General features: G+C 60.0%; 57 protein-coding genes (2 of these 57 running past the window's edge). 35 read left to right on the top strand and 22 right to left on the bottom strand.

All coding sequences use genetic code 11. The features are described 5' to 3' along the window. On the bottom strand, positions 1-244 hold the 5' portion of the coding sequence (locus tag J1G35_RS01090; protein WP_003171734.1) for a DUF1043 family protein. 194 nt of this gene lie to the left of the window's left edge; the window shows 244 of its 438 coding nt (coding positions 1-244); it begins with the start codon at positions 242-244; its stop codon lies beyond the left edge, outside the window. A 147-nt stretch (positions 245-391) separates the two neighbouring features. Here J1G35_RS01090 and J1G35_RS01085 point away from each other — a divergent pair, with 147 nt between their 5' ends. The 3 genes from J1G35_RS01085 to zapE all read left to right on the top strand — a co-directional run bounded on the left by J1G35_RS01085 (position 392) and on the right by zapE (position 3575). Then, the gene (locus J1G35_RS01085) at positions 392-1021 is read left to right on the top strand and encodes an alpha/beta fold hydrolase (RefSeq protein WP_053131633.1); all 630 of its coding nucleotides are present in this window, start codon (positions 392-394) and stop codon (positions 1019-1021) included. A 24-nt stretch (positions 1022-1045) separates the two neighbouring features. Beyond that, entirely contained in the window at positions 1046-2401 is a 1356-nt protein-coding gene (locus J1G35_RS01080; protein WP_223012972.1) for a tryptophan--tRNA ligase, read from the top strand. Between the two features lie 79 nt (positions 2402-2480). Further along, positions 2481-3575, top strand: coding sequence for a cell division protein ZapE (gene zapE / locus J1G35_RS01075; RefSeq protein ID WP_053131627.1), 1095 nt, complete (start codon positions 2481-2483; stop codon positions 3573-3575). A 111-nt stretch (positions 3576-3686) separates the two neighbouring features. Here the strand turns inward: zapE and J1G35_RS01070 are convergent, their stop codons facing one another. Beyond that, on the bottom strand, positions 3687-4607 hold the full coding sequence (locus J1G35_RS01070; protein WP_172681465.1) for a GlxA family transcriptional regulator: 921 nt from the start codon (positions 4605-4607) through the stop codon (positions 3687-3689). A gap of 220 nt (positions 4608-4827) precedes the next feature. On the opposite strand from J1G35_RS01070, the gene J1G35_RS01065 reads away from it, so the two are divergent. Beyond that, entirely contained in the window at positions 4828-5964 is a 1137-nt protein-coding gene (locus J1G35_RS01065; protein WP_223012970.1) for an acyl-CoA dehydrogenase family protein, read from the top strand. 63 nt (positions 5965-6027) lie between these two features. Here the strand turns inward: J1G35_RS01065 and J1G35_RS01060 are convergent, their stop codons facing one another. After that, positions 6028-7068, bottom strand: a complete 1041-nt coding sequence (locus J1G35_RS01060) for an NADP(H)-dependent aldo-keto reductase (protein ID WP_053131618.1) — start codon at positions 7066-7068, stop codon at positions 6028-6030. A 248-nt stretch (positions 7069-7316) separates the two neighbouring features. Between J1G35_RS01060 and rplM the strand changes: the two genes are divergently transcribed. The 7 genes from rplM to J1G35_RS01025 all read left to right on the top strand — a co-directional run bounded on the left by rplM (position 7317) and on the right by J1G35_RS01025 (position 12206). Further along, positions 7317-7745, top strand: a complete 429-nt coding sequence (gene rplM / locus J1G35_RS01055) for a 50S ribosomal protein L13 (RefSeq protein ID WP_003171742.1) — start codon at positions 7317-7319, stop codon at positions 7743-7745. 14 nt (positions 7746-7759) lie between these two features. Beyond that, positions 7760-8152 (top strand): 30S ribosomal protein S9, encoded by a 393-nt coding sequence (rpsI, locus tag J1G35_RS01050; protein WP_003171743.1) that lies wholly within the window; start codon positions 7760-7762, stop codon positions 8150-8152. Positions 8153-8418: 266 nt separating this feature from the next. Further along, positions 8419-9012 (top strand): ubiquinol-cytochrome c reductase iron-sulfur subunit, encoded by a 594-nt coding sequence (gene petA, locus J1G35_RS01045; RefSeq protein ID WP_034095877.1) that lies wholly within the window; start codon positions 8419-8421, stop codon positions 9010-9012. Next, on the top strand, positions 9012-10223 hold the full coding sequence (locus J1G35_RS01040; protein ID WP_003171746.1) for a cytochrome bc complex cytochrome b subunit: 1212 nt from the start codon (positions 9012-9014) through the stop codon (positions 10221-10223). The genes petA and J1G35_RS01040 overlap by 1 nt, the downstream gene beginning before the upstream one ends. Next, on the top strand, positions 10223-11002 hold the full coding sequence (locus J1G35_RS01035) for a cytochrome c1 (protein WP_053131614.1): 780 nt from the start codon (positions 10223-10225) through the stop codon (positions 11000-11002). The genes J1G35_RS01040 and J1G35_RS01035 overlap by 1 nt, the downstream gene beginning before the upstream one ends. Before the next feature lie 149 nt (positions 11003-11151). Beyond that, positions 11152-11769, top strand: a complete 618-nt coding sequence (locus J1G35_RS01030) for a glutathione S-transferase N-terminal domain-containing protein (protein ID WP_017530114.1) — start codon at positions 11152-11154, stop codon at positions 11767-11769. A gap of 17 nt (positions 11770-11786) precedes the next feature. Continuing rightward, complete coding sequence (locus J1G35_RS01025; RefSeq protein ID WP_223012968.1) at positions 11787-12206, top strand: ClpXP protease specificity-enhancing factor; 420 nt, start codon at positions 11787-11789, stop codon at positions 12204-12206. A gap of 62 nt (positions 12207-12268) precedes the next feature. Here the strand turns inward: J1G35_RS01025 and J1G35_RS01020 are convergent, their stop codons facing one another. After that, positions 12269-13858 (bottom strand): glucan 1,4-alpha-maltotetraohydrolase domain-containing protein, encoded by a 1590-nt coding sequence (locus J1G35_RS01020; RefSeq protein ID WP_223012966.1) that lies wholly within the window; start codon positions 13856-13858, stop codon positions 12269-12271. 277 nt (positions 13859-14135) lie between these two features. Between J1G35_RS01020 and J1G35_RS01015 the strand changes: the two genes are divergently transcribed. Beyond that, positions 14136-14885 (top strand): FadR/GntR family transcriptional regulator, encoded by a 750-nt coding sequence (locus J1G35_RS01015; protein WP_053131606.1) that lies wholly within the window; start codon positions 14136-14138, stop codon positions 14883-14885. Between the two features lie 116 nt (positions 14886-15001). On the opposite strand, the gene J1G35_RS01010 is transcribed toward J1G35_RS01015, so the two are convergent. After that, positions 15002-16159 carry a phospholipase gene (locus tag J1G35_RS01010; protein WP_223012965.1) on the bottom strand — a complete coding sequence of 386 codons (1158 nt, stop codon included), beginning with the start codon at positions 16157-16159 and terminating at the stop codon, positions 15002-15004. Positions 16160-16393: 234 nt separating this feature from the next. On the opposite strand from J1G35_RS01010, the gene kdgD reads away from it, so the two are divergent. The 5 genes from kdgD (at position 16394) to J1G35_RS00985 (ending at position 22887) form a co-directional block, all read left to right on the top strand. Further along, positions 16394-17305, top strand: a complete 912-nt coding sequence (gene kdgD / locus J1G35_RS01005) for a 5-dehydro-4-deoxyglucarate dehydratase (RefSeq protein ID WP_053131601.1) — start codon at positions 16394-16396, stop codon at positions 17303-17305. 54 nt (positions 17306-17359) lie between these two features. After that, positions 17360-18805 carry an aldehyde dehydrogenase family protein gene (locus J1G35_RS01000; protein ID WP_053131598.1) on the top strand — a complete coding sequence of 482 codons (1446 nt, stop codon included), beginning with the start codon at positions 17360-17362 and terminating at the stop codon, positions 18803-18805. Between the two features lie 98 nt (positions 18806-18903). After that, a complete protein-coding gene (locus tag J1G35_RS00995; RefSeq protein WP_027604835.1) occupies positions 18904-20268 on the top strand; it encodes an MFS transporter in 1365 nt (454 codons plus the stop codon). An 11-nt stretch (positions 20269-20279) separates the two neighbouring features. After that, positions 20280-21833 carry a galactarate dehydratase gene (garD, locus tag J1G35_RS00990; RefSeq protein WP_053131591.1) on the top strand — a complete coding sequence of 518 codons (1554 nt, stop codon included), beginning with the start codon at positions 20280-20282 and terminating at the stop codon, positions 21831-21833. Positions 21834-21945: 112 nt separating this feature from the next. Then, entirely contained in the window at positions 21946-22887 is a 942-nt protein-coding gene (locus J1G35_RS00985; RefSeq protein WP_027604833.1) for an AEC family transporter, read from the top strand. On the opposite strand, the gene J1G35_RS00980 is transcribed toward J1G35_RS00985, so the two are convergent. The 6 genes from J1G35_RS00980 to gatC form a co-directional block, all read right to left on the bottom strand. Then, positions 22884-23264: a carboxymuconolactone decarboxylase family protein gene (locus tag J1G35_RS00980; RefSeq protein WP_027604832.1), complete on the bottom strand. Its 381-nt coding sequence runs from the start codon at positions 23262-23264 to the stop codon at positions 22884-22886. The two genes, J1G35_RS00985 and J1G35_RS00980, sit on opposite strands and share 4 nt — an antisense overlap. Continuing rightward, positions 23261-24307, bottom strand: a complete 1047-nt coding sequence (locus J1G35_RS00975) for a calcium/sodium antiporter (RefSeq protein ID WP_223013122.1) — start codon at positions 24305-24307, stop codon at positions 23261-23263. Before J1G35_RS00975 ends, J1G35_RS00980 begins: the two co-directional genes overlap by 4 nt. A 58-nt stretch (positions 24308-24365) precedes the next feature. Next, the gene (locus J1G35_RS00970) at positions 24366-24737 is read right to left on the bottom strand and encodes a septal ring lytic transglycosylase RlpA family protein (protein ID WP_053131588.1); all 372 of its coding nucleotides are present in this window, start codon (positions 24735-24737) and stop codon (positions 24366-24368) included. 174 nt (positions 24738-24911) lie between these two features. After that, the gene (gene gatB / locus J1G35_RS00965; RefSeq protein ID WP_053131586.1) at positions 24912-26357 is read right to left on the bottom strand and encodes an Asp-tRNA(Asn)/Glu-tRNA(Gln) amidotransferase subunit GatB; all 1446 of its coding nucleotides are present in this window, start codon (positions 26355-26357) and stop codon (positions 24912-24914) included. Positions 26358-26367: 10 nt separating this feature from the next. Further along, a complete protein-coding gene (gatA, locus tag J1G35_RS00960) occupies positions 26368-27819 on the bottom strand; it encodes an Asp-tRNA(Asn)/Glu-tRNA(Gln) amidotransferase subunit GatA (protein ID WP_223012963.1) in 1452 nt (483 codons plus the stop codon). 16 nt (positions 27820-27835) lie between these two features. Further along, entirely contained in the window at positions 27836-28123 is a 288-nt protein-coding gene (gene gatC, locus J1G35_RS00955) for an Asp-tRNA(Asn)/Glu-tRNA(Gln) amidotransferase subunit GatC (protein WP_003171764.1), read from the bottom strand. 210 nt (positions 28124-28333) lie between these two features. Between gatC and mreB the strand changes: the two genes are divergently transcribed. From mreB to tldD, 8 genes are all read left to right on the top strand, one after another. Next, complete coding sequence (mreB, locus tag J1G35_RS00950) at positions 28334-29371, top strand: rod shape-determining protein MreB (RefSeq protein ID WP_002555108.1); 1038 nt, start codon at positions 28334-28336, stop codon at positions 29369-29371. Positions 29372-29509: 138 nt separating this feature from the next. Continuing rightward, positions 29510-30631, top strand: a complete 1122-nt coding sequence (mreC, locus tag J1G35_RS00945; protein ID WP_082340951.1) for a rod shape-determining protein MreC — start codon at positions 29510-29512, stop codon at positions 30629-30631. Further along, a complete protein-coding gene (gene mreD, locus J1G35_RS00940; RefSeq protein ID WP_027604826.1) occupies positions 30631-31119 on the top strand; it encodes a rod shape-determining protein MreD in 489 nt (162 codons plus the stop codon). Before mreC ends, mreD begins: the two co-directional genes overlap by 1 nt. Before the next feature lie 51 nt (positions 31120-31170). Further along, complete coding sequence (locus tag J1G35_RS00935) at positions 31171-31767, top strand: Maf family protein (RefSeq protein ID WP_053131577.1); 597 nt, start codon at positions 31171-31173, stop codon at positions 31765-31767. A 70-nt stretch (positions 31768-31837) separates the two neighbouring features. Further along, the gene (gene rng, locus J1G35_RS00930) at positions 31838-33295 is read left to right on the top strand and encodes a ribonuclease G (RefSeq protein WP_010213134.1); all 1458 of its coding nucleotides are present in this window, start codon (positions 31838-31840) and stop codon (positions 33293-33295) included. Positions 33296-33371: 76 nt separating this feature from the next. Beyond that, complete coding sequence (locus tag J1G35_RS00925) at positions 33372-37184, top strand: YhdP family protein (protein ID WP_223012960.1); 3813 nt, start codon at positions 33372-33374, stop codon at positions 37182-37184. A 48-nt stretch (positions 37185-37232) separates the two neighbouring features. After that, positions 37233-38081 carry a carbon-nitrogen hydrolase family protein gene (locus J1G35_RS00920; RefSeq protein ID WP_223012958.1) on the top strand — a complete coding sequence of 283 codons (849 nt, stop codon included), beginning with the start codon at positions 37233-37235 and terminating at the stop codon, positions 38079-38081. Positions 38082-38097: 16 nt separating this feature from the next. Beyond that, entirely contained in the window at positions 38098-39540 is a 1443-nt protein-coding gene (gene tldD, locus J1G35_RS00915) for a metalloprotease TldD (protein ID WP_053131569.1), read from the top strand. 45 nt (positions 39541-39585) lie between these two features. Here the strand turns inward: tldD and yjgA are convergent, their stop codons facing one another. Then, the gene (yjgA, locus tag J1G35_RS00910) at positions 39586-40107 is read right to left on the bottom strand and encodes a ribosome biogenesis factor YjgA (RefSeq protein ID WP_017138246.1); all 522 of its coding nucleotides are present in this window, start codon (positions 40105-40107) and stop codon (positions 39586-39588) included. Positions 40108-40215: 108 nt separating this feature from the next. On the opposite strand from yjgA, the gene pmbA reads away from it, so the two are divergent. The 6 genes from pmbA (at position 40216) to J1G35_RS00880 (ending at position 45471) form a co-directional block, all read left to right on the top strand. Continuing rightward, positions 40216-41562: a metalloprotease PmbA gene (gene pmbA, locus J1G35_RS00905; protein WP_053131566.1), complete on the top strand. Its 1347-nt coding sequence runs from the start codon at positions 40216-40218 to the stop codon at positions 41560-41562. Positions 41563-41710: 148 nt separating this feature from the next. Next, complete coding sequence (locus J1G35_RS00900) at positions 41711-42106, top strand: hypothetical protein (protein WP_053131564.1); 396 nt, start codon at positions 41711-41713, stop codon at positions 42104-42106. After that, entirely contained in the window at positions 42099-43475 is a 1377-nt protein-coding gene (locus J1G35_RS00895; RefSeq protein WP_053131562.1) for a class II fumarate hydratase, read from the top strand. The genes J1G35_RS00900 and J1G35_RS00895 overlap by 8 nt, the downstream gene beginning before the upstream one ends. Positions 43476-43502: 27 nt before the next feature. After that, a complete protein-coding gene (locus tag J1G35_RS00890; protein WP_053131559.1) occupies positions 43503-43931 on the top strand; it encodes a hypothetical protein in 429 nt (142 codons plus the stop codon). Position 43932: 1 nt separating this feature from the next. Then, positions 43933-44544 (top strand): superoxide dismutase, encoded by a 612-nt coding sequence (locus J1G35_RS00885; protein ID WP_027604817.1) that lies wholly within the window; start codon positions 43933-43935, stop codon positions 44542-44544. A gap of 33 nt (positions 44545-44577) precedes the next feature. Then, the gene (locus J1G35_RS00880; RefSeq protein WP_053131556.1) at positions 44578-45471 is read left to right on the top strand and encodes a ZIP family metal transporter; all 894 of its coding nucleotides are present in this window, start codon (positions 44578-44580) and stop codon (positions 45469-45471) included. A 121-nt stretch (positions 45472-45592) separates the two neighbouring features. On the opposite strand, the gene J1G35_RS00875 is transcribed toward J1G35_RS00880, so the two are convergent. The 10 genes from J1G35_RS00875 to J1G35_RS00830 all read right to left on the bottom strand — a co-directional run bounded on the left by J1G35_RS00875 (position 45593) and on the right by J1G35_RS00830 (position 52614). After that, the gene (locus J1G35_RS00875) at positions 45593-45865 is read right to left on the bottom strand and encodes an HPr family phosphocarrier protein (RefSeq protein ID WP_053131554.1); all 273 of its coding nucleotides are present in this window, start codon (positions 45863-45865) and stop codon (positions 45593-45595) included. A gap of 16 nt (positions 45866-45881) precedes the next feature. Next, the gene (rapZ, locus tag J1G35_RS00870; protein ID WP_053131551.1) at positions 45882-46739 is read right to left on the bottom strand and encodes an RNase adapter RapZ; all 858 of its coding nucleotides are present in this window, start codon (positions 46737-46739) and stop codon (positions 45882-45884) included. 2 nt (positions 46740-46741) lie between these two features. Then, positions 46742-47206, bottom strand: a complete 465-nt coding sequence (gene ptsN / locus J1G35_RS00865) for a PTS IIA-like nitrogen regulatory protein PtsN (protein WP_053131548.1) — start codon at positions 47204-47206, stop codon at positions 46742-46744. A gap of 10 nt (positions 47207-47216) precedes the next feature. After that, entirely contained in the window at positions 47217-47522 is a 306-nt protein-coding gene (gene raiA, locus J1G35_RS00860; RefSeq protein ID WP_053131546.1) for a ribosome-associated translation inhibitor RaiA, read from the bottom strand. Between the two features lie 75 nt (positions 47523-47597). After that, positions 47598-49091, bottom strand: coding sequence for an RNA polymerase factor sigma-54 (locus tag J1G35_RS00855; protein ID WP_053131542.1), 1494 nt, complete (start codon positions 49089-49091; stop codon positions 47598-47600). 197 nt (positions 49092-49288) lie between these two features. Further along, a complete protein-coding gene (lptB, locus tag J1G35_RS00850) occupies positions 49289-50014 on the bottom strand; it encodes an LPS export ABC transporter ATP-binding protein (protein ID WP_016974288.1) in 726 nt (241 codons plus the stop codon). Then, complete coding sequence (gene lptA, locus J1G35_RS00845) at positions 50014-50547, bottom strand: lipopolysaccharide transport periplasmic protein LptA (protein ID WP_027604809.1); 534 nt, start codon at positions 50545-50547, stop codon at positions 50014-50016. Before lptA ends, lptB begins: the two co-directional genes overlap by 1 nt. Next, entirely contained in the window at positions 50534-51106 is a 573-nt protein-coding gene (gene lptC / locus J1G35_RS00840; RefSeq protein WP_065938531.1) for an LPS export ABC transporter periplasmic protein LptC, read from the bottom strand. Before lptC ends, lptA begins: the two co-directional genes overlap by 14 nt. Before the next feature lie 8 nt (positions 51107-51114). Further along, positions 51115-51639 carry an HAD family hydrolase gene (locus J1G35_RS00835; RefSeq protein ID WP_053131537.1) on the bottom strand — a complete coding sequence of 175 codons (525 nt, stop codon included), beginning with the start codon at positions 51637-51639 and terminating at the stop codon, positions 51115-51117. Next, positions 51640-52614: a KpsF/GutQ family sugar-phosphate isomerase gene (locus J1G35_RS00830; protein ID WP_053131534.1), complete on the bottom strand. Its 975-nt coding sequence runs from the start codon at positions 52612-52614 to the stop codon at positions 51640-51642. Between the two features lie 311 nt (positions 52615-52925). Here J1G35_RS00830 and J1G35_RS00825 point away from each other — a divergent pair, with 311 nt between their 5' ends. The 4 genes in view from J1G35_RS00825 to J1G35_RS00810 are tightly spaced (at most 11 nt apart) and all read left to right on the top strand, a layout consistent with a single transcriptional unit that may run on beyond the window. After that, the gene (locus tag J1G35_RS00825; protein ID WP_003171811.1) at positions 52926-53735 is read left to right on the top strand and encodes an ATP-binding cassette domain-containing protein; all 810 of its coding nucleotides are present in this window, start codon (positions 52926-52928) and stop codon (positions 53733-53735) included. After that, the gene (mlaE, locus tag J1G35_RS00820) at positions 53735-54532 is read left to right on the top strand and encodes a lipid asymmetry maintenance ABC transporter permease subunit MlaE (RefSeq protein ID WP_010213107.1); all 798 of its coding nucleotides are present in this window, start codon (positions 53735-53737) and stop codon (positions 54530-54532) included. Before J1G35_RS00825 ends, mlaE begins: the two co-directional genes overlap by 1 nt. Continuing rightward, on the top strand, positions 54532-54999 hold the full coding sequence (gene mlaD, locus J1G35_RS00815) for an outer membrane lipid asymmetry maintenance protein MlaD (protein WP_003171814.1): 468 nt from the start codon (positions 54532-54534) through the stop codon (positions 54997-54999). The genes mlaE and mlaD overlap by 1 nt, the downstream gene beginning before the upstream one ends. A gap of 11 nt (positions 55000-55010) precedes the next feature. Further along, positions 55011-55116, top strand: the start of a protein-coding gene (locus J1G35_RS00810) for an ABC transporter substrate-binding protein (RefSeq protein ID WP_053131531.1). It continues 542 nt past the right edge of the window; 106 of the gene's 648 nt are visible here — the first part of the coding sequence; it begins with the start codon at positions 55011-55013; its stop codon lies beyond the right edge, outside the window.

The raw sequence follows: 55116 nt of genomic DNA, 5'->3' as shown, positions 1-55116 counted from the left end.
CGGCGAGGTGATCCTGTACTTCCTGGTAGCTCTGGGTGAGTTTCTTGACCAGGGTCGCGGTGCTGTTGAAGTGGGTAACAACCTCGTTCTGATAACTGTCAAAACGTTCCTGAATGTCATCCAACTGACGCTGCGTGCGGTTAGGCGCGGCATTCGGCAGCAGGCGGGCAACCAGGAATCCAATGGCGACACCGGCAACCAAGGCGAGAGTCGGCAACAACCAAACTAAGAGCGAGTGTTCCACGAGTCCTTCCTCTATAAACGGCTTTGCTTTACGTTAACGGCTCAAACCTGCGCTGTATACCGCGATTAAGCTCGCAATGATGCCATGCACAGACTTTTAGCTAGACGAGTCGACCCTTTGAGAGGTCACGGAGTTCATTCCTTGCTCATGCGTGAAACCCCCGTTTTGATCGATGGCCCGGTAGGTCAATTGGAGGCCCTGTACCTGGATCACCCCGAGCCACGTGGCCTGGCGCTGATCTGTCACCCTAACCCGGTGCAAGGTGGGACCATGCTCAATAAAGTTGTCTCGACCCTGCAACGCACCGCCCGCGATGCGGGTTTGATCACTTTGCGTTTCAACTACCGTGGCGTTGGCGCCAGCGCCGGTACGCACGATATGGCCACGGGTGAAGTGGATGATGCCGAAGCGGCTGTCACCTGGCTGCGGGAAAAACACCCTGGCCTGCCGATCACCTTGCTCGGTTTTTCCTTTGGCGGTTATGTGGCCGCCAGCCTCGGCGGTCGCCTTGAAGCCAAGGGTGAAAAACTGGCGCACCTGTTCATGGTTGCTGCGGCGGTGATGCGCCTGCGCGATAGTGATGTGTTGCCACAAGGCTGCCCGCTCACCCTGATCCAGCCGGAAACCGACGAAGTGGTCGATCCGCAATTGGTCTACGACTGGTCTGCCGCCTTGAAACGCCCCCATGAGCTGCTGAAAGTGGCAGAATGCGGGCACTTTTTTCATGGCAAGCTCACCGATCTCAAGGATCTGGTGCTGCCGCGCCTCTCGAATTGATAGCAGTCTGATAAGCGATTACCCATGACGACTCGTACCCGTATCCTCACCGGCATCACCACCACCGGCACGCCGCACCTGGGCAACTACGCCGGTGCGATACGCCCGGCGATCCTTGCCAGCCAGGACGCCAATGCCGACTCTTTCTACTTCCTGGCCGACTACCACGCCCTGATCAAATGCGATGACCCGCAGCGCATCCAGCGCTCGCGTATGGAAATCGCCGCGACCTGGCTGGCCGGTGGCCTGGATGTGAACCGGGTGACCTTTTATCGTCAGTCCGACATCCCGGAAATCCCCGAGCTGACCTGGCTGCTGACCTGCGTCGCCGCCAAGGGTCTGCTCAACCGCGCCCATGCCTACAAGGCCTCGGTGGACAAGAACGTGGAGACCGGCGAAGACCCGGATGCGGGCATCACCATGGGCCTGTACAGCTACCCGGTGCTGATGGCGGCGGACATCCTGATGTTCAACGCGCACAAAGTGCCGGTGGGCCGCGACCAGATCCAGCACGTGGAAATGGCCCGCGACATCGGCCAGCGCTTCAACCACCTGTTCGGCAACGGTAAAGAATTCTTCACCATGCCCGAGGCGTTGATCGAAGAAAGCGTTGCCACCTTGCCGGGCCTGGATGGCCGCAAGATGTCCAAGAGCTACGACAACACCATCCCGTTGTTCACCAGCGCCAAGGACATGAAGGACGCCATCTCGCGGATCGTCACCGACTCCCGCGCGCCCGGCGAAGCCAAGGACCCGGACAACTCGCACCTGTTCACCCTCTACCAGGCGTTTGCCAGCAAGGCCCAGGAAGAAGAGTTCCGTGGCGAGCTGCTGCAAGGCCTGGGCTGGGGCGAGGCGAAGAGCCGTCTGTTCCAGCTGCTGGACGGCCAATTGGGCGAAGCACGTGAGCGCTACCATCAGTTGATGTCGCGCCCGTCGGACATGGAAGACCTGTTGCTGGTCGGCGCCAAGAAAGCCCGTGCCGTCGCCGCGCCATTCCTGGCCGAGTTGCGTGAAGCGGTGGGCCTGCGTTCTTTCGTCAACCAGGCTGCGGCGCCGGTTGCGACCAAGAAGAAGGCCGCCAAAGCCGCACGTTTTGTGAGCTTTCGTGAAGACGATGGCAGCTTCCGCTTCCGCCTGTTGGCCGCCGATGGCGAACAACTGCTGCTGTCGCGCAACTTTGCCGATGGCAAGGCGGCCGGTGCGGCGACCAAGCAACTGCAAAACGGTGAAGCGCTGGATGTGCGCACCGAGGCCCTGAGCTTCAGCGTATGGCTGGACGGTGCCGCAGTCGCCGACAGCGCCGAGTTTGCCGATGGTGCATCGCGTGATGCCGCCATTGCAGCCCTGCGCATTGCGTTGACCCCAATCGAGGATTAACCCGACCAAGGGTTGATTGCCATTATCCAGGGCCGTCGTTACAGTGACGGCCCGTTTTTGTTGCCTTGCTAACGAAATTATGACGCCCCTAGAACGATATCAAGCTGATCTGAAACGCCCTGAATTCTTCCATGACGCGGCCCAGGAAACGGCGGTGCGTCATTTGCAGCGCCTGTACGACGACCTGGTCGCGGCCTCGCAAAGCAAGCCGGGGATGCTCAGCAAGCTGTTTGGCAAGAAAGACCACACGCCGGTCAAGGGCCTGTATTTCTGGGGCGGTGTAGGTCGGGGCAAGACCTATCTGGTCGATACGTTCTTTGAGGCGCTGCCGTTCAAGGAAAAGGTCCGCACCCACTTCCACCGCTTCATGAAGCGCGTGCACGAAGAAATGAAGACCCTGCCGGGTGAAAAAAACCCGCTGACCATCATCGCCAAGCGTTTCTCCGACGAGGCGCGGGTGATCTGCTTCGATGAATTCTTCGTTTCCGACATCACCGACGCCATGATCCTCGGCACCCTGATGGAAGAGCTGTTCAAGAACGGCGTGACCCTGGTCGCCACTTCGAACATCGTGCCCGACGGCCTCTACAAGGATGGCCTGCAACGTGCGCGCTTCCTGCCCGCCATTGCGCTGATCAAGCAGAACACCGAGATCGTCAACGTCGACAGTGGCGTCGACTACCGTTTGCGTCACCTCGAGCAGGCGGAGCTGTTCCACTTCCCGCTGAACGAAGCCGCGCACGAAAGCCTGCGCAAGAGCTTCCGCGCCCTCACGCCGGAATGCACCCAGGCGGTGGAAAACGACAAGCTGATGATCGAGAACCGCGAGATCATCGCCCTGCGTACCTGCGATGACGTGGCCTGGTTCGAATTCCGCCAACTGTGCGACGGCCCGCGTAGCCAGAACGACTACATCGAACTGGGCAAGATCTTCCACGCGGTGATCCTCAGCGGCGTGGAGCAGATGAGCGTCACCACCGACGACATCGCCCGACGGTTTATCAACATGGTCGACGAGTTCTACGACCGTAACGTCAAGTTGATCATCTCGGCCGAAGTCGAACTCAAGGATCTGTATACCGGCGGGCGCCTGAACTTCGAATTCCAGCGCACCCTGAGCCGCCTGCTCGAAATGCAGTCCCACGAGTTCCTGTCGCGCGGGCACAAACCCTAAGACCGATGTAGGTCAAGTGTGGGAGGGGGCTTGCCCCCGATAGCGGTCTATCAGTGCAAGATGTACTCACTGACACACCGCTATCGGGAGCAAGCCCCCTCCCACATTTGCTTACGCAGCCTGTTGGAACTGTTGGCGGTACTGGTTCGGCGATAACTCGGTGTGTTGGCGAAACAACCGCGCAAAGAAACTAGCATCGTCGTAACCCACCTCATAGCTGATGGTCTTGATGCTCTTGCGGCTGCCCGAGAGCAGGCCCTTGGCCGTCTCGATACGCAGCCGTTGCAGGTAGTGCAGCGGCTTGTCGCCGGTGGCGGTCTGGAAGCGGCGCATGAAGTTGCGGATGCTCATGCCGTGTTCCCGGGCGACGTCTTCGAAGCGGAATTTGTCGGCAAAGTGCTCTTCGAGCCAGTGCTGGATCTGCAGGATAATCACGTCCTGGTGCAGCTTCTGCCCCCCAAACCCGATACGTCCCGGCGAGTAGCTGCGCTGCACTTCGTAGAGGATGTCGCGCGCCACTGCCTGGGCGATGTTGGCGCCGCAGAAGCGTTCGATCAGGTAGATATACAGGTCGCACGCCGAGGTGGTGCCGCCGGCGCAATACAGGTTGTCGGCATCGGTGAGGTGCTTGTCCTGATTGAGCTGGACCTTGGGGAAGCGTTCGCTGAAGGCGTTGAAGAAGCGCCAGTAGGTGGTCGCCTCCTTGCCATCGAGCAGGCCGGCTTCGGCCAGCCAGAACACTCCTGTGGCTTCGCCGCAGAGTACCGCGCCGCGTGCATGTTGCGCGCGCAGCCATGGCAGCACTTGCGGGTAGCGCGCGCAGAGGGCGTCGAAGTCATCCCAGAAGGCCGGCAGTACGATGATGTCGGCGTCTTCCAGGCCGCCGTCCACCGGCATGATCACATCACTGAAGCTGCGCACCGATTTTCCGTCGGGGCTCACAAGGCGTGTTTCGAACGCAGGGGTCAGGCCCAGGCCTTGCTGTTTGCCATAACGCAGGCTGGCGAGGTGGAAGAAATCCTTGGCTTGCATCAGGGTTGAAGCGAATACCCGATCAATGGCCAAAATGCTGACGCGCCGCAACGGCGTGGAGATTTGGTTAGACATAATTTCATTTATTCTTATAGGGGAAAGTGGTCACCAGACGGCTGGATCGTCTTATTTTTTGTCGCATGTGTCCAGTGTCCTGTGACGCCATCGGGGCATAGGCTCTGTGGGCTCGTCCTTGTCCGACAATCCACGCAGGTGACCCATGATCCCCAGAACCTTGTTCAGCCCGGAGCACGAACTCTTTCGCCAGAGCGTGCGCACCTTTCTTGAAAAAGACGCTGCACCGTTCCATGGGCAATGGGAGAAGCAGGGCTATATCGATCGCAATCTGTGGAGCAAAGCGGGGGAGGCGGGGATGTTGTGTTCCCATCTGCCGGAGGAATACGGCGGGCTGGGCACGGACTTTCTCTACAGCGCGGTGGTGATCGAGGAGATCAGCCGGCTGGGGCTGACCGGCATCGGTTTCTCGCTGCATTCGGACATCGTTGCGCCCTACATCCTGCATTACGGCAGTGAGGCGCTGAAGCACAAGTACCTGCCCAAGTTGATCAGCGGCGAGATGGTCACGGCCATCGCCATGACCGAGCCGGGTGCCGGCTCTGACCTGCAAGGGGTCAAGACGACCGCCGTGCTGGACGGCGACGAGTACGTAATCAATGGCTCCAAGACCTTTATCACCAATGGGTATCTGGCTGAGCTGGTGATCGTGGTCGCCAAGACCGACCCCAAGGCCGGCGCCAAGGGCACCAGCCTGTTTTTGGTGGAGGCAGACACGCCGGGCTTCGCCAAGGGCAAGCGCCTGGAGAAGGTTGGCATGAAGGCGCAGGACACTTCGGAGTTGTTTTTCCAGGATGTCCGCGTGCCCAGGGAAAACCTGCTGGGCCAGGCCGGCATGGGGTTTGCCTACTTGATGCAGGAGCTACCCCAGGAGCGGCTGACGGTGGCCATTGGCGCGCTGTCGTCGGCCGAGGCGGCGCTGGAGTGGACTCTGGAATACACCCGTGAGCGCAAGGCATTCGGCAAGGCGATTGCCGACTTCCAGAACACCCGCTTCAAACTGGCGGAGATGGCCACGCAGATTCAGATCGGGCGCGTGTTCGTCGACAAATGCATGGCGCTGCACCTGGAAGGCAAGCTGGATGTGCCCACCGCCGCGATGGCCAAGTACTGGGCCACGGACCTGCAGTGCAAGGTGCTCGACGAGTGCGTGCAGTTGCACGGCGGCTACGGCTTCATGTGGGAATACCCGATTGCCCGGGCGTGGGCGGATGCTCGCGTGCAACGGATTTATGCGGGGACCAACGAGATCATGAAGGAGATTATTGCGCGGGCGCTTTGAGTGATGTGTTGTTTGTGTAGACCGCTATCGGGGGCTTGCCCTCGATAGCGGTCTACAGATCAATCAAGGCGCAGGATTCGGATGATCCTTCTGAATCGCCTCAATCCCTTCCAGTACTTCCTTCGACAGCTTCAGATCAGCACTGGCAATGTTGCTGTCCAGCTGTTCCAGGCTCGTCGCACCAATAATGTTGCTGGTCACGAACGGTTGCTGGGTCACGAACGCCAACGCCATCTGCGCCGGATCCAGGCCGTGCTCGCGGGCCAGTGCCACGTAGCGGCTGCACGCGGCCTCCGACTGCGGGTTGAAGTAGCGGCTGAAGCGGCTGTACTCGGTCAGGCGCGCTTTGGCCGGGCGTGCGCCACCTTCGTACTTGCCACTGAGCATGCCGAACGCCAGGGGCGAGTAAGCCAGCAGGCCGCATTGCTCGCGAATGGCGACTTCTGCCAGGCCCACTTCAAAGCTGCGGTTGAGCAGGTTGTAGGGATTCTGGATCGATACCGCACGGGTCCAGCCACGGGCTTCGGCCAGGGCCAGGAACTTCATGGTGCCCCATGGGGTTTCATTGGACAGGCCGATATGGCGGATCTTGCCGGCCTTCACCTGCTCATCCAGCGCTTCGAGGGTTTCCTCCAGTGGGGTGAGGTCGTCTTCGTCCTTGTGCTTGTAGCTCAGTTGGCCGAAGAAGTTGGTGCTGCGCTCCGGCCAGTGCAACTGGTAGAGGTCGATCCAGTCGGTTTGCAGGCGCTTGAGGCTGGCGTCCAGGGCTTCGACGATGTGCTTGCGGTTGTGGCGCAGGTGGCCGTCGCGGATGTAGTCGATGGTGTTGCCGGGGCCGGCGATCTTGCTGGCGAGGATCCAGTCGGCACGGTCGCCACGGCTTTTGAAGTAATTACCGATATAACGCTCGGTGGTGGCATAGGTGTCGGCCTTGGGCGGCACCGGGTACATTTCCGCGGTGTCGAGGAAGTTGATCCCCGCGGCCTTGGCCCGTTCAATCTGCGCGAAGGCCTCTGCCTCGCTGTTCTGCTCACCCCAGGTCATGGTGCCCAGGGCTATCGCGCTCACGTTCAGATCCGTACGGCCCAGCTGTCGATAATCCATCGGGTACTCCTTCAGGGAAAACAATCATAAAAGCAGGTTGAATTTTTTTTCGCAATCTGCATAATTGCCCACCTCTTTCTGCAGTGGAAGTGATGCGCCGCCTGCCGAAGAATCTTGCCGTTGAACGGACGCGCCGACCCGAGCCCCCGATAGCGTCTGTATCCGGCTGCCTTTGACTTGTCAAAGTACGCACTATTCAGTAAGATCCGCCGTCTAATTTACAGGGCGGCCCCTGAGGCTATTAAAGAATGACAACTTTTACTGCAAAACCGGAAACAGTTCAGCGCGACTGGTTTGTCGTCGACGCCGCTGGTCAGACCCTGGGTCGTCTGGCCACTGAAGTCGCCAGCCGTCTGCGTGGCAAGCACAAGCCTGAGTACACCCCTCACGTTGACACCGGTGACTACATCGTGATCATCAACGCTGAGCAGGTACGTGTTACCGGCAACAAAGCGCAAGACAAAATGTACTACCGTCACTCCGGTTTCCCAGGCGGTATCAAGTCTTCCAACTTTGAAGGCCTGATCTCCAAGAAGCCTGAAGCCCCGATCGAAATCGCGGTCAAAGGCATGCTGCCGAAGGGCCCACTGGGTCGCGATATGTTTCGCAAGCTGAAAGTCTATGCGGGCGCTGTACACCCTCATGCTGCTCAGCAGCCCCAAGAACTGAAGTTTTAACGGAATAGTTCATTATGTCGGCGACTCAAAATTACGGCACTGGCCGTCGCAAAACCGCAACCGCACGCGTTTTCCTGCGTCCGGGCACTGGTAACATCTCGATCAACAACCGCACCCTGGACAACTTCTTCGGTCGCGAAACTGCCCGCATGGTAGTTCGTCAGCCGCTGGAATTGACCGAGACTGTTGAAAAGTTCGACATCTACGTCACCGTTATCGGTGGCGGTGTAAGTGGTCAAGCTGGCGCAATCCGCCACGGTATCACTCGCGCTCTGATGCAGTACGACGAAACCCTGCGTGGCGCTCTGCGCAAAGCTGGCTTCGTTACTCGCGATGCTCGTGAAGTTGAACGTAAGAAAGTCGGTCTGCGTAAAGCGCGTAAGCGTCCGCAGTACTCGAAGCGTTAATTCGCTTTACGTTCCACAAAAACGCCCAGCCTCCTCACGGAGCTGGGCGTTTTTTATTGCCTGCGATTTATACACAATTTTTGGCGTGACAACTTGCCACATCCGTAGACCCCCTATACTACAAGGCCTGGAGGGGGAGGCCCGGGCAATTCCCTTGTCATACGTGGGGCTTTTCATTACCATTCGGCAAAATTTTTATAAGTTCAGATTTAATACTTAGTAGACGCCTGATTTAACAGGCCAAAAAGCTGATGGGAGAGGACTGAATGAGCAATGACGGCGTGAATGCAGGCCGGCGTCGCTTCTTAGTAGCAGCCACATCCGTGGTGGGTGCTGCAGGAGCGGTGGGGGCTGCGGTCCCGTTCGTGGGGTCATGGTTTCCCAGTGCCAAGGCGAAAGCCGCAGGTGCACCGGTGAAAGTGAATGTCAGCAAGATCGAGCCAGGCCAGCAGATGATTGCTGAGTGGCGCGGCCAGCCGGTGTTCATTGTTCGTCGTACTGAGGAAATCCTGGGAAATCTGAAAAAGATCGAAGGCCAGTTGTCTGACCCGAAATCTGAGAAATCCGACCAACCCGCCTACGCCAAAAACGAAGCACGCTCGATCAAGCCAGAGATTCTGCTGCTGGTCGGCCTCTGCACTCACCTGGGATGCTCACCTACCTTCCGCCCGGAAGTCGCTCCAGTCGATCTGGGTAAAGATTGGGTGGGTGGTTATTTCTGCCCCTGCCACGGCTCCCACTACGATCTGGCGGGCCGCGTCTACAAGTCCCAGCCTGCTCCTCTGAACCTGCCTGTACCTCCGCATACCTACGAAACTGACGACCTCATTGTCATTGGCCTCGATAAGGAGAACGCGTGATGAGCAAGTTCATGGATTGGGTCGATGCGCGCTTCCCCGCCACTAAAATGTGGGAAGACCATCTCAGCAAGTATTACGCGCCAAAAAACTTCAACTTCTTCTACTTCTTCGGTTCCCTGGCGCTGCTGGTGCTGGTTAACCAGATCGTCACCGGTGTCTGGCTGACGATGAGCTACACCCCGTCGGCGGAAGAGGCGTTTGCGTCTGTCGAATACATCATGCGTGACGTCGAGTACGGCTCGATCCTGCGCCTGCTGCACTCCACCGGTGCTTCGGCGTTCTTTATCGTGGTCTACCTGCACATGTTCCGTGGCCTGCTCTACGGCTCGTACCAGAAGCCCCGCGAACTGGTGTGGGTGTTCGGCATGCTGATCTACCTGGCGCTGATGGCCGAAGCCTTCATGGGCTACCTGCTGCCATGGGGCCAGATGTCGTACTGGGGTGCCCAGGTGATCATCTCGCTGTTCGGTGCGATCCCGGTCATCGGCAACGACCTGACCCAGTGGATCCGTGGTGACTACCTCATCTCCGGCATCACCCTGAACCGCTTCTTCGCCCTGCACGTCGTGGCGCTGCCCATCGTGATCCTGGGCCTGGTGGTGCTGCATATCCTGGCACTGCACGAAGTGGGCTCCAATAACCCGGATGGCGTGGACATCAAGAAGCACAAGGACGAGAACGGCATTCCGCTGGACGGCATCCCGTTTCACCCGTACTACACCGTGAAAGACATTGTCGGCGTGGTCGTGTTCCTCTTCGTGTTCTGCTCGATCGTGTTCTTTTTCCCGGAGATGGGCGGTTATTTCCTCGAGAAGCCTAACTTCGAACAGGCGAACGCCTTCAAGACCCCTGAGCACATTGCCCCGGTCTGGTACTTCACGCCGTTCTACGCGATCTTGCGGGCGATTCCCGACAAGCTCATGGGCGTAATTGCCATGGGCGCGGCCATTGCTGTGCTGTTCGTGCTGCCGTGGCTCGACCGGAGCCCGGTCAAGTCCATGCGCTACAAAGGCTGGCTGAGCAAAATCTGGCTGTGGGTGTTCTGCATTGCATTCGTGATCCTGGGCGTGTTGGGCGTATTGGCGCCGACCCCTGAGCGTACGCTGCTGTCGCAGGTCTGCACCTTCCTGTACTTCGCCTACTTCATTCTGATGCCGTTCTACACCCGGCTCGAGAAGACCAAACCGGTTCCGGAAAGGGTGACTGGCTGATGAAAAAATTATTTGTTGCATTGATGCTTGCGGCCCTGCCGCTACTGTCCTTCGCTGCCGAGCACGGTGGTCCGGAGCTGGGAAAAGTCGATATCGACGTGTCGGACAAGGCCGCCCTGCAAGACGGCGCGCGGACGTTCGCCAACTACTGCATGGGCTGCCACAGTGCCAAGTTCCAGCGTTATGAGCGGGTTGCCGATGACCTGGGCATCCCCCATGAGCTGATGCTGGAGAAGCTGGTGTTCACCGGCGCCAAGATTGGCGACCACATGAACATCGGCATGAAACCGGCGGACGCCAAGCTATGGTTCGGCGCCGCACCGCCCGACCTGACCCTGGTGGCGCGCGTGCGTGGTACCGATTGGCTGTACAACTACCTCAAGACTTTCTACGAAGACCCTACGCGTCCTTATCAAGTGAACAACAAGCAGTTCCCGAACGTCGGCATGCCTAACGTTCTGGTCGGGCTGCAAGGCAAACAAGTGATAGGATGCAAGCAGATCCAGGTCGTCGAAGACGGCAAGAAGCAATACGATCCATTGACCGGCACGCCCCTGACCCATGAAGCCTGCGATCAACTGAAGATCGAAACTCCAGGTTCGCAGACAGAAGAGCAGTTCGACGAGACGGTCAAGAATCTCGTGACCTTCCTGGCTTACTCAGCCAACCCGGTAAAACTGCAGCACCAGCGCATCGGTACTTACGTCTTGCTGTACCTGGCTTTCTTCTTCGTATTCGCCTATCTGCTCAAACGTGAATACTGGAAGGATGTGCATTGATCCAACCGTAAGCAATTGCTGTTAATCTTGCGCGCCCAGCGGCATCTCTGAATACGTAGCGCCCTGGTTGTACCAGGCGTTACAGGGATGCTCTCTGGGCGCGCTCGTTTTTGAGCTTTCGATAATTTCAACAAGCGAGGAGGACCGCCATGGGCGTGACCAATCGGTTGGCCTGTTACTCCGACCCCGCCGACCACTATTCCCACCGAGTACGCATCGTACTCGCAGAGAAGGGTGTCAGCGCCGAGATCATCAGTGTGGAGGCAGGTCGTCATCCGCCGAAACTGATCGAAGTGAACCCTTACGGCAGCTTGCCCACCCTGGTCGATCGTGACCTGGCGTTGTGGGAGTCAACCGTGGTGATGGAATACCTGGATGAGCGTTACCCCCATCCGCCGTTGCTGCCGGTGTATCCGGTGGCGCGTGCCAACAGCCGCCTGCTGATCCATCGGATCCAGCGTGACTGGTGCGGACTGGTGGATGTGATTCTGGATTCGCGCAGCAAAGAGGCCGCTCGTGTCGTGGCGCGCAAGGAATTGCGCGAGAGCCTGACCGGCGTTTCGCCGCTGTTCGCCGACAAGCCTTTTTTCCTCAGTGAGGAACAAAGCTTGGTGGATTGCTGCCTATTACCCATACTCTGGCGCTTGCCGATTATGGGCATTGAACTGCCGCGGCCAGCCAAGCCGCTGCTTGATTACATGGAGCGCCAGTTTGCGCGTGAGGCTTTCCAGGCGAGTCTGTCTGGTGTCGAACGCGATATGCGCTAAGGCTTAAGGAGCCGTTGATGAACTCCAGTCGACCTTATCTGGTCCGCGCGCTCTATGAGTGGATTGTGGATAACGATTGCACCCCGCACATGCTGGTCAATTCCGAGTTTCCAGCGGTTCAGGTACCGCAGGGTTTTGCCAGTGACGGGCAAATCGTCCTGAACGTTTCACCCACTGCGGTGCGCCACCTGCACATGGACAACGAAGCTGTCAGTTTCGAAGGCCATTTCGGCGGTGTGCCGCACACGCTGTACGTGCCGATTGGCGCTATCCTCGGCATCTATGCCCGGGAGAATGGCCAAGGCATGGTGTTCGATCTGGAGTCGCCTTTCGAGGACGACGAAGTGATTGAAGAGGAAGACGGCGATGATGTGCCGCCACCGGATAGCGAGCCACCGCGTCCAAGCGGTCGGCCAAGTCTGAAAGTGGTGAAGTAAAGCGCGTAAGTCTTCGGGCCTACGTTAAAAAAATGCCTCGGCTTTGCCGGGGCTTTTTTTGCTCAAAAACTCCCCACTGTTTCGCTGGCGGCCCCCGTGGTGAGCAGATTGTTGGGGCCGTCTTGCCAGTAGACCTCGTTGACATTGCTCAGGCTGCGGATCAGGCATTTCCATTCGATGTGTTGCTGTGCTGGCCACACGACAGTGCCGCTCCAGCGGTTGGCCGCGCTGGGTTGCAGTGCGATGGCGTGGGCGGGGTCCCATACGCCTAGTTCGATGGGCGATCCCACAGCGTAGACCGCCTGGCCGGGCCCTGGCCTGACGTTGTCGCAATGCAAGGTGGTCGTGGTGTCGGAAGGTGTCGGGGCAGCCTGCCACGAGCGGATGCGCTGCCCGTCCGCAAACAGCGCTGGGCTGAAGCCGTCAGGCACTTTGGAGAGATCGGAGTCCAGGGCGATCAGCAGGCGCTTGCGGCTGCCTTGGATGGCGGCCACCAATCCGGAATAGTGGGGCTGGAAACTGATGGGGGAGTCGGCCCTGATACCGGCGTCCTTGCGCAGGCTGATCAGCTTGCGGATCAGATCGCCCCGGCCCCAGTCGTACATGTCCGGCCAATACACGGTGGGCGTACCGGGGCTCAGGAGAATGTAGGCATAGGCGATATTGCGTGTCGGGTCGGCAAGGGCCCAGTGGTGCTGCCCGCCGTATTGCCCAGGCGAATAACCGGTGTCGTGGTTGTCGACGAAAGTCACCGCGACCTGCCGCCATGCCGGGTCGGGGTTGCCATTCAAGCCATGGCGCCACTCGGCCACGCTGCCATTTTGCATGCGCTCCTTGAGGGCGAAATCGAACACGCTGCAGTGGGAACGATCCGACCAGTCCTTCAACGCATCCTGCCAACTGGCCTTGCTGCGCCAATCGTTCGCCGGATACTCGCTGGGGCCTTTCCACAACTCGCCGACGCAGAACGCTTGGTCACCGAAGTTTTTCATCCACACATCGACCCGCTCCGGCGCGTAGCCGCGTGCAAAATCGAAGCGCAAGCCTTTGGCGCTGTAGTTGTCCCGCAGGTTCCTGAATTCCTGCATGAAGCGCTGCGAGACTTCCGAGTTGCTTGTGTTGAGGTCGGCCGAGCCGCTCATGAACGCGTCGCCTTCATCACAGACGACGGGGGTTGTGCAGTCATCGCGCCACAGCTTGAGGCCCCTGGGAAAGCGCATCTGTTTACCCGGCAGCTTGTCGTTCATATGGTTGGGCACTACGTCGTAGATCGCTTGCACGCCGGCACCCGCCAAGGCGGTGACCGCCTGTTTGAGCTGGCTGTCACTGCCGTATTGGCTGTTCTTGTCGAAGTCGTTCCAGAAGTAACCTTCACCGCCGCCGGACGTTCCCGACGCCGTGTCACTCCAACTGGATTGATCGGTCCAGGCGGGCGGCAGCCAGATTTTGGTAAAGCCGTCCTGGCCGATAGTGGGCGCCATTTGTGCCAGCACCTCATACCATTTTTGCGGGGTATTGCGGCTGGAGTTCCAGTGGAAGCCCTGAAGCAGGATGTCTTCGCCGCCGCCATTGCGCACATTCGGCGGCGCAGCGTAAACGGAGCATGCCAGCAGCCACACAATCGTTGCGTAATACCTGCCCGTGCGTTTCATCACCCGCCACCTGTTTGCTGGAACAGGCTTTACTCTGCTACGGGGAGGGAACGCCGTCTGCTGTCATAATTGCCAGGTGCGCGAGAACATTTGGCACTAATACCCAGGCTTGAAGTAACCGTGCGTTATGTTCGAATTTGAGCCCGTTTGTGCGGGTGCCGTTGGTGGCCGGGGCTGAAAGCTGACGGCGTGTATATGAAAGTGCGGTACAAACGGTGATCGTACAACCGCCATGGGCTATGATGCTGCTTTAGTCCACCGAGATAGATGATTCCACATGGAAAACGCCAGCACCGCCCCTCGTCTTCCCCGCAAGCGCCGCAGCCTTGCCCAGGAATTGGTCACGGTGCTGTCAGAGCAGATCCGCGACGGCCAACTCAAGCGTGGCGACAAGCTGCCCACCGAGTCGGCGATCATGGACGCCCATGGGGTCAGCCGCACCGTGGTCCGCGAGGCCATCTCCCGCTTGCAGGCGGCAGGGCAGGTGGAAACCCGCCACGGTATCGGCACCTTTGTGTTGGATACGCCTAGCCCAAGCGGCTTTCGCATCGACCCGGCCACCGTGGTGACCCTGCGTGATGTGCTGGCGATTCTCGAACTGCGGATCAGCCTGGAAGTGGAGTCCGCTGGGCTCGCCGCACTGCGCCGTAGCGATGAACAACTGGCCGCCATGCGCGCGGCGCTGGACGCCCTGAATGAAAGCGCGGCCCACGCCGGTGATGCGGTGGCCTCGGACTTCGCATTTCACTTGGAAATTGCACTGTCCACCGGTAACCGCTACTTCACCGACATCATGACCCACCTGGGCACCAGCATCATTCCGCGTACCCGCCTGAACTCAGCACGCCTGGCCCATGATGACCACCAGCACTATATGGGCCGCCTGAGTCGCGAACACGAAGAGATTTATGAGGCGATTGCCCGCCAGGATTCGGATGCGGCGCGGGCGGCGATGCGCTTGCACCTGACCAATAGCCGCGAGCGACTGCGCCATGCCCATGAAGAGGCGGAGGCGCAGCGCGGTTAGACATGATTCCTTGCAGGCGCGCGCTTGCTCGCGAAAGACGTCAGCGATGACGCGGGTATCCTGAATACTCGCGCCGCCCTGAGGTTCTCCACCTGCAAGCGGGCGCTTGCGGCGAGTCAGATGTCAGGCGTATTGGGCTTGTAGTCCTTAAGCAACAAATACGTACTCCACCCCCACCAGTCATTGGTCCAGTGCTTGTCGTTCAGGTCATTCACGTCCTTGCGGCGCAGCACCTTGTCTCCCTCCATCTTGAACAGCGGCGAGAAGTTGTTCGCCGGGTTCTGCGCGGCATTCAGGTCCGGGACATACAGGGGCGCTTTGAAATTGGCCGGCGAGGGCGCCACGCCGCTGATAAAGGTTTCGAAGATTTCGTCTGCCGAAGCCTGCACTGCACGTTTGACCAGCAGCCGATTGTCCGCGTCGATGGCATCGAAGTAGCGCTTATCTCCATAGGCATGCCACTGATCACCCATGGCATTGCGCACCTTGAGGCCGAACTTGCTGTCTTCATCGTGCATGAAACGGCTGATCAGAGAGCCCAATTCGCCGGGTGTCACCACCGCTGCCAGCTGTTTGCGCGGCACTCGCAGGTGCCCGGCAGAAAACAGATCGGTCAAGAAGTGATCAGCAAAGCTGTTCATGGCATAGGCCATTTCCAATGCCTGGTCGGTGCCGGTTTGATGGGCCACCACGGCCTGTTGCAACGCTGCCGTATGCCCTGCGAGGTACGCCGCCAGCGCCCATTCACCAAAGTGATCGGCGTTGTCCGCCGCCAGTTTCAGGTAGCGCCCCAGTGGGATCAGTGCCGAAACGGCGCTGCCACCACCGGTGATACGGTTCCATTCCTCGGACAACGTATCACCCAGGGCGTCATAGGCTTCATGGGGTTGTTTGCCGTCTTTGATCGCCTGATTGACCGCGTTGATCTCCTTCTGCATCACCGCAAGGATCTTGCCCGCTTCTTCCCGCGAGGCAGGCAGCACAGCCAGTGTATTGAACGCGGCGATGAAGCGTTGCACGCGCTCGGCAGGGGAGGTGCCGTCGCTGATGGGGTGGCCGGGAATGCCATAAAAGTCACCGCCCAGGGCGATCACTTGGCCGTAGGTCAGTGCCAGTCCGTTAGGCAGATGCAGTTCGACTTGTCGCGCGGGAATTGCCGGGGCGTCCTTGCTGAAGCGTAACAATGTGTCGTCGCCGATGGCGGTGTGTTCGCCGCCTTCGAAACGTAGGACTGGCGGTTTTTTTTCGGGTGCTGCGAGTTCAAGACCTGACATGTTAGCTCCTTGCTATGTCGTAAGAATATTCCTTGATAGCTGTATGTATATACAGCTATCTGGAGCATAGAGAATAAAATTCCTACGTCAAGGATCCTTGTTTCTACAGCGTCTGAGATGAAGGGCGATGAATTACAGTTGACGAATCTTTTTATGGTTGTACGATGACGTACGACATCACCAAAACCAACAACAATCTTTCGACAGAAAGTCTTTACCCAGGGTGTTCGAATAATGAATCCACAAGAGCTGAAGTCCATCCTCTCCCACGGTCTGCTGTCTTTCCCGGTGACCGATTTCAACGCCCAGGGTGACTTCCACCAGGCGGGCTACATCAAGCGTCTGGAATGGCTGGCCCCTTACGGCGCCACCGCCTTGTTCGCAGCGGGCGGCACCGGTGAGTTTTTCTCCCTCGCCGCCAGCGAATATTCCCAAGTGGTAAAGACCGCCGTTGATACCTGCGCCACCAGCGTGCCGATTCTCGCCGGTGTCGGTGGTTCCACCCGCCAGGCCATCGAATACGCACAGGAAGCCGAGCGCCTCGGCGCCAAAGGCCTGCTGCTGCTGCCGCACTACCTCACCGAAGCCAGCCAGGACGGCGTTGCCGCCCACGTTGAAGCCGTGTGCAAATCGGTCAAAATCGGCGTGGTGGTCTACAACCGCAACGTGTGCCGCCTGACCGCTCCGCTGCTGGAACGCCTGGCCGAGCGCTGCCCTAACCTGATCGGCTACAAGGATGGCCTCGGTGACATCGAGTTGATGGTGTCGATCCGCCGCCGTCTGGGCGATCGTTTCAGCTACCTCGGCGGCCTGCCGACCGCAGAGGTTTACGCCGCTGCCTACAAGGCCCTGGGCGTGCCGGTGTACTCCTCGGCGGTGTTCAACTTCATCCCGAAAACCGCGATGGACTTCTACCACGCCATTGCCAAGGATGATCACGCCACCGTCGCCAAGATCATCGACGACTTCTTCCTGCCATACCTGGACATCCGTAACCGCAAGGCCGGTTATGCCGTGAGCATCGTCAAGGCGGGTGCAAAAATTGTTGGCTATGACGCAGGCCCTGTGCGCACGCCGCTGACCGATCTGCTGCCGGAAGAATACGAAGCCCTGGCCGCGCTGATCGACAAGCAAGGTCCGCAATAAATTATCCACAAGGCCGCTGAGCAATCAGCGGCCTTTTGCGTCAGGAGAAGATTCGTGTCCCAAGTAAAGCGTTTTGAGAACTACATCAACGGTGAATGGGTTGCCGGCGCCGACTATTGCGTCAACCTCAACCCGTCGGAGTTGTCCGATGTCATTGGCGAATATGCCAAGGCCGACGTCTCCCAAGTCAACGCCGCCATTGACGCCGCCCGTGCCGCGTTTCCGGCCTGGTCCACTTCCGGGATCCAGGCTCGCCACGATGCCCTGGATAAAGTCGGCAGCGAAATCCTCGCCCGTCGCGAAGAACTCGGCACCCTGTTGGCCCGTGAAGAAGGCAAGACCTTGCCTGAAGCCATCGGCGAAGTGACCCGCGCCGGTAACATCTTCAAGTTCTTCGCCGGTGAATGCCTGCGGTTGTCCGGTGACTACGTGCCGTCGGTACGCCCGGGTGTCAACGTTGAAGTCACCCGCGAAGCCCTGGGTGTGGTCGGCCTGATCACCCCGTGGAACTTCCCGATCGCCATTCCAGCCTGGAAAATCGCCCCGGCCCTGGCCTACGGCAACTGCGTGGTGATCAAACCGGCTGAACTGGTACCGGGCTGCGCCTGGGCCCTGGCGGAGATCATCTCCCGCGCCGGTTTCCCTGCCGGTGTGTTCAACCTGGTGATGGGCAGCGGTCGTGTGGTGGGCGACGTGCTGGTCAACAGCCCGAAAGTCGACGGCATCAGCTTCACCGGTTCCGTTGGTGTGGGCCGGCAGATCGCTGTCAGCTGTGTGTCTCGCCAAGCCAAAGTGCAGTTGGAAATGGGCGGCAAGAACCCGCAGATCATTCTTGACGACGCCGACCTCAAGCAGGCCGTCGAGCTGTCGGTACAGAGCGCGTTCTACTCCACCGGCCAGCGTTGCACGGCGTCCAGCCGCCTGATCGTCACCGCCGGCATTCACGACCAGTTCGTCGCGGCCATGGCCGAGCGCATGAAGTCGATCAAGGTCGGCCACGCGCTGAAAAGCGGCACCGACATCGGCCCGGTGGTTTCCCAGGCCCAGCTGGACCAGGACATGAAGTACATCGACATCGGCCAAAGCGAAGGCGCGCGGCTGGTGAGTGGTGGTGGCCTGGTGACCTGCGACACCGAAGGCTACTACCTGGCGCCAACGCTGTTTGCCGACAGCGAAGCCGCTATGCGTATCAGCCGTGAAGAGATCTTCGGCCCAGTCGCCAACGTCGTGCGCGTGGCGGACTACGAGGCGGCGCTGGCCATGGCCAACGACACCGAGTTCGGTTTGTCGGCGGGCATTGCCACCACCTCGTTGAAGTACGCCAACCACTTCAAGCGTCATTCCCAGGCGGGGATGGTGATGGTCAACCTGCCGACGGCAGGTGTGGATTACCACGTTCCATTCGGTGGCCGTAAAGGCTCGTCCTATGGCTCGCGGGAGCAAGGTCGCTATGCGCAAGAGTTCTACACCGTGGTGAAAACCAGCTACATCGGTTCGTAATACGCAACACCCCGTGGGGGCCGGATGCCTGCCGGTCCCCACGACAAAAACAGAAAACCATTACCCGCAAAAAAAATAATTAGTGGGAGTACTTCTACATGCAAGCGACCAAGCCGACCCACGTCCGCTATTTGATCCTGCTCATGCTGTTCCTGGTGACCACGATCAACTACGCCGACCGGGCCACCATCGCAATCGCGGGCTCCAGCCTGCAAAAAGACCTCGGCATCGACGCGGTCACCCTCGGTTATATCTTCTCCGCATTCGGTTGGGCCTACGTGGCCGGGCAAATCCCCGGTGGCTGGCTGCTGGACCGATTCGGCTCGAAAAAAGTCTACGCCCTGAGCATCTTCACCTGGTCGCTGTTCACCGTGCTGCAAGGCTACGTCGGTGAGTTCGGTGTCTCCACCGCAGTGGTTGCGCTGTTCATGCTGCGCTTCATGGTGGGCCTGGCTGAGGCGCCGTCCTTTCCCGGTAACGCGCGCATTGTTGCCGCCTGGTTCCCGACCGCCGAACGCGGTACGGCCTCGGCGATCTTCAACTCGGCGCAGTACTTCGCGACCGTGTTGTTCGCGCCGCTGATGGGCTGGATCGTCTACCGCTTTGGCTGGCAGCACGTGTTTATCGTGATGGGCGTGATCGGCATCGTGTTCTCGCTGATCTGGCTGAAAGTTATCCACAGTCCGCGCCAGCACCCGATGATCAACGAAGCCGAGCTCAATCACATCGCCGCCAATGGCGCGATGGTTGATATGGATCAGGACAAGGGCAAGGGTAAGAAAACCGACGGTCCGAAGTGGGATTACATCCGTCAGTTGCTGACCAACCGCATGATGCTTGGCGTGTACCTGGGCCAGTACTGCATCAACGGGATCACTTACTTCTTCCTGACCTGGTTCCCGGTTTACCTGGTGCAGGACCGCGGCATGACCATCCTCAAGGCCGGTTTCATCGCCTCGTTGCCGGCGATCTGCGGGTTTATCGGTGGCGTGCTGGGCGGGGTGATTTCCGACTACCTGCTGCGCAAAGGCCATTCGCTGACGTTCGCCCGCAAGGCGCCGATCATTGCAGGCCTGCTGGTTTCCAGCAGCATCATTGCGTGTAACTACGTCGACGTTGAATGGATGGTGGTGGGCTTCATGGCCTTGGCCTTCTTCGGCAAAGGCGTTGGCGCACTGGGCTGGGCGGTGGTGTCCGACACCTCGCCGAAACAAATCGCCGGTCTCAGTGGCGGCTTGTTCAACACCTTCGGTAACCTCGCGTCGATCACCACGCCGATTGTCATCGGCTACATCATCAGCACCACCGGCTCGTTCAAGTGGGCCCTGGTGTTCGTCGGCGCCAACGCGCTGGTGGCAGTGTTCAGCTATCTGGTCATCGTCGGCCCGATCAAGCGTGTAGTACTCAAAGAGCCGCCAAGCAAGGGGCCTGAGTTGACCAACCTAACCGAAGCGCATTCCTGAGGGGCCCCGTGATGCAGTTGATTGAACATGCCGACTCGCCGCGCTCCATTCGCCTGCACGAGCGCGACAACGTAGTGATCGTGGTCAACGACCAGGGCGTACCGGCCGGGACCGAGTTCCCGGACGGCCTGGTGACCGTGGATTTCATCCCCCAGAGCCACAAAGTGACCCTGGAAGACATCCCCGAAGGCGGTCAGATTATTCGCTACGGCCAGACCATCGGTTACGCCCTGGCGCCGATTCCGCGCGGCAGTTGGGTCCAGGAAGATCAACTGCGCATGCCCACCGCGCCACCGCTGGACAGCTTGCCGCTGTCCACCGAGGTGCCTGAAACCCAGGCACCGCTGGAGGGGTTTACCTTCGAGGGCTATCGCAACGCCGACGGCACCGTGGGCACGCGCAATATCCTCGGCATCACCACCACGGTGCAGTGCGTGACGGGCGTGTTGGACCATGCGGTCAAGCGCATCAAGGACGAATTACTGCCCAAGTACCCCCACGTCGATGACGTGGTGGCGCTGACCCACAGCTACGGCTGTGGAGTGGCGATCACCGCGACGGATGCCTACATCCCGATCCGAACCGTACGCAACCTGGCGCGCAACCCGAACCTGGGCGGCGAAGCCCTGGTGATCAGCCTGGGCTGCGAGAAATTGCAGGCCGGGCAGGTGATGCACGACAACGACAGCTCCGTCGACCTCAGCGAGCCGTGGCTGTATCGGTTGCAGGATTCCAGCCATGGCTTTACCGAGATGATCGAGCAGATCATGGACTTGGCCGAAGTGCGCCTGAAGAAACTCGACCAGCGCCGCCGGGAAACCGTGCCGGCATCCGAACTGATCCTGGGCATGCAATGCGGCGGCAGTGATGCGTTTTCCGGTATCACCGCCAACCCTGCGCTGGGCTATGCCTCGGATTTGTTGCTGCGGGCGGGAGCGACGGTGATGTTTTCCGAAGTCACCGAAGTACGTGATGCCATCTACCTGCTGACTTCTCGCGCACAGACCAAGGAAATTGCCCAGGAACTGGTGCGGGAAATGGACTGGTACGACCGTTACCTGGCCAAGGGCGAGGCGGATCGCAGTGCCAATACCACGCCAGGCAACAAGAAGGGCGGGTTGTCGAACATTGTCGAGAAGTCCCTGGGCTCCATCGTCAAGTCCGGCAGCAGCGCGATCAACGGTGTGCTGGGTCCTGGCGAGCGCTTCAAAAGCAAGGGACTGATTTTTTGCGCGACACCGGCCAGTGACTTTGTCTGCGGCACGCTGCAACTGGCGGCGGGGATGAACCTGCATGTATTCACCACCGGGCGTGGCACGCCTTATGGGCTGGCGATGGCGCCGGTGGTGAAGGTCTCGACGCGTACGGAGTTGGCGCAGCGTTGGCCGGACCTCATCGATATCGACGCTGGGCGCATTGCCACCGGGCGCGCGACCATCGAGGAGTTGGGCTGGGAGTTGTTCCACTTCTATCTGGACGTGGCCAGCGGTAAGAAGCAGACCTGGGCGGAGCATCACAAGCTGCATAACGACATTACGTTGTTCAACCCGGCGCCGATTACCTGAGACCGAGTCGCCTGCATCGGGGGCAAGCCCCCGATAGCGGTCGATCAGGCGCCGTTGGGCTGTATGGCTTATCATTAGCCACCTAACGACGCTCACCAAGGTTCTTCCCGGCATGCTGGCTATCTTCCTCACCACCCTCACCATCACCGCGCCGGTGTTTGCCATGCTGTTCCTGGGGGTGCTGCTCAAGCGCATCAACTGGATCAACGACAACTTTATCCACACGGCTTCGTCCCTGGTGTTCAACGTCACCATGCCGGCGTTGCTGTTTCTCGGCATCCTGCACGCCGACCTGCACTCGGCGCTCAAGCCGGGTTTGCTGATCTATTTTGCCGTCGCCACCTTGCTGAGCTTCGCCCTGGCCTGGGGCTGGGCGATTTTTCGCTGCAAGCGTGAAGACCGCGGCATCTACACCCAGGGCGCGTTTCGCGGCAATAACGGGGTGATCGGCCTGGCCCTGGCCGCCAGCATGTACGGCGACTACGGTATCTCCCTCGGCGCGATCCTCGCGGCACTGGTGATCCTGTTCTACAACACGCTGTCGACCATTGTGCTGGCGGTGTACAGCCCGGTGATCAAGTCCGACCCGTGGAGTATCTGCAAAAGTGTGGTGGCCAACCCACTGATCATCAGCGTCATCGTGGCGGCGCCGTTCGCGTATTTTCAGATTGGCCTGCCGGGCTGGCTGGAAAAATCCATGCAGTACCTGGCGGACACCACCTTGCCGTTGGCATTGATCTGCATTGGCGGCACCTTGTCCCTGGCGGCGTTGCGCAAGAGCGGCAATATGGCGCTGAGCGCGAGCTTGATGAAGATGGTCTGGCTGCCGGTGGTCGCGACCTTAGGCGCGTGGCTGCTGGGCTTTCGCGGGCCGGAGTTGGGGATTCTGTTCCTGTACTTCGGCGCACCGACCGCCGCGGCGAGCTTCGTGATGGCCAGGGCGGCGGAGGGCAATCATGAACTGGCGGCGGCGATTATCGTGATCACCACGCTGATGGCGGCAGTGACCACGAATATCGGGATTTTCGTGTTGCAGGCGGGTGGCTGGATCTAGCCTTCTTTCTGATAGGTGTCGATGACTTCCTGCGCAGCGCGGAACGCATCAATCGCCGCCGGTACGCCGGCATACACTGCGCAATGCAGCAGCGCTTCGCGAATCTCCTCCACAGTACAGCCATTGTTCAACGCGCCACGCACGTGGCCCTTGAGCTCCTGCGGGCACTTGAGCGCGGTGAGGGCGGCCAGGGTGATCAGGCTGCGCGTCTTCAGCGGCAAGCCTTCGCGGCTCCACACGCTGCCCCAGGCATGTTCGTTGACGAAGTCCTGCAGCGGCTGGGTGAACTCGGTGGCGTTGCCCAGGGCGCGGTCGACGAATACATCGCCCATCACCTGGCGACGCATTTCAACCCCGGGCTTTTTCTGATCGGTCATTGCGATTCCCTCTTGTGTTGGCGGCGCCAGGCTCGCAGCGTGCTGAACAACAGGAAAGCCACCAGCACTGGCAGGACGTAATACAGCATCAGTTGTTCAAGCTTGTTGGCCAGGGGCATGCCGGTGGTGAACGACATCACGTGCAGCCCATACGCCAGGTACAGGCCCAGCAACACCAAGCCTTCGGCGCGGGTGACGCGGTAGCCGGTATAAAACACCGGCAGGCACAGCACCACCACGCCGAGCATCACCGGCAGGTCGAAGTCCAGGGCGTTGGGCGACACCGACAGCGGCGACGGCGCGAGCAGCGCGGTCAGCCCCAGTACGCCCAGCAGGTTGAACAGGTTGCTGCCGATCACGTTGCCCACGGCAATTTCCCGCTGACCGCGCAGGGCGGCAATCAGCGAGGTGGCCAGGCACGGCAAGGACGTGCCGACGCCGATCAGTGTGAGGCCGATGATGCGTTCCGACAGGCCCAGGTCCGCTGCCACCTCCACCGCCGCGCCGAGCAGCAAGTGCCCGGCCAGCACCAGGATCAACAACCCTGCGAGCATCAGCAGCACGCTGCTCAGCCAGGGCGCCCGGGCGACGGTATCCAGGGTGCGTGGACGGCGGGAGTGACGCGTCTGGTAGTGCAGCACACCGAGGTAGGCGACCAAGGCCACCAGCAACAGCAGGCCGTCGACCGGTGTGAGTTCTTCATTGGCCGCCAGAGTAAACACCAGCAGCCCGGCGAGGATCATCACCGGGATATCCACGCGCACCAGCTGCGGCGAGACGCGCAGGGGCACGATCAGCGCCGACAGGCCCAGAGTCACGAGGATATTGAAGATACTGCTGCCGATCACACTGCCCACGGCAATGTCGGTGTTGCCGGCCAAGGTGGCCTGCAGGCTGACGGTCATCTGCGGTGCGCTGCTGCCGAACGCGACGATGCTCAGGCCGATGATCAGCGGTCGCACCTTGAGGCTGGCGGCCAGGCGCACGGCGGCGCGCACGAGGATTTCGGCGCCGAGGATCAGCAGCACCAGGCCGCTGACCAGTTCGAGCAGGCTCCAGGGCGAGAGGGCAGTTAATCCGAAAATGGCCAAGGCTCCGTCTTCAGTTGCTCAGGGCTTGCACACGCACGCGGGCGGTGCCGCTGCCCAGCATACCCAGTTGCTCGGCAGCCTTGCGTGATAGATCGATCAGGCGCCCACGGGTATGCGGGCCGCGATCGTTGATGCGGACCACGACGGATTTGTCGTTGGCGAGATTGGTGACCTTGACCTGGGTGCCGAAGGGCAGTTGCCGGTGGGCGGCGGTCAGGGCGTTCTGGTTGAAAGGTTCACCGCTGGCGGTTTTGTTGCCATGGTGCTTGGCGCCGTAAAAAGAGGCGGTGCCGGTTTCGTCGTAGCCGTTGGGGTTGATGAGGCCGCTGGCGCAGCCGGCCAGTAGAGAGAACAGGGCTAAAAGGCCAAGTAAACGCTTCATTTCCAAGGTTACCCCTGTATCGAATATGGGCGCGGGCTTATGTGGGAGGGGGCTTGTCCCCGATAGCGTTCTGTCAGACACAGATGTGCAAGCTGATAGACCGCTATCGGGGGCAAGCCCCCTCCCACAGGGTCCGAGGCAATCATGAAATCTGCCTCGGGCTATTCATCGCAATCAGCCTTCGAGCTTGCTTTTCAGCAGTTCGTTCACCTGTTGCGGGTTGGCCTTGCCTTTGGACGCTTTCATCGCCTGGCCGACAAAGAAGCCGAACATCTTGCCGCGCTTGGCTTCGTCTGCCGCACGGTACTGTTCGACCTGCTCGGCGTTGGCCGCCAGCATTTCATCCAGCACGGCGGAGATGGCGCCGCTGTCGGTGACTTGCTTGAGGCCGCGCTTCTCGATGATCTCGTCGGCGCTGCCTTCACCGCTGGCCATGGCTTCGAACACGGTCTTGGCGATTTTGCCGGAGATGGTGTTGTCCTTGATGCGCAGCAGCATGCCGCCCAGTTGCTCGGCGCTCACCGGCGCTTCGTCGATCTCCAGGCCCTGTTTGTTCAATAGGCTGCCCAGCTCGACCATCACCCAGTTGGCCGCCAGCTTGGCGTCACCGGCAATGCTCACGACTTTTTCGAAGTAGTCGGCTTGCTCACGGCTCGAAGCCAGTACGCTGGCATCGTAGACCGACAGGCCGAACTGCGCCTGGAAGCGCTCGCGTTTTTGCGGCGGCAATTCCGGCAGGGTGGCGCGGATGTCATTGAGGAACGAATCCTCAAGCACCACCGGCAACAGGTCCGGATCGGGGAAGTAACGGTAGTCGTTGGCTTCCTCTTTGCTGCGCATGGCGCGGGTTTCGTCTTTGTTCGGGTCGTACAGGCGCGTTTGCTGGATCACCTTGCCACCGTCCTCGATCAATTCGATCTGGCGACGCACTTCGGTGTTGATCGCCTTCTCGATAAAGCGGAACGAGTTGACGTTCTTGATCTCGCAGCGAGTGCCGTACTCGGCCTGGCCTTTTGGCCGCACCGAGACGTTGCAGTCGCAACGCAGCGAGCCCTCGGCCATGTTGCCGTCACAGATGCCCAGATAACGCACCAGTGCGTGGATCGTCTTGACGTAGGCCACGGCTTCCTTGGCGCTGCGCATGTCCGGCTCGGACACGATCTCCAGCAGCGGCGTGCCGGCACGGTTCAGGTCGATACCAGTGGCACCGTTGAACTCTTCGTGCAGGCTCTTGCCGGCGTCTTCTTCCAGGTGCGCACGGGTGACGCCGACACGCTTGATGGTGCCGTCTTCCAGCGGGATGTCCAGGTAGCCCTTGCCGACGATCGGCAATTCCATCTGGCTGATCTGGTAGCCCTTGGGCAGGTCCGGGTAGAAGTAGTTCTTACGCGCAAACACGTTGTGCTGGCCGATCTCGGCGTCAATCGCCAGGCCGAACATCACCGCCATGCGCACGGCTTCCTGGTTCAGCACCGGCAGTACGCCGGGCATGCCAAGGTCTACCAGGCTGGCCTGGGTGTTGGGCTCGGAGCCGAACGTGGTGGCGCTACCGGAGAAAATCTTCGATTGGGTGGCGAGCTGGGTATGAATCTCCAGCCCGATCACAACTTCCCATTGCATAGTGTTCTCCTCAGAAGCCGGTAGGGGTGCGAGTGTGCCAGTCGGTGTTCAACTGGTACTGGTGCGCCACATTGAGCAGGCGGCCTTCCTGGAAATACGGGGCGAGCAATTGCACGCCCACCGGCAGGCCATCGACGAAGCCGGCAGGCATGGACAAGCCCGGCAGGCCCGCGAGGTTGGCGGTGATGGTGTAGAGGTCTTCCAGGTACTCGGCAATCGGGTCGCCGGTCTTGGCGCCGATCTTCCAGGCCGGGTTCGGCGTGGTTGGGCCGAGGATTACGTCGACTTCTTCAAAGGCAGCCATGAAGTCGTTCTTGATCAGGCGACGGATTTTTTGCGCCTTGAGGTAGTACGCGTCGTAATAGCCGGCGGACAGCGCGTAGGCACCGACCATGATCCGGCGTTGAACTTCGGCACCGAAGCCTTCGCCACGGGAGCGTTTGTACAGGTCGGTCAGGTCCTTCGGGTTCTCGCAGCGGTAGCCGAAGCGCACGCCGTCGAAACGCGACAGGTTGGAAGAGGCTTCCGCCGGCGCGATCACGTAGTAGGCAGGAATCGCATGCTGGTTGTTCGGCAGGCTGATTTCCTTGATCACCGCGCCGAGCTTTTCCAGCTCCTTGACGCTGTTGTGCACCAATTCGGCAATCCGCGGGTCGAGACCGGCGCTGAAGTATTCCTTCGGCACGCCGATGCGCAGGCCCTTGAGCGAAGTATTGAGGCTGGCGCTGTAGTCCGGCACCGGCTCATCAATGCTGGTGGAGTCCTGCGTGTCGAAGCCTGCCATGCCTTGTAACAAAATCGCGCAGTCTTCGGCCGTGCGGGCTAGGGTCCCGCCCTGATCGAGGCTGGAGGCGTAGGCGATCATCCCCCAGCGGGAAACGCGACCGTAGGTCGGTTTCAGGCCGGTGAGGTTGGTGAAGGCCGCAGGTTGGCGGATCGAGCCGCCGGTGTCGGTGGCCGTGGCGGCTGGCAGGAAGCGCGCGGCAACGGCCGCAGCCGAGCCACCGGACGAACCGCCAGGCACGTGTTCCAGGTTCCACGGGTTTTTCACCGCGCCGTAGTAGCTCGACTCGTTGGCCGACCCCATGGCGAATTCGTCCATGTTGGTCTTGCCCAGGGTCACGGCCCCGGCAGCGGCCAGCTTGGCGACCACGGTGGCGTCGTAGGGCGCCTTGAAGTTGTCGAGCATCTTCGAGCCGCAGCTGGTGCGAATGCCCTGGGTGCAGAACAGGTCCTTGTGGGCGATAGGTGCGCCCAGCAGGGCGCCATTCTCACCGTTGGCGCGACGTACGTCGGCGGCCTTGGCCTGGCTCAGGGCCAGTTCTTCGGTGAGGCTGATGAAGCTGTTGACCTTGGGATCCAGCTCGGCGATGCGCGCAAGCAGGGTCTTGGTCAGCTCTTCGGAAGAAAACTTTTTGTCGGCGAGACCGCGGGCGATCTCGGCCAGAGTCATGTGATGCATTGCAGGCTCTTTCCCTTTAGTCGATGACTTTCGGAACCAGGTACAGGCCGTTTTCGACCGCTGGCGCGATGGACTGGTAGGCCTCGCGATTATTGCGCTCGGTCACGACGTCTGCGCGCAGGCGCTGGCTGGCTTCCAGCGGGTGAGCCAGGGGCTCGATACCGTCGGTATTCACGGCCTGCATTTGGTCAACCAGCCCGAGAATGCTGTTCAGGGCTGCGGTGGTCTGTGGAAGATCGGCTTCATTCAGGCCAAGCGAGGCCAGATGAGCGATTTTTTCCACGTCGGAGCGTTCAAGCGCCATGGGAATCTCCAGTGGAAAACAGAACGGAGGCTGTCCGTGTGTTAGATTGTCGGAACACTACCGCATTTCTACGGTCTTACGGCCGCGATTGTGGGGGTTGGTGCACAGAAAGTCGGCCAATTTAGCACATTGGCGCCTTGCCCAAAATCCCTGTCGTTGTTAGAGTTTGCCGCACTTTTTTACCCACGCGTTGCCTAGGGTCCTTTCCCCATGTTCAAGAAACTGCGTGGCATGTTTTCCAGCGATCTTTCCATTGACCTGGGCACTGCCAACACCCTTATTTACGTGCGCGAGCGCGGTATCGTTCTGAATGAGCCATCGGTTGTGGCCATTCGGACCCATGGTAATCAGAAAAGTGTCGTTGCCGTCGGCACCGAGGCCAAGCGCATGCTCGGCCGAACACCTGGCAATATTGCTGCCATTCGTCCGATGAAAGACGGCGTGATTGCCGACTTCAGTGTCTGCGAGAAGATGCTGCAGTACTTCATCAACAAGGTTCACGAAAACAGTTTCCTGCAGCCCAGCCCTCGTGTGCTGATCTGCGTTCCGTGCAAGTCCACCCAGGTGGAGCGTCGCGCCATCCGTGAATCGGCCCTTGGCGCCGGTGCCCGTGAAGTGTTCCTGATCGAAGAGCCGATGGCTGCCGCGATCGGTGCCGGCCTGCCGGTTGAAGAAGCCCGCGGTTCGATGGTGGTGGATATCGGTGGTGGTACCACTGAAATCGCCCTGATTTCCCTGAACGGTGTGGTGTACGCCGAATCCGTACGCGTAGGCGGCGACCGTTTCGACGAAGCGATCATCACGTATGTACGTCGCAACTACGGCAGCCTGATCGGCGAATCCACCGCCGAGCGCATCAAGCAGGAAATCGGTACCGCTTACCCGGGCGGCGAAGTTCGCGAAGTCGATGTTCGCGGTCGCAACCTGGCCGAAGGCGTTCCACGTGCCTTCACCCTGAACTCCAATGAAGTGCTGGAGGCTCTGCAAGAGTCCCTGGCCACCATCGTTCAGGCTGTGAAGAGCGCCCTGGAGCAATCGCCGCCGGAACTGGCTTCCGACATCGCCGAGCGTGGCCTGGTGCTGACCGGTGGTGGCGCCCTGTTGCGCGACCTCGACAAGCTGCTGGCCCAGGAAACCGGCCTGCCGGTGATCGTCGCCGAGGACCCGCTGACCTGCGTCGCCCGTGGCGGTGGTCGTGCACTGGAAATGATGGATAAACACACCATGGACCTGCTCTCCAGCGAATAAGATCGTTGGTTGCACCATGTTTCGCCCGCAGGCAGCACTTTGCAGTGCTGCCTGTTGGCGTTTATCTTCTTCAATCTGCATCCAGGCCGGTTAGATGCCGTATGAATAAAGAGAACATTTGCCTGGGAGGAGCGGCCTATTAAACCGCTTTTCGCCAAAGGCCCCTCATTGGGCGTGCGCTTATTGGTGCTGGTCGTGCTTTCGGTCGCATTGATGGTGGTCGATGCCCGCTTTGCACTGCTCAAGCCGGTGCGTAGCCAAATGTCGCTGGTGTTGATGCAGACCTACTGGATCACCGACCTGCCGCAACGTCTCTACCAGGGCGTGGCCAGCCAATTTGGCAGCCGCACCGAGCTGGTTGCCGAGAACGAAAAACTCAAGACCGAAAACCTGCTGTTGCAGGGGCGCATGCAAAAGCTGGCGGCCCTCACGGAGCAGAACGTTCGGCTGCGCGAGTTGCTCAATTCTTCTGCACTGGTCAACGAGAAGGTCGAAGTAGCCGAGTTGATCGGCATGGACCCCAACCCATTTACCCATCGCATCATCATCAACAAGGGTGAGCGCGACGGCGTGGTGCTTGGTCAGCCGGTACTCGATGCCCGTGGCCTGATGGGCCAGGTGGTCGAGCTGATGCCCTACACCTCGCGCGTACTGCTGCTGACGGACACTACCCACAGCATTCCGGTGCAGGTCAACCGTAACGGCTTGCGCGCGATTGCCAGCGGTACCGGCAACCCTGAGCGCCTGGAATTGCGTCACGTCGCGGACACGGCCGACATCAAGGAAGGCGATCTGCTGGTCAGCTCCGGCCTGGGCCAGCGGTTCCCGGCAGGCTATCCGGTGGCAACGGTCAAGGAAGTGATCCACGATTCCGGCCAGCCCTTCGCCATTGTGCGTGCCGTGCCCACTGCCGCCCTGAACCGCAGCCGTTACCTGTTGCTGGTGTTCAGCGACAATCGCACTCCGGAAGAGCGTGCCAACGACGCCGCCCAGGCCCAGGAAGCGGAAGACAAGAAGAACGGCACTGCGCCGATCATTCCTGCGACCGTACCCAAGCCTCAGTCGACTACCCCCGTTGTACCGGCGGCAACGCCGGCAGCTACCGCGCCCGTGGCCACACCGGTCAAGCCAGCGGCCCATAGCGCGCAACCGGTGAAGCCGACGGCAGCGAAACCACCGGCCACCACACCTGCTACCACGACGCCTGCAGCGAAGCCTCCAGCCGCAGCCCCGGCAACCACACGGCAGAGGGAGGAATAATGGCCGGTACTCATTCGAGCAATGGCTGGATCGTCTGGCTGACATTCGCCATCGGCTTGCTGCTCAGCGTTTCGCCACTGCCGCAGTTCATGGAGATTCTGCGTCCGCTGTGGCTGGCATTGCTGCTGGCATTCTGGTCGCTGAACCTGCCGCATAAAGTGGGTATGGTCACGGCCATGTTCCTGGGCTTGGCGGAAGATGTGCTGTATGGCACCTTGCTGGGCCAGAACGCGTTGATCCTGACCCTGATCACTTTCCTGGTGCTGTCGTTGCAGCAGCGCCTGCGCATGTTCCCGATGTGGCAGCAATGCCTGGTGATCCTGGTGATCTTTGGTCTGGCGCAGTTGGTACAGCTGTGGCTCAGTGCCTTGACCGGTAACCGCCAGCCAACCCTGGCGCTGGTGTTGCCGGCCCTGGTCAGTGCGCTGCTGTGGCCGTGGATCAGTTTCGGCCTTCGCGGGTTACGTCGTCGCTATAAAATCAATTGAATGGATTGCGAGGCTCTGCCTGGTTATCGAACCCCACAGGGAGAGTCTGCAATGAATTCGCTATATCTGGCCTCGGGCTCCCCGAGGCGGCGTGAACTGCTGACCCAGATCGGTGTGCCGTTCACTGTGGTCAGCGCCGCTATCGATGAAACGCCCCTTACCAATGAATCGGCTGTTGCCTATGTTGAGCGTCTTGCGCGCGGCAAGGCGGCGGCGGGATTTGCTGCGCTTGGGCAAAACCCAGGTGCTTGCGTGCTGGGCGCCGATACAGCGGTGGTTGTGGACGGCCAGATCCTTGGCAAGCCTGTGGACCAGGCCGATGCCCTGGCGATGTTGATGGCCTTGGCGGGGCGTGAGCATGAAGTGCTCACCGCCATCGCGCTCACCGATGGACAGCGCTGCGAAACTCGATGTGTAAGCAGTCGTGTACTTTTTCGTGGGATTTCTGTCGAGGAAGCGACAACCTACTGGCACAGCGGCGAACCCCTGGACAAGGCGGGCGGCTATGCTATTCAAGGGCTTGGGTCGGTGTTCGTGGCCGGGCTCAATGGCAGCTATTCCGCCGTGGTAGGCCTGCCGGTGTGTGAAACCGCGCAACTGCTCGCCCAATTCGGCATACCCTGTTGGCAAAACCTTACCGCGCGCTGAACGCGTTACTCCAGCGCCCAGCCTTAAGCGACCGGTCACTATTGTGAAAACGCCTGAACGAGACCCAGCCATGAGTGAAGAGATTCTGATCAATATCACGCCGATGGAATCGCGCGTGGCGGTGGTAGAGAACGGTGTTCTGCAAGAAGTGCATGTCGAGCGCACCCAGAAACGCGGGATTGTCGGCAATATCTACAAGGGCAAGGTGGTGCGGGTGTTGCCGGGGATGCAAGCGGCATTCGTCGATATCGGCCTGGACCGCGCTGCGTTCATCCACGCCTCGGAGATTTCCCTGCGCGAAGGGCCGGCGGTGGAAAGCATCAGTGCCTTGGTGCATGAGGGGCAGAGCCTGGTGGTGCAAGTCACCAAGGACCCCATCGGCTCCAAAGGCGCGCGGCTGACGACCCAGCTGTCGATTCCTTCGCGCTACCTGGTTTACATGCCGCGCACCGCCCATGTCGGCATTTCCCTGAAAATTGAAGACGAAGCCGAGCGCGAGCGCCTGAAAAAGGTGGTCAGCGACTGCGTGGCCGCCGAAGGCATCAAGGAAGCGGGTGGCTTTATCCTGCGCACCGCCGCCGAGGGCGCCGGTGCCGACGAAATCCTCATGGACATTCGCTACCTGCGGCGTCTGTGGGACCAGATCGGCGCGCAGATCAAGACCATCGGCGCGCCAAGTGTCATCTACGAAGACCTGGGCCTGGCCCTGCGTACCTTGCGCGACCTGGTCAGCCCCAAGATCGAGAAAATTCGCATCGACTCGCGGGAAACCTTCCAGCGCACCACGCAATTTGTTGCCGAGCTGATGCCGGAAATTGCCGACCGCCTGGAACACTATCCTGGCGAGCGGCCGATCTTCGACCTGTATGGCGTCGAGGACGAAATCCAGAAGGCCCTGGAGCGCAAGGTGCCGCTCAAGTCCGGCGGCTATCTGGTGGTGGACCCGGCGGAAGCCATGACCACCATCGACGTCAACACCGGTGCGTTCGTTGGCCATCGCAACCTTGAAGAAACCATCTTCAAGACCAATCTCGAAGCGGCCACGGCGATTGCCCGCCAACTGCGCCTGCGTAACCTGGGCGGAATCATCATCATCGACTTCATCGACATGGAAGATGAAGAGCACCAGCGCCAGGTGCTGCGCACTCTCGAAAAGCAGCTGGAGCGCGATCACGCCAAGACCAACATCATCGGCATCACCGAGCTGGGCCTGGTGCAGATGACCCGCAAGCGCACCCGCGAAAGCCTGGAGCAGGTGCTCTGCGAGCCCTGCAGCAGTTGCCAGGGCCGCGGTAAGTTGAAGACCCCGGAAACGGTTTGCTACGAGATTTTCCGGGAAATCCTGCGAGAGGCGCGGGCCTACCAGGCCGAAGGTTATAGAGTGCTTGCCAACCAGAAAGTGGTCGACCGTCTGCTGGATGAAGAGTCCGGTAACGTGGCTGAACTGGAGGGCTTTATCGGGCGTACGATTCGCTTCCAGGTCGAAACCATGTATTCCCAGGAACAATATGACGTGGTGCTGCTCTGATCCCCATTCGCTTTCTTTTTACGAGGCTCGCAGACCTTGATCTGCAGTCCGACTACTGCCTTGAGGGTCGCCTGACATGGAGCGTCTGATACGCTTTTTTGCCGTTTTGACCCGTTGGGGCCTGGGCCTGTGCGCTTTGCTGCTGGTGTTGGCGGCGGTGTATGTGAGCCTGGGTCGCGAGTTGACCCCGCTGGTGGCCGAATACCGCGCGGAAATCGAGGCCAAGGCCCAGGCTGCGGTGGACATGCCTGTGCACATCGGCAACCTTGAAGGGCGCTGGAGCGGCTTTGCGCCCGTGTTGCTGGCCCATGACGTGATGGTCGGCGAGGGCAGCAGTGCCTTGCGCCTGGACCAGGTCGAAGTGGTGCCGGATATCTGGGCCAGCCTGATGGCGCGCGAAGTGCGTATTGCGCACCTGCAAGTCAGTGGCCTGCAACTGAGCGCCAAGGAAGACAAGGACGGCCATTGGGCGCTGCAAGGCTTGCCGATGCAGGACGACCAGCCGCTGGACCCGGAGCAATTGCTCCAGCGCATGCAGATGGTCAAGCGCCTGTCGCTGCTCGATAGCCAGGTCACCTTGCAACCGTTCGACCAGGCGCCTCTGACCTTGACGTATGTGGGCTTGAGCCTGCATACCGGCATCACCCGTCAACGTCTGGACGCACGCCTGACCCTGCCCGACGGCCAGCCTCTGGCGCTGAGCCTGCGCAGCCGCATTCGTGCCAGCCAATGGAAAGACGCTGACGTCCAGGCCTACCTGAGCCTGCCGCAGAGCGACTGGGCCAAGTGGATTCCGGCCAGGCTGACCCAGCAGTGGAAACTCACACAGTTCAAGGCCGGCGGTGAATTCTGGCTGAATTGGGGTAAAGGCACTGTGCAAAGTGCGGTGGTGCGCCTCAACTCGCCGCAAGTGAAGGGCAGCTACGCCGAGCGCAAGCCGGTGCATATCGAAAACCTTGCACTCACGGCCTATCTGCAACGCGGTGATACCGGCTTGAAGGTGTTGTTCGATTCCTTGGCGATGAACCTGGGCGAGACCCGATGGGAGTCGCGCCTGCAACTGCAGCAGACCCTGGCGACCGACAAGGACCAGGAAGCTTGGAAACTGCAGGCTGACCGCCTCGACCTGACCCCCATCACACCGTTGCTCAACGCCCTCGCGCCGCTGCCGGAAGGTGTCGCCAAGACCGTCGAGCATCTGAAGGCCACCGGCCTGCTGCGCAATGTTCTGGTGGATTTCCGTCCACAGGATACGACCGATCAAAAAGTCAGTTTTGCCGCCAACCTGGAGCGCGTCGGGTTTGACGCCTACTTCGGCGCACCGGCCGCGCGCAACGTTTCCGGGAGCATCAGCGGCGACCTGGGCCATGGCGAGTTGCGCATGGACAGCAAGGATTTTTCCCTGCACCTCGATCCGATCTTCGCCAAGCCCTGGCAGTACCTCCAGGCCAATGCACGCCTGACGTGGAAGCTGGATAAAGAAGGCTTCACCCTGATCGCCCCCTATATCAAGGTGCTGGGGGAAGAAGGCAAGATCTCCGCCGATTTCCTGATTCGCCTGCATTTCGACCACAGCCAGGAAGACTATATGGACCTGCGGGTCGGTATGGTCGATGGCGATGGACGCTTTACCCCTAAATACCTGCCAGCCGTGCTGAGCCCCGAGCTGGATGAATGGCTGCGCACGGCGATTCTCAAGGGCGCGGTGGATCAGGGGTTCTTCCAGTACCAGGGGTCGCTGAACCACGATGCATTGCCGGCTTCGCGCAATATCAGCCTGTTCTTCAAGGTGCATGACGCTGAATTGGCGTTCCAGCCGGGCTGGCCCCATGTGGCCAAGGTCAATGGCGAGGTGTTTGTCGAAGAGACTGGCGTTCGTATCGTGGCCAGCAAGGGGCAGTTGCTCGACACCAAGGTCAAGGACATCTACGTCAATATTCCCCATGCACCGTCCGGCAAGGAAAGCCATCTGCTGCTTACCGGTGGTTTTGCCGGTGGTCTGGGGGATGGGCTGAAGATCCTCCAAGAAGCGCCGATTGGCACAGCATCCACCTTTGCCGGCTGGAAAGGCGAAGGAGACCTGCAGGGCAAGCTGGATCTGGACATCCCGCTGGCCAAGGGCATCGAGCCCAGGATCGTGGTGGATTTCCAGACGGACAAGGCGCGCCTGCAACTGGCGGAACCGCCTCTGGACCTGACGCAGCTCAAGGGCAGCTTCCGCTTCGACAGCGCCAAGGGCCTGAGTGGCGAGAAGATTACCGCCCAGGCATTTGACCGGCCGATCACTGCGCAGATCTTTGCCGATGGCAAGCCGGGCAGTATCAGCACCCGTGTCTCCGCCAGGGGGCAGGTGACGGTCAAGCGTCTGACGGATTGGTTGAACGTCAGTCAGCCGTTGCCGGTGTCCGGTGATATTCCCTACCAGTTGCAGCTCAATCTGGACGGTGCCGACAGCCAACTGATGGTCAGCTCCAACCTCAAAGGCGTTGCGGTGGATTTGCCTGCGCCGTTCGGCATGCCGGCCAGCCAGGGGCGTGACAGCGTATTCCGCATGACTTTGCAGGGTGCTGAGCGTCGCTACTGGTTTGGTTACGGTGAGCTGGCCAACTTCACCTTTGCCGCGCCGCCGGACAAACTCAATGACGGCCGTGGCGAGTTGTTCCTCGGCGACGGTGATGCCGTGCTGCCAGCAGGCAAGGGCTTGCGCATTCGTGGCGTGCTCTCGGAACTGGATATCGATCCCTGGAAAAAACTGGTCAACCAGTATGCTGGCAATGACCCCGGTGGCAGTGCGAAGCAACTGCTGAGCGGTGCCGAATTCAAGATTGGCAAGCTCACCGGCCTGGGTACCCAGTTCGATCAGGTCAACCTGCAGTTGGACCGAAAGCCTGCCGCCTGGGGGTTGCAGTTCGACAGCCAGCAGGCCAAGGGTGCGGTGAACCTGCCGGATGCCAGGGGCGCGCCGATTGCGATCAACCTGCAATACGTAAAGCTGCCGGCGGTGGACCCGACGGTGCAGGCTGATGAAAACGCTCCGGACCCGTTGGCCAGCATCGATCCCAAGGATATTCCGGCACTGGATATTGCCATTGATCAACTGTTTCAGGGGCCGGACCTGGTGGGCGCCTGGTCGCTCAAGATCCGACCCACTGCCAAAGGCCTGGCCTTCAACAATCTGGACCTGGGCCTCAAGGGCATGCAACTCAAGGGGGCCGGCGGATGGGAGGGCGCTCCGGGGAGCAGCAGTTGGTACAAGGGCCGCCTGGACGGCAAGAACATCGCCGACGTACTCAAAGGCTGGGGCTATGCGCCGACTGTCACTAGCGAGGACTTCCATCTGGATGTGGATGGGCGTTGGCCGGGTTCGCCAGCATGGGTTGGGCCAAAGCGTTTTTCCGGCAGTCTGGATGCGTCCTTCCGCAAAGGTCAGTTTGTTGAAGTAGAGGGTGGCGCCCAGGCGCTGCGGGTGTTCGGCCTGCTCAACTTCAACTCTATCGGGCGCCGCTTGCGCCTGGACTTCTCCGACCTGCTGGGCAAAGGCTTGAGCTATGACCGGGTCAAAGGCCTGCTGGCGGCCAGTAATGGTGTGTTCGTCACCCGCGAGCCTATCACCCTGACTGGGCCGTCGAGCAATCTGGAATTGAACGGCACCCTGGACCTGGTGGCTGACCGTGTCGATGCCAAGCTGTTGGTGACATTGCCGGTGACCAACAACCTGCCGATCGCCGCGCTGATCGTCGGGGCGCCGGCGATTGGTGGCGCACTGTTCCTGATCGACAAGCTGATCGGTGATCGTGTTTCGCGGTTCGCCAGCGTGCAGTACAAAGTGGAAGGCCCATGGAAGGATCCAAAAATCACCTTCGACAAGCCATTTGAAAAACCAAACTGAGAGCCTGTGGAGTAGCATGGCCGCATGCCTTTTTCGGAGTATCGGCCCATGTCCTTTGCGGTAATTCAAATGGTCAGTCAGAGCGATGTGCTGGCTAATCTGGCCCAGGCCCGGCGCTTGTTGGAACAAGCGGCGGCTGGCGGTGCGAAGCTGGCGGTGCTGCCGGAAAACTTTGCCGCCATGGGCCGCCGCGACGTAGCGGATATTGGCCGCGCCGAAGCGCTGGGCGAAGGTCCGATCCTGCCGTGGTTGAAACAGACCGCCCGCGACCTCACCTTATGGATAGTGGCCGGCACACTGCCGTTGCCGCCCAAGGATCAACCGCACGCTAAATCCAACGCCTGCTCGCTGCTGATCGATGATCGCGGCGAAGTCGTCGCTCGTTACGACAAGCTGCATCTGTTTGATGTGGATGTGGCGGACGCCCGGGGTCGCTATCGAGAGTCCGATGACTATGCTTTCGGGAGTAACGTGGTGGTGGCGGATACGCCGGTCGGCCGTTTGGGTCTGACGGTATGTTACGACCTGCGCTTCCCTGAGCTGTACAGCGAGTTGCGCGCAGCGGGGGCTGAATTGATCACCGCGCCCTCAGCGTTTACCGCAGTGACCGGTGCTGCCCACTGGGATGTGCTGATTCGGGCGCGGGCCATCGAAACCCAGTGTTACTTGCTGGCAGCCGCCCAGGGCGGTGTGCATCCGGGGCCACGGGAAACCTATGGCCATGCAGCGATTGTCGATCCGTGGGGGCGTGTGCTGACACAACAGGATCAAGGCGAAGCGGTGTTGCTGGCCGAGCGCGATAGCAGTGAACAGGCGTCGATACGGGCGCGCATGCCGGTGGTGAACCATCGGCGTTTTTTCTCGCAGGGCGCGCAGCGGTCTGCTTCAGAACGATGAATTTAAGGCCAAACCTATGAGCGAGTTGTTGTCCTCAGTCAGTGAACACCTCCTGGCACCCGGTGGCGTGACCATCGAAAGTTTGCAAACCGTGCTCGGCGATCTGGCCGGGCCAGGCATCGATGCAGCCGACCTGTATTTCCAGGGGCAGATATCCGAGTCCTGGGCCCTGGAAGATGGCATCGTCAAGGAAGGCAGTTTCAATCTTGACCAAGGTGTAGGCGTACGCGCGCAATCCGGTGAAAAGACCGGTTTTGCCTACAGTAACGCGATCACCCTGGAGGCGTTGGGCCTGGCCGCGCGTGCCGCGCGTTCGATCTCCCGTGCGGGCCAAAATGGCACCGTGCAGGCGTTCAGTACCCAGGATGTGGCGCAGTTGTATGCGCCGGACAACCCTCTGGAAGTGATCAGCCGTGCGGAAAAGGTCGAGCTGCTCAAGCGTGTCGATGCGGCCACCCGCGCCCTGGACCCACGTATCCAGCAGGTCACCGTGAGCATGGCCGGCGTGTGGGAACGTATCCTGGTGGCGTCCACTGACGGTGGCCTGGCGGCGGATGTGCGGCCGTTGGTGCGTTTCAACGTCAGTGTGATCGTCGAGCAAAACGGACGTCGTGAACGCGGCGGCCATGGCGGTGGCGGGCGTACCGACTACCGTTACTTCCTCACCGACGACCGTGCGATGGGCTATGCCCGTGAGGCTTTGCGCCAGGCATTGGTGAACCTGGAAGCCATTCCCGCGCCGGCGGGTACCCTGCCAGTAGTGCTGGGCTCGGGCTGGTCCGGCGTATTGCTGCACGAAGCGGTGGGGCATGGCCTGGAAGGCGACTTCAACCGCAAGGGCAGTTCCGCCTACAGCGGGCGCATGGGCGAGATGGTTGCGTCCAAGCTCTGCACCATTGTCGATGACGGCACCCTGGCCGGTCGCCGTGGCTCGCTGAGTGTCGATGACGAAGGCACGCCGACCGAATGCACCACCTTGATTGAAAACGGTGTGCTCAAGGGGTACATGCAAGACAAGCTCAATGCCCGTCTGATGGGCGTGGCGCGCACCGGTAATGGCCGTCGCGAATCTTATGCGCACCTGCCGATGCCACGCATGACCAACACCTACATGCTCGGTGGCGAAAGCGACCCGGCGGAGATCATCGCTTCGGTCAAGCGCGGCATCTACTGCGCCAACCTTGGCGGTGGCCAGGTGGATATCACCAGCGGCAAATTCGTGTTCTCCACCAGCGAGGCGTACCTGATCGAAGACGGCAAGATTACCGCGCCGGTCAAGGGTGCCACGTTGATTGGTAATGGGCCGGAGGCGATGAGCAAGGTGTCGATGGTCGGGAATGACCTGTCGCTGGACAGTGGCGTGGGCACGTGCGGGAAAGATGGGCAGTCGGTGCCGGTGGGTGTCGGCCAGCCAACGCTGAAGATTGATGCGATCACCGTGGGTGGCACGGGGTCGTAAGGGGTGGAGCTTCGGGTGGCGAAGATCGCCACCCGGGGAAGGGCATCAACGCAGGCCGCGTTGAGTCTCGTCCAGCTCACGGATGTACTTGAAGATTTTACGGCTGGTGGCCGGCGCCTTGTTATGCGCCTGCTCGTGCTGGGCCTGACGGATCAGGGAGCGCAGTTGCTGGCGATCCGCGTCCGGGTAGTCCAACACGAATTTCTCCAGCACCGCGTCATCGCCCGAGATCAGGCGGTCACGCCAACGTTCCAGGTTATGGAAGCGTTCGTTGTACTGGCGAGTGGAGGCATCGGTTTGATCAAGCAAAGCGAGAATGGCGTCAGTGTCCTGATCGCGCATCAGCTTGCCGATAAACATGATGTGCCGTTTACGCGCGATATTCGCGGTGTGCTTGGGTGCGTCCGCAAGAGCCCGGCGCATTTCGTCGGTCAGTGGCAGTTTTGCAATCAAGTCTTTCTTGAGCGTTGTAAGGCGCTCGCCAAGGTCAACCAGAGCATGCAGCTCACGTTTGACCTGGGTTTTGCTTTTCTCCCCATCGAGGGAGTCGTCGTAAGAATCAACCATGGTGGCAGTCCGCAAAGAAACGCCGCCATGATAACCAGTCGGGGGCCGCTTGTCCGGCCCGGTCGCTCGATGGCCTTAACCGAAAGCAGAATTTGAGTGGAGAAAACCATGAGTGCAGCCCAAAGCGTCGGTCCGCAAGCGTTACCGGCCCTGCAGGAACAAGTCGAGCAGATCCTTGCCGAGGCCAAGCGCCAGGGGGCCAGTGCCTGTGAAGTGGCGGTGTCGCTGGAGCAGGGGCTGTCGACGTCGGTGCGTCAGCGGGAAGTGGAAACGGTCGAGTTCAACCGCGACCAGGGCTTTGGTATCACCTTATACGTGGGGCAGCGCAAAGGTTCGGCCAGCACGTCGGCCAGCGGCCCGGAAGCGATCCGCGAAACGGTGGCCGCCGCGTTGGCGATTGCGCAACACACCTCCGAGGACGAAAGCTCGGGCTTGGCCGATAAGGCGCTGATGGCCAAGGACTTGAAGGATTTCGATCTGTTCCATGCCTGGGATATCACGCCCGAGCAGGCCATTGAGCTGGCGCTGACCTGTGAAGCTGCAGCGTTCGATGCCGATGCCCGCATCAAGAACGCCGATGGCACCACGTTGAGCACTCACCAGGGCTGTCGCGTATACGGCAACAGCCACGGGTTTATCGGGGGGTATGCGTCCACCCGGCACAGTTTGAGCTGCGTGATGATCGCTGAGGCCAATGGCCAGATGCAGCGTGATTACTGGTATGACGTAAGCCGCCAGGGTGAATTGCTGGCTGATCCGGTCAGCATTGGTCAACGTGCTGCACAACGTGCCGCGAGCCGCCTGGGCGCGCGCCCGGTGCCTACCTGTGAAGTGCCGGTGCTGTTTTCGGCAGAGCTGGCTGGCGGTTTGTTCGGCAGTTTCCTGGGGGCCATTTCTGGCGGCAATCTGTATCGCAAGTCTTCGTTCCTTGAAGGCGCGATTGGCCAGAAGTTGTTTCCCGAGTGGTTGACCATTGATGAGCGTCCGCACTTGATGCGTGCCATGGGCAGTTCGGCGTTCGATGGCGACGGTCTGGCCACGTATGCCAAGCCGTTCGTCGAGAACGGAGAACTGGTGTCCTACGTGCTGGGCACCTACTCAGGCCGCAAACTCGGTCTGCCAAGCACCGCCAACTCCGGTGGGGTGCATAACCTGTTCGTGACCCATGGCGATGAAGACCAGGCGGCGTTGTTGCGTCGCATGGGGCGTGGCCTGTTGGTGACCGAATTGATGGGCCATGGCCTGAATATGGTCACCGGGGATTACTCCCGTGGTGCGGCGGGTTTCTGGGTGGAAAACGGTGAGATTCAGTTCGCCGTCCAGGAAGTGACCATTGCCGGCAATATGCGCGATATGTTCAAGCAGATCGTTGCTGTGGGAAATGACCTGGAGCTGCGCAGTAATATTCGTACAGGCTCGGTGCTGATTGAGAGGATGACCGTCGCGGGCAGCTAATCCCGCTACAGCTTCACACAAAAGGCGCGCCATCTTATGGATGGCGCGCCTTTTTTGTGGGCGTGTTTCAGGGGGATTACTGTGCCACTCTTGTTTTGATTCTCAATATCATTTAATAATAAATATCATTACCGAGCGAGTGTGGATCATGAGTTCTGTCCTGCATGAGGATCCCTACCTGGAAAGCTGGCGTTGGATGAGTCGTCAGATTCGCTGCGGCCTGGATCCCAATGAGCCTCGCCTGATCGAACATTACCTTAATGAGGGGCGATACCTGGCGTGCTGCACCGCGACCCATCCATGGACCATCGCAGAAACCTCATTCCGCCTGCTGATCGACACCGCCAGTGATATCGCCCTGCCGTGGCATTGGCGCTCGATTTGCCTTGACCAGGCCTGGCGCCCATTACGCGACCTGGAAAAACTCTCCCACTGTGCCTGCCGCCTCAAGCGCTGGCAGAGCTTTGCCTGGCAATTGGCGACCTGCGAATTGCTTCCCTCCATTTCCGTTTCTGACCTGGTGCAAGGATCTTCCGATGAGTAACACCCGTATCGAACGCGACAGCATGGGCGAACTGCAAGTCCCCGCCGAGGCCTTGTACGGAGCGCAAACCCAGCGCGCGGTGAACAACTTTCCGATCAGTCACCAACGCATGCCGGCGCAGTTCATTCGCGCCCTGATCCTGGCTAAGACGGCGGCTGCCAAGGTCAACGTCGACCTCAAGCAGATCAGCGAAGGGCAGGGCAAAGCCATCGTCGATGCCGCCCAAGGCTTGCTCGAAGGCGATTACATGCAGCACTTCCCGGTGGACATTTTTCAGACTGGTTCCGGCACCAGTTCGAACATGAATGCCAACGAAGTGATTGCCACCTTGGCCAGCCGTTTGCTGGGTGAAGGGGTCAACCCCAATGACCACGTTAACTGCGGCCAAAGCAGCAACGACATCATTCCCACCACCATCCACGTCAGTGCTGCGTTGGTGCTGCACGAGCAAACCCTGCCGGCCCTGCTGCACCTGGTGCAGGTGATCGAGCAGAAGGCCGAAGAAGTCCACCCATTCATCAAGACCGGCCGTACGCACCTGATGGACGCCATGCCCGTACGTATGAGCCAGGTACTCAATGGCTGGGCGCAGCAACTCAAGGCCAATATCGGCCATTTGCAGGACTTGCTTCCGAGTTTGCAGGCTTTGGCCCAGGGCGGGACGGCGGTGGGCACCGGGATTAACGCGCACCCGGAATTCGCCGCGCGTTTCAGTCAACAGCTCAGCAGCCTGACCGGCGTGAAGTTCACCCCCGGCAAGAACCTGTTCGCGCTGATCGGCTCCCAGGACACTGCCGTCGCCGTCTCCGGCCAGTTAAAGGCGACTGCCGTGTCGCTGATGAAAATCGCCAACGACCTGCGCTGGATGAACTCGGGCCCACTTGCCGGCCTGGGGGAGATCGAGCTGGAAGGTCTGCAACCGGGGTCCTCGATCATGCCCGGCAAGGTCAACCCGGTGATTCCGGAAGCCACCGCCATGGTGGCTGCACAAGTCATTGGCAATGACACGGTGATCACCGTGGCCGGTCAATCCGGCAACTTCGAATTAAACGTGATGTTGCCGATCATTGCCCAGAACCTGCTCAGCAGCCTCGAGTTGCTGGCCAATTCCAGCCGTCTGTTGGCAGACAAGGCGATCGCCAGCTTCAAGGTCAACGAAGCCAAGCTCAAGGAAGCACTGTCGCGCAATCCGATCCTGGTCACCGCACTCAACCCGATCATTGGTTACCAAAAGGCCGCTGAAATCGCCAAGAAGGCCTATCAACAAGGTCGTCCGGTGATTGATGTGGCCCTTGAACATACCGACCTGCCCCGCAGCCAGCTGGAAGTCCTGTTGGATCCGGAAAAACTCACGGCTGGCGGCGTGTAATCACCGACCCTGCTTTGGAGGCTCACCATGGAGCACTGGAAACGCACGATCGAACGGGCCAATCGCTGCTTTATGCAGGGCGAATTGGTTGACGCTCGCGAGGCCTATCTGCAAGCCCTGGCCCTGGCTCAAGTGTTGTTCGAACGCTGGGCGAATGCCGACGAAGCAGTGGCGGCTTGCGTCATCTCCCATCACAACCTGGCGGACTTGCACCTGCGCCTGAATCAGCCAGAGGAAAGCGCCGAGTACCTCTGCGCCATTCACCAGCGCCTGCTGCAGACCATGCAGGACGCGCGTCTGAGCCCGCAACTGCGCGAAGCGGCCCTGCGCCAGAGTAGCAAGACTTACGTCGAGTTATTGAATTTCATCAGCGATCACGGCGAGTACCCACGCACCCATCGCTTGCTGGGCGGTACTGCGGTGCAGCCGACCCCGTCTCAATACGGAGCACATTGATATGACCTACACCTTGCCTGCCTTGCCCTATGCCTACGATGCCCTTGAGCCGCATATCGATGCGCAAACCATGGAGATTCACTACACCAAGCACCATCAGACCTACATCAATAACCTCAATGCGGCGGTCGAGGGCACCGAATTTGCGGGCTGGCCGGTGGAGAAACTGGTGTCCAGTGTGCAGCAACTGCCGGAAAAACTGCGCGCGGCCGTCATCAACCAAGGCGGTGGCCACGCCAACCACTCACTGTTCTGGGCGGTGATGTCGCCTAAAGGTGGCGGCAAGCCCGACGGTGCGTTGGGAAAAGCTGTTGAAGAGCAACTCGGCGGTTTCGACAGTTTCAAGGAAGCCTTCACCAAGGCCGCCTTGACCCGTTTCGGCAGCGGCTGGGCCTGGTTGAGCGTCACCCCGCAAAAGACGCTGATAGTGGAAAGCAGCGGCAACCAGGACAGCCCACTGATGAATGGCAACACGCCGATTCTCGGTCTGGACGTCTGGGAGCATGCTTATTACCTGCGCTACCAGAACCGTCGCCCTGAATACATCAATGCGTTCTACAGCGTCATTAACTGGCCGGAAGTTGCCGCACGCTATCAGGCCGCGTTGGCCTGACATTCACCTCGATAACACGATCTAAGGCCGACTATGGGCACTGAAACACTGGCGATCAGCAGCGTGCGAATGTTTCGTTATGCGTTTGGCTCGCTGCTGCTATTGGCAGGTACTGCATTGCTGGTGGCCCACGGGCTGGCCTGGCTGGACCTGGAACCGCGCATCATGCGCGCCTTACAGGGCGGGGCGATTTGCGCGCTTGGCACGGCGTTGGGGGCGGTGCCGGTATTGGTGATTCGGCGGATGCCGGTGGCGTTGAGCGACACCTTGTTGGGCTTCGGTGCCGGCGTGATGCTGGCGGCGACTGCCTTTTCGCTGGTCGTGCCGGGTATTGCCGCTGCCGAAACCCTTGGCCTTTCGCCCTGGGGTGCAGGTGGGTTGATCAGCTTTGGCATCATGCTGGGGGCATTCGGTTTGTATCTGGTGGACCGCAAGGTCTCCGGCGCCAGCCCGGAGATGTTGGTGGGCACGCCGGATAAACCGGTGATTCCACCGCGTATCTGGCTGTTCGTGTTCGCCATCATCGCCCACAACATCCCCGAAGGTATGGCCGTTGGCGTCTCGGCCGGTGGCGGCATGCCGGATGCAGACAGCCTGGCGATGGGTATTGCCTTGCAGGATGTGCCAGAAGGGCTGGTGATTGCGTTGGTGTTGGCGGGGGCAGGGATGTCGCGGGTCAGGGCATTTCTGATCGGCGCCGCGTCAGGCTTGGTGGAGCCGGTGTTTGCCGTGCTTTGTGCCTGGCTGGTGACGTTGGCCGAGGTGCTATTGCCTTTGGGCCTGGCGCTGGCTGCTGGCGCTATGTTGTTGGTAGTCACCCATGAAGTGATCCCTGAGTCGCGGCGCAATGGTCACGAAAAGCTTGCCAGCCTGGGGCTGTGCATAGGGTTCTGCTTGATGATGGTGATGGATACCGCCTTAGGGTGACACCCGCTCTCTGCAGGAGCGAGCTTGCTCGCGAAAAGCGTCAACGATAACGCGTGCAGCCTGGTATCACGTGAGTTGCTTGCTTGTATGCTTCGCGAGCAGGCTCGCTCCTACAAAAGGGTTATTCGCCTTCGCCGAAGAAGTTGTTGATCAGCTCCACCAGTGCGTCCATCGCTTCCTGCTCTTGCTCACCTTCGGTCTTCAGGTGGATCTTGGTCCCTTTGCCGGCTGCCAGCATCATCATGGCCATGATGCTCTTGCCGTCGACCATGCTCTCCGGGGTGCGCCCGGCGCGGATCTGGCAAGGGAACTGCCCGGCAACGCCGACGAACTTGGCCGAGGCGCGGGCATGCAGACCCAGCTTGTTGATGATTTCAATTTCCAGAGCGGGCATCGCGGGGGTGTTCCTTTCAGCTAAGGTCGCGGTGGCGAACCTGGACGTTCTTGAGGGTTTGTTGAAGTACCTGGCCCAGGCGCTCGGTCAGGTAGACGGAACGGTGGTGGCCGCCGGTACAGCCAATGGCAATGGTGACATAGGCCCGGTTGCTTGCTGCGAAGCGCGGCAACCATTTGAGCAGGTAGCTGGAAATGTCCTGGAACATCTCCTGCACATCCGGCTGTGCGGCCAGGTACTCGGCCACTGGTAGGTCAAGACCGGACTGGTCGCGCAACTCTGGCTTCCAGTACGGGTTGGGCAAGCAGCGTACATCGAACACCAAATCTGCATCCACCGGCATGCCACGCTTGAAGCCAAATGACTCGACCAGGAACGCGGTGCCAGGCTCTGGCTGATTCAGCAGGCGTAGCTTGATGGCATCGCGCAACTGGTACAGGTTGAGGCTGGTGGTGTTGATCTTGAGGTCGGCGAGGTCAATGATCGGACCCAGCAGCTTGGTTTCGTCCTCGATGGCTTCGGCCAGAGAACGGTGGGGGCTGCTGAGGGGGTGACGTCGACGGGTCTCGGAGAAACGCTTGAGCAGGGTTTCTTCGTCGGCGTCCAAGTACAGCACATCGCAATGAATGTGCTTGGCGCGCACCTCTTCGAGCAATTCGGGGAACCGCGTGAGGTGGCTGGGCAGGTTGCGGGCATCAATCGAAACGGCGACCAGTGGCTGGGCCAGTTCGGTGTGGATCAGCGCGCGTTCCGCCAATTCCGGCAGCAGACCGGCGGGCAGGTTGTCGATGCAATAGAAGCCGTTATCCTCAAGAACATTGAGGGCGGTGCTTTTACCCGAGCCGGAGCGGCCGCTGACGATGATCAAACGCATGATTACTGCCCGTTCTGTTCATCCAGTACAACCTGGTACAGCGCCTCATTGCTCTTGGCACTGCGCAGTTTGTCGCGTACTTCCTTGCGGTCGAGCATGCTGGCGATCTGCCGGAGCAGTTCCAGGTGCGCGTCGGTGGCAGCTTCCGGGACCAGCAGGACGAACAGCAGGTCCACCGGGGCGCCGTCAATGGCGTCGAAGTCGATGGGCGCATCCAGGTGCAGCAGGGCGCTTACGGGTATTTCGCAGCCTTTGAGGCGGCAGTGAGGAATGGCGATGCCGTTACCAAAACCGGTCGAGCCGAGTTTTTCACGGGCAATCAACGCCTCGTACACGGCTTGCGTATCCAGCTCGGGCACTTCACGGCCGATCAGGTTGGCAATTTGTTCGAGGGCGCGCTTTTTACTGCCGCCCGGCACGTTCACGAGGGAACGGCCGGGGGTCAGGATGGTTTCAAGTCGGATCATGGGGGGAGAGTTAACGACCTGTACCTTGCATCAGGTGCAGATTCTTTTCCTTATGCTTTATGAGTTGGCGGTCCAGCTTGTCGTAGAGCAAGTCAATGGCCGCGTACATATCGCCATGCTCTGCATTGGCGACGAGCTTGGCATTCGGTACGTGCAGGGTGGCCTCGATTTTCTGCTTGAGCTTATCGACCTCCATGATGACCTGCACATTGGTGATCTTGTCAAAATGCCCCGCAAGCTTGTTCAGCTTGCTCTCGGTGTATTCACGTAGAGGCTTGGTGACTTCCAGTTGGTGTCCACTGATGTTGACTTGCATACAGCTTCTCCTTCGTTGCCAGTGCATAAAGCGGCGGGTAGGAATACCCGCCACTGGAACGCTGTGGCCCGCCCGTCACATCAAACGCTTACGCTCGCTGGAAGGCGCGATCCCAAGGGATTCGCGGTACTTGGCGACGGTTCGACGGGCGACCTGAATGCCTTGTGCCTCCAGTAAACCAGCGATCTTGCTGTCACTCAACGGCTTTTTCTGATTTTCCGCCGCAACCAGTTTTTTGATGATCGCGCGGATCGCCGTGGACGAGCATTCGCCGCCTTCCGAGGTGCTTACATGGCTGGAGAAAAAGTATTTCAGCTCATATATGCCCCGTGGGGTATGCATGAATTTTTGCGTGGTCACCCGGGAAATCGTCGATTCGTGCATGCCCACTGCTTCGGCGATGTCGTGCAGAACCAGCGGTTTCATTGCTTCGTCGCCATACTCCAGGAAGCCGCGCTGGTGCTCGACGATCTGGGTGGCAACTTTCATCAGGGTTTCGTTGCGGCTCTGCAGGCTCTTGATGAACCAACGGGCCTCCTGCAACTGGTTGCGCATGAACGTGTTGTCGGCACTGGTGTCGGCGCGGCGTACAAAACCGGCATATTGCGGGTTGACCCGCAGGCGTGGCACCGATTCCTGGTTCAGTTCAACCAGCCAGCGTTCGTTGTCCTTGCGCACAATCACATCGGGGACCACGTATTCGGCTTCGCTCGACTCGATCTGCGAGCCTGGGCGCGGGTTGAGGCTCTGTACCAGTTCTATGACCTGGCGCAGGTCGTCTTCCTTGAGCTTCATGCGGCGCATCAGCTGGCTGTAGTCGCGGCTACCCAGCAGGTCGATGTAATCGTTGACCAGGCGCTGCGCTTCGGCGAGCCAAGGCGTCTTGGCGGGCAGTTGACGCAGTTGCAGCAGCAGGCATTCACTGAGGGTGCGGGCACCAATGCCGGCAGGTTCGAACTGTTGGATGCGGTGCAGGACGGCTTCGATCTCGTCCAGCTCTATGTCCAGTTCCGGGTCGAAGGCCTCGAGAATCTCTTCGAGCGTCTCGTCCAGATAACCCTGGTTATTGATGCAGTCGATCAGGGTCACGGCGATCAGGCGATCGGTGTCGGACATCGGCGCGAGGTTCAGTTGCCACAACAGATGGCTCTGCAGGCTCTCGCCGGCGGAAGTGCGGGTGGTAAAATCCCACTCGTCATCGTCATTGCTGGGCAGGCTGCTGGCGCTGGTCTGATAGACGTCTTCCCAGGCGGTGTCCACGGGAAGTTCGTTGGGAATGCGTTCGTTCCAATCGCCTTCCTCAAGATTATCCACCGTGGGGGCGGTTTCCTGGTAGGAGGGTTCCTGTACGTCGGGATTGGGTTTTTGCTCGATGTTGTCAGCCAGTGGGTCTGCATTATCGAAGTCGTCGCCTTCTTCCTGGCGTTCGAGCATCGGATTGGACTCCAGGGCCTCCTGGATTTCCTGTTGCAGGTCCAGGGTCGACAATTGGAGCAGGCGGATGGCCTGTTGCAGCTGCGGTGTCATCGTCAGCTGCTGGCCCATTCTCAGGACTAGCGATGGTTTCATGGCAGGGGCTTAACACCTTATTCGCCGGCGCAATGCGCCATCCACGACAGGGCGCGTGAGCGCCAAACATAAGCAAATTATATGCCTGATATCGAGGGCTTTGCCTAGAGCGCGGTAACAATAAAAATCCAGAGGTTTTCATTGACTCCCGCGCGTCGGGCAAACGACCTGCCGCCACCTTGTTGTTGCGGGCGGTTTTACAGGCGGAACTCGTGACCCAGGTACACTTCCTTGACCAGTTCGTTGGCCAGGATGGTGGCGGAGTCGCCTTCGGCGATCAGTTGACCATCATTGACGATATAGGCAGTTTCGCAGATATCGAGGGTCTCACGGACGTTGTGGTCAGTGATCAGCACACCAATACCCTTGGCCTTGAGGTGATGGATGATCTGCTTGATGTCGCCGACCGAGATGGGGTCGACGCCGGCAAACGGTTCGTCCAGCAGGATGAACTTGGGGGCAGTGGCCAGGGCGCGGGCGATTTCCACGCGACGTCGTTCACCACCGGACAGGCTCATGCCAAGGTTGTCGCGAATGTGGTTGATGTGGAATTCCTGAAGCAGGCTTTCCAATTCTTTGCGGCGGCCGTCACGGTCGAGTTCCTTGCGGGTTTCAAGGATGGCCATGATGTTGTCGGATACCGACAGCTTGCGGAAGATCGACGCTTCCTGCGGAAGATAGCCGATACCTGCACGGGCACGCCCGTGCATTGGCTGGTGGCTCACGTCCAAGTCGTCGATCAGTACGCGACCCTGGTCCGCCTGGACCAGGCCGACGATCATATAGAAACAGGTGGTCTTGCCGGCGCCGTTGGGGCCAAGCAAGCCGACAATCTGGCCGCTGTCGATCGACAGGCTGACGTCGCGCACGACCTGACGGCTTTTATAGGCCTTGGCCAGATGCTGGGCTTTCAGGGTTGCCATTACTCGGCCTTCTTCTTCGGCTGGATAACCATGTCGATACGTGGGCGTGGCGCGGTGACCTTGCTGCCATTGGCGCGACCGGCATTGGCGATCTGCTTCACGGTGTCATAGGTGATCTTTTCACCTTCCGTGGAGTTGCCATCGGGGCTGAGCACCTTGGCCTGGTCGATCAGCACGATGCGATTCTGCTGGGCATGGTACTGGATGGTCTTGCCGTAGCCCTTCATCGGACCTGTGTCGGTAGCCGACTGCTTCTGTTCGAAGTAAGCCAGGTTGCCCACCGAGGTCACTACGTCAATATCGCCCGCCTGGGTGCGCGTCAGTGTCACCGTGTTGCCGGTGATCTTCATCGAGCCCTGGGTGATGATCACGCCGCCGGTGTAGGTGGCGACGCCTTGCTTGTCATCCAGCTGCGCATCGTCAGCGGAGATGTGGATCGGTTGCTGGCTATCGTTCGGCAGAGCCCAGGCGCTCACGCTTCCCAGTGCTGCGCCCAAACCGAGCAAAATAGGGAGAGTTTTAACGAGCCTCATACTGTCCTCTTACGTTCGATAGCAGGTGTATCCTGCTTTCTTTCAAATACGCTTTCATTCCCTTGCCAGTCGATACACCGCCAGCGCCGTCGATTCTAACGTCTTGCTCGGTCTGCGCATATTGCTTCTGTGGGAATACGGTCATGCGACTGCTGGTAATCACCGTGTCACGGTTTTTGGCGTCCGTGCGCGCAACGCGTACGGAGTCAATCAGTTCCACCTCGGTGCCGTCCGGGTTCACCTCGCCACGCTTGCTCGTGACATGCCACGGAAACTCGGTGCCGCGGTACAGGTTCAGGTCCGGATTGGTCAGCAGGGTGACTTCGGTGGCCTTCAAATGCTCGACTTTGTCCGAGGTCATTTCGTACTGCACCTTGCCGTCGGGCAGGAACTGCACGCTATAGGCATTGGTGGCGTAATAGTCGATAGCCCCTTCGTCAACCTGCGCGACAGGCTGGTCGAGGAAGCGCCCCGGGCTGATATTCCAGTAGCCCACCGCGAGGAACAGCGCGGCGATGACTCCGAATAGCAGGAAGTTGCGAATCTTTTTGCTCAGCATAAAACGCTCTATAGGTAGGCGGCGTGGGCCGCTTCAAGACTGCCTTGGGCTCGCAGGATCAGTTCACAGAACTCGCGGGCAGCACCTTCGCCGCCACGGGCGGTGGTGATGCCATGAGCGTGCTCGCGAACAAATGTCGCCGCATTGGCGACGGCCATGCCCAGGCCGACTCGGCGAATGACCGGCAAGTCGGGCAGATCATCGCCCAAGTAGGCGACCTGCTCATAGCTTAGGTTGAGTTTGCCAAGAAGCTCGTCCAGAACCACCAGTTTATCCTCGCGGCCCTGATACAGGTGAGGAATCCCCAGGTTTTGTGCGCGGCGTTCCACAACGGGCGTTTTTCGGCCGCTGATAATGGCAGTTTGCACACCTGCTGCCATCAGCATTTTGATGCCCTGGCCGTCGAGGGTGTTAAACGTCTTGAATTCACTGCCGTCTTCGAGGAAGTACAGGCGGCCATCCGTCAGCACGCCGTCGACGTCGAAAATCGCCAGTTTGATGTTCTTGCCGCGTTGCAACAGGTCGCTGGTCATTTACATCACTCCCGCACGCAGCAAGTCGTGCATGTTCAGGGCGCCAACCGGGTGGTCGTCGTTATTGACCACCACCAGCGCGCCGATCTTGTGGTCTTCCATGATCTTCAATGCTTCGGCTGCCAGCATTTCAGGGCGTGCAGTCTTGCCATGGGGGGTCATCACGGCGTCGATGGTTGCGGTGTGGATGTCGATGGTGCGGTCCAGGGTGCGGCGCAGATCGCCGTCCGTGAATACCCCGGCCAGGCGTCCATCGGCTTCCAGGATCACGGTCATGCCCAGGCCTTTGCGGGTCATTTCCATCAGCGCGTCCTTCAGCAAGGTGCCGCGCTGGACGTGAGGCAATTCATCACCCGAATGCATGACATTTTCCACTTTCAGCAGCAGGCGGCGGCCCAGTGCGCCGCCTGGGTGGGAAAACGCGAAGTCCTCTGCGGTAAACCCGCGGGCTTCCAGCAACGCCACGGCCAGGGCATCGCCCATCACCAGTGCGGCGGTGGTGGAGGAGGTCGGCGCCAGGTTCAGTGGGCAGGCCTCGTGGTCCACGTGAACATTCAGGTTCACTTCGGCAGCCTTGGCCAGCGTCGATTCGGGGTTGCCGGTGACGCTGATCAGCTGGATACCCAGGCGCTTGATCAGCGGCAGCAGGGTCACGATTTCGTTGGTGGTGCCGGAGTTGGACAGCGCGAGGATGATGTCATCCTTGGTAATCATGCCCATGTCGCCGTGACTGGCTTCGGCCGGGTGCACAAAAAATGCGGTGGTCCCGGTGCTGGCCAGGGTGGCGGCGATCTTGTTGCCGACGTGGCCCGACTTGCCCATGCCGACCACGACAACGCGGCCCTTGCTGGCCAGAATCATCTCGCAGGCGCGTACGAAATCTGCGTCGATGTGGGCCAGTAAGCCTTCTACGGCTTCAACTTCGAGGCGGATGGTGCGTTGTGCGGATTGAATAAGGTCGCTGGATTGGCTCATGTCTGAAATCGTATAGCCTGACGAAAAGTCGGCGATTATAGCGGTAATGATCAATTCCCTCACGCAAGTTCGTCAGGCTTTATTCCGCGAGTGTCTGAGATCGATCCTCAGTAACATAGCCAGCAACGTTTTTTCCCTGTCCGCAAACTGAACTTGCGCCGTTCCGGCCTTGGGCGCCCTGTACCAGCAGTGATATAGTTCGCCGCCAGTTCGGTCCGCCCAGCCCATGTGGCTATCTATATGCGTCACCGTTGCAAACGATTGTCGCGTGCGTGGTGTCTGAGTGAGAGGCTGCATCCCAAGGAGTTTAGATGAGTGCCGATAACGCCTACGCGGTCGAGCTGAAGGGACTGACCTTCAAGCGCGGGACGCGCAGCATCTTCAATAACGTCGATATTCGCATTCCCCGCGGCAAGGTTACGGGCATCATGGGGCCGTCCGGTTGCGGCAAGACCACCCTGTTGCGTCTGATGGGCATGCAATTGCGCCCCAGCGCCGGTGAAGTGTGGGTGAACGGCCAGAACCTGCCGACCTTGTCGCGCAGCGATCTGTTCGATGCGCGCAAGCATATGGGTGTGCTGTTCCAGAGCGGTGCACTGTTCACCGACCTCGATGTATTCGAGAACGTGGCGTTTCCGCTGCGGGTTCATACCCAGCTGTCCGATGAAATGATTCGTGACATTGTGTTGCTGAAACTGCAGGCCGTGGGCCTCCGCGGCGCCATCGACCTGATGCCTGACGAGCTGTCCGGCGGCATGAAGCGTCGCGTGGCCCTGGCGCGCGCCATTGCCCTCGACCCGCAGATCCTCATGTACGACGAGCCCTTCGTCGGCCAGGATCCGATCGCCATGGGCGTGTTGGTACGCCTGATCCGCCTGCTCAACGACGCGTTGGGCATCACCAGTATCGTGGTCTCCCACGACCTTGCAGAAACCGCGAGCATCGCCGACTACCTCTATGTAGTCGGTGATGGCCAGGTACTGGGGCAGGGCACGCCTGAAGAGCTGATGAACGCCGATAACCCGCGTATTCGCCAATTCATGACCGGCGATCCCGATGGCCCTGTGCCTTTTCACTTTCCGGCAGCGGATTACCGCTCAGACCTTCTGGGGAAGCGCTGATGCGCAAGACATCTCTTATCGAGAAGGTTCGCCTTTTCGGTCGCTCCGGCATCGACATCGTCGAAGTGCTGGGCCGCTCGACAATTTTCCTGTTCCACGCACTGCTCGGGCGCGGCGGTATTGGCGGTGGCTTTGGTCTTTTGATCAAGCAGCTGCATTCGGTGGGCGTGATGTCCTTGGTGATCATTGTGGTCTCCGGGGTGTTCATCGGGATGGTGCTCGCCTTGCAGGGCTTCAATATCCTTTCCAGCTACGGTTCGGAGCAGGCGGTGGGGCAGATGGTTGCCCTGACGCTGCTGCGTGAACTGGGGCCGGTCGTGACCGCATTGCTGTTTGCCGGGCGCGCGGGTTCCGCGTTGACTGCCGAAATCGGCAACATGAAGTCCACCGAGCAGTTGTCCAGCCTGGAAATGATCGGCGTGGACCCGCTCAAGTACATTGTTGCCCCGCGCCTGTGGGCCGGCTTTATTTCCCTGCCATTGCTGGCGATGATCTTCAGCGTGGTCGGTATCTGGGGCGGTTCGTGGGTGGCGGTGGACTGGCTGGGCGTCTACGACGGCTCCTACTGGGCCAACATGCAAAACAGCGTGACCTTCAGCGGTGACGTGCTCAACGGCATCATAAAGAGCATCGTCTTCGCCTTTGTAGTGACCTGGATCGCCGTATTCCAAGGCTACGACTGTGAGCCCACTTCAGAAGGGATCAGTCGCGCCACCACCAAGACCGTTGTGTACGCCTCGCTGGCAGTACTGGGCCTTGACTTCATTTTGACCGCCTTGATGTTTGGAGATTTCTGATGCAAAACCGCACTGTGGAAATCGGTGTCGGCCTTTTCTTGCTGGCTGGCATCCTGGCTTTACTGTTGCTGGCCCTGCGAGTCAGTGGCCTTTCGGCCAGCCCCACCGCCGATACTTATAAACTTTACGCGTACTTCGACAATATCGCCGGTTTGACTGTCAGAGCTAAAGTGACCATGGCCGGTGTCACCATCGGCAAGGTCACGGCAATCGATCTGGATCGCGACAGCTTCACCGGGCGAGTGACGATGCAACTGGACAAGAAGGTAGATAATCTGCCGACCGACTCCACTGCATCTATCCTGACTGCGGGTCTGCTGGGCGAGAAGTACATCGGTGTCAGCGTAGGCGGGGAAACAGCCCTGCTCAAGGATGGTTCGACCATCCACGACACGCAGTCGTCGCTGGTGCTTGAGGACCTGATCGGTAAATTCCTGCTCAATACGGTCAATAAAGACGCCAAATGAGGAATCTGTTCATGATCTCTACCTTGCGACGTGGCCTGCTGGTACTGCTTGCGGCGCTGCCATTGATGGCCAACGCGGCAGGTTCTGCGCACGAACTGGTGCAGGACACTACCAACA

The organism is Pseudomonas sp. SH10-3B (assembly GCF_019891415.1).
GTDB lineage: Bacteria > Pseudomonadota > Gammaproteobacteria > Pseudomonadales > Pseudomonadaceae > Aquipseudomonas.
This window is presented reverse-complemented; position numbering and strand designations above follow the sequence as displayed.

What these genes read in the sequence shown, in the direction of transcription:
- J1G35_RS01085 (WP_053131633.1), top strand. Translation starts at nt 392, where the DNA reads ATGCGTGAAACCCCCGTTTTGATCGATGGCCCGGTAGGTCAATTGGAG.
- J1G35_RS01080 (WP_223012972.1), top strand. Translation starts at nt 1,046, where the DNA reads ATGACGACTCGTACCCGTATCCTCACCGGCATCACCACCACCGGCACG.
- zapE (WP_053131627.1), top strand. Translation starts at nt 2,481, where the DNA reads ATGACGCCCCTAGAACGATATCAAGCTGATCTGAAACGCCCTGAATTC.
- J1G35_RS01070 (WP_172681465.1), bottom strand. Translation starts at nt 4,607, where the DNA reads ATGCAAGCCAAGGATTTCTTCCACCTCGCCAGCCTGCGTTATGGCAAA.
- J1G35_RS01065 (WP_223012970.1), top strand. Translation starts at nt 4,828, where the DNA reads ATGATCCCCAGAACCTTGTTCAGCCCGGAGCACGAACTCTTTCGCCAG.
- J1G35_RS01060 (WP_053131618.1), bottom strand. Translation starts at nt 7,068, where the DNA reads ATGGATTATCGACAGCTGGGCCGTACGGATCTGAACGTGAGCGCGATA.
- rplM (WP_003171742.1), top strand. Translation starts at nt 7,317, where the DNA reads ATGACAACTTTTACTGCAAAACCGGAAACAGTTCAGCGCGACTGGTTT.
- rpsI (WP_003171743.1), top strand. Translation starts at nt 7,760, where the DNA reads ATGTCGGCGACTCAAAATTACGGCACTGGCCGTCGCAAAACCGCAACC.
- petA (WP_034095877.1), top strand. Translation starts at nt 8,419, where the DNA reads ATGAGCAATGACGGCGTGAATGCAGGCCGGCGTCGCTTCTTAGTAGCA.
- J1G35_RS01040 (WP_003171746.1), top strand. Translation starts at nt 9,012, where the DNA reads ATGAGCAAGTTCATGGATTGGGTCGATGCGCGCTTCCCCGCCACTAAA.
- J1G35_RS01035 (WP_053131614.1), top strand. Translation starts at nt 10,223, where the DNA reads ATGAAAAAATTATTTGTTGCATTGATGCTTGCGGCCCTGCCGCTACTG.
- J1G35_RS01030 (WP_017530114.1), top strand. Translation starts at nt 11,152, where the DNA reads ATGGGCGTGACCAATCGGTTGGCCTGTTACTCCGACCCCGCCGACCAC.
- J1G35_RS01025 (WP_223012968.1), top strand. Translation starts at nt 11,787, where the DNA reads ATGAACTCCAGTCGACCTTATCTGGTCCGCGCGCTCTATGAGTGGATT.
- J1G35_RS01020 (WP_223012966.1), bottom strand. Translation starts at nt 13,858, where the DNA reads ATGAAACGCACGGGCAGGTATTACGCAACGATTGTGTGGCTGCTGGCA.
- J1G35_RS01015 (WP_053131606.1), top strand. Translation starts at nt 14,136, where the DNA reads ATGGAAAACGCCAGCACCGCCCCTCGTCTTCCCCGCAAGCGCCGCAGC.
- J1G35_RS01010 (WP_223012965.1), bottom strand. Translation starts at nt 16,159, where the DNA reads ATGTCAGGTCTTGAACTCGCAGCACCCGAAAAAAAACCGCCAGTCCTA.
- kdgD (WP_053131601.1), top strand. Translation starts at nt 16,394, where the DNA reads ATGAATCCACAAGAGCTGAAGTCCATCCTCTCCCACGGTCTGCTGTCT.
- J1G35_RS00995 (WP_027604835.1), top strand. Translation starts at nt 18,904, where the DNA reads ATGCAAGCGACCAAGCCGACCCACGTCCGCTATTTGATCCTGCTCATG.
- garD (WP_053131591.1), top strand. Translation starts at nt 20,280, where the DNA reads ATGCAGTTGATTGAACATGCCGACTCGCCGCGCTCCATTCGCCTGCAC.
- J1G35_RS00985 (WP_027604833.1), top strand. Translation starts at nt 21,946, where the DNA reads ATGCTGGCTATCTTCCTCACCACCCTCACCATCACCGCGCCGGTGTTT.
- J1G35_RS00980 (WP_027604832.1), bottom strand. Translation starts at nt 23,264, where the DNA reads ATGACCGATCAGAAAAAGCCCGGGGTTGAAATGCGTCGCCAGGTGATG.
- J1G35_RS00970 (WP_053131588.1), bottom strand. Translation starts at nt 24,737, where the DNA reads ATGAAGCGTTTACTTGGCCTTTTAGCCCTGTTCTCTCTACTGGCCGGC.
- gatB (WP_053131586.1), bottom strand. Translation starts at nt 26,357, where the DNA reads ATGCAATGGGAAGTTGTGATCGGGCTGGAGATTCATACCCAGCTCGCC.
- gatA (WP_223012963.1), bottom strand. Translation starts at nt 27,819, where the DNA reads ATGCATCACATGACTCTGGCCGAGATCGCCCGCGGTCTCGCCGACAAA.
- gatC (WP_003171764.1), bottom strand. Translation starts at nt 28,123, where the DNA reads ATGGCGCTTGAACGCTCCGACGTGGAAAAAATCGCTCATCTGGCCTCG.
- mreB (WP_002555108.1), top strand. Translation starts at nt 28,334, where the DNA reads ATGTTCAAGAAACTGCGTGGCATGTTTTCCAGCGATCTTTCCATTGAC.
- mreD (WP_027604826.1), top strand. Translation starts at nt 30,631, where the DNA reads ATGGCCGGTACTCATTCGAGCAATGGCTGGATCGTCTGGCTGACATTC.
- J1G35_RS00935 (WP_053131577.1), top strand. Translation starts at nt 31,171, where the DNA reads ATGAATTCGCTATATCTGGCCTCGGGCTCCCCGAGGCGGCGTGAACTG.
- rng (WP_010213134.1), top strand. Translation starts at nt 31,838, where the DNA reads ATGAGTGAAGAGATTCTGATCAATATCACGCCGATGGAATCGCGCGTG.
- J1G35_RS00925 (WP_223012960.1), top strand. Translation starts at nt 33,372, where the DNA reads ATGGAGCGTCTGATACGCTTTTTTGCCGTTTTGACCCGTTGGGGCCTG.
- J1G35_RS00920 (WP_223012958.1), top strand. Translation starts at nt 37,233, where the DNA reads ATGTCCTTTGCGGTAATTCAAATGGTCAGTCAGAGCGATGTGCTGGCT.
- tldD (WP_053131569.1), top strand. Translation starts at nt 38,098, where the DNA reads ATGAGCGAGTTGTTGTCCTCAGTCAGTGAACACCTCCTGGCACCCGGT.
- yjgA (WP_017138246.1), bottom strand. Translation starts at nt 40,107, where the DNA reads ATGGTTGATTCTTACGACGACTCCCTCGATGGGGAGAAAAGCAAAACC.
- pmbA (WP_053131566.1), top strand. Translation starts at nt 40,216, where the DNA reads ATGAGTGCAGCCCAAAGCGTCGGTCCGCAAGCGTTACCGGCCCTGCAG.
- J1G35_RS00900 (WP_053131564.1), top strand. Translation starts at nt 41,711, where the DNA reads ATGAGTTCTGTCCTGCATGAGGATCCCTACCTGGAAAGCTGGCGTTGG.
- J1G35_RS00895 (WP_053131562.1), top strand. Translation starts at nt 42,099, where the DNA reads ATGAGTAACACCCGTATCGAACGCGACAGCATGGGCGAACTGCAAGTC.
- J1G35_RS00890 (WP_053131559.1), top strand. Translation starts at nt 43,503, where the DNA reads ATGGAGCACTGGAAACGCACGATCGAACGGGCCAATCGCTGCTTTATG.
- J1G35_RS00885 (WP_027604817.1), top strand. Translation starts at nt 43,933, where the DNA reads ATGACCTACACCTTGCCTGCCTTGCCCTATGCCTACGATGCCCTTGAG.
- J1G35_RS00880 (WP_053131556.1), top strand. Translation starts at nt 44,578, where the DNA reads ATGGGCACTGAAACACTGGCGATCAGCAGCGTGCGAATGTTTCGTTAT.
- J1G35_RS00875 (WP_053131554.1), bottom strand. Translation starts at nt 45,865, where the DNA reads ATGCCCGCTCTGGAAATTGAAATCATCAACAAGCTGGGTCTGCATGCC.
- rapZ (WP_053131551.1), bottom strand. Translation starts at nt 46,739, where the DNA reads ATGCGTTTGATCATCGTCAGCGGCCGCTCCGGCTCGGGTAAAAGCACC.
- ptsN (WP_053131548.1), bottom strand. Translation starts at nt 47,206, where the DNA reads ATGATCCGACTTGAAACCATCCTGACCCCCGGCCGTTCCCTCGTGAAC.
- raiA (WP_053131546.1), bottom strand. Translation starts at nt 47,522, where the DNA reads ATGCAAGTCAACATCAGTGGACACCAACTGGAAGTCACCAAGCCTCTA.
- J1G35_RS00855 (WP_053131542.1), bottom strand. Translation starts at nt 49,091, where the DNA reads ATGAAACCATCGCTAGTCCTGAGAATGGGCCAGCAGCTGACGATGACA.
- lptB (WP_016974288.1), bottom strand. Translation starts at nt 50,014, where the DNA reads ATGGCAACCCTGAAAGCCCAGCATCTGGCCAAGGCCTATAAAAGCCGT.
- lptA (WP_027604809.1), bottom strand. Translation starts at nt 50,547, where the DNA reads ATGAGGCTCGTTAAAACTCTCCCTATTTTGCTCGGTTTGGGCGCAGCA.
- lptC (WP_065938531.1), bottom strand. Translation starts at nt 51,106, where the DNA reads ATGCTGAGCAAAAAGATTCGCAACTTCCTGCTATTCGGAGTCATCGCC.
- J1G35_RS00835 (WP_053131537.1), bottom strand. Translation starts at nt 51,639, where the DNA reads ATGACCAGCGACCTGTTGCAACGCGGCAAGAACATCAAACTGGCGATT.
- J1G35_RS00830 (WP_053131534.1), bottom strand. Translation starts at nt 52,614, where the DNA reads ATGAGCCAATCCAGCGACCTTATTCAATCCGCACAACGCACCATCCGC.
- J1G35_RS00825 (WP_003171811.1), top strand. Translation starts at nt 52,926, where the DNA reads ATGAGTGCCGATAACGCCTACGCGGTCGAGCTGAAGGGACTGACCTTC.
- mlaE (WP_010213107.1), top strand. Translation starts at nt 53,735, where the DNA reads ATGCGCAAGACATCTCTTATCGAGAAGGTTCGCCTTTTCGGTCGCTCC.
- mlaD (WP_003171814.1), top strand. Translation starts at nt 54,532, where the DNA reads ATGCAAAACCGCACTGTGGAAATCGGTGTCGGCCTTTTCTTGCTGGCT.